The organism is Romboutsia sp. 1001713B170207_170306_H8 (assembly GCF_015550495.1).
In the GTDB taxonomy this organism is placed as follows: domain Bacteria; phylum Bacillota; class Clostridia; order Peptostreptococcales; family Peptostreptococcaceae; genus Romboutsia_E.
This window is the reverse complement of the sequence record NZ_JADNAX010000005.1, coordinates 57,672-115,342: the sequence shown is the minus strand read 5'-3', so window position 1 is coordinate 115,342 and position 57,671 is coordinate 57,672. Positions and strand designations below refer to the sequence as shown.

General features: G+C 27.5%; 56 protein-coding genes, 1 tRNA gene and 3 pseudogenes (2 of these 60 cut by a window edge). 54 read left to right on the top strand and 6 right to left on the bottom strand.

Translation table 11 applies throughout. The features are described from left to right. From I2A66_RS11235 to I2A66_RS11230, 3 genes and pseudogenes are all read left to right on the top strand, one after another. A protein-coding gene (locus tag I2A66_RS11235) for a PAS domain-containing protein (RefSeq protein ID WP_195251679.1) crosses the window boundary here: on the top strand, positions 1-1,203 show its 3' portion. 846 nt of this gene lie to the left of the window's left edge; 1,203 of the gene's 2,049 nt are visible here — the last part of the coding sequence; the start codon falls outside the window, past its left edge; its stop codon occupies positions 1,201-1,203. 12 nt (positions 1,204-1,215) lie between these two features. Further along, positions 1,216-1,374, top strand: a pseudogene (locus I2A66_RS17660) (hypothetical protein); the annotation flags it as partial. Next, entirely contained in the window at positions 1,375-1,953 is a 579-nt protein-coding gene (locus I2A66_RS11230) for a sensor histidine kinase (RefSeq protein WP_330615472.1), read from the top strand. Between the two features lie 40 nt (positions 1,954-1,993). Here the strand turns inward: I2A66_RS11230 and I2A66_RS11225 are convergent, their stop codons facing one another. Then, positions 1,994-3,037, bottom strand: coding sequence for an FAD:protein FMN transferase (locus I2A66_RS11225; RefSeq protein ID WP_147515738.1), 1,044 nt, complete (start codon positions 3,035-3,037; stop codon positions 1,994-1,996). Positions 3,038-3,100: 63 nt separating this feature from the next. On the opposite strand from I2A66_RS11225, the gene I2A66_RS11220 reads away from it, so the two are divergent. The 4 genes from I2A66_RS11220 to I2A66_RS11205 all read left to right on the top strand — a co-directional run bounded on the left by I2A66_RS11220 (position 3,101) and on the right by I2A66_RS11205 (position 5,425). Further along, entirely contained in the window at positions 3,101-3,472 is a 372-nt protein-coding gene (locus tag I2A66_RS11220; protein ID WP_122641288.1) for a NusG domain II-containing protein, read from the top strand. Between the two features lie 25 nt (positions 3,473-3,497). Further along, positions 3,498-4,172, top strand: coding sequence for a uracil-DNA glycosylase (locus I2A66_RS11215; protein ID WP_195251674.1), 675 nt, complete (start codon positions 3,498-3,500; stop codon positions 4,170-4,172). A gap of 220 nt (positions 4,173-4,392) precedes the next feature. Continuing rightward, complete coding sequence (locus tag I2A66_RS11210; RefSeq protein ID WP_122641290.1) at positions 4,393-5,250, top strand: 3D domain-containing protein; 858 nt, start codon at positions 4,393-4,395, stop codon at positions 5,248-5,250. Positions 5,251-5,328: 78 nt separating this feature from the next. Then, positions 5,329-5,425, top strand: a tRNA-Sec gene (locus tag I2A66_RS11205). A gap of 19 nt (positions 5,426-5,444) precedes the next feature. Here the strand turns inward: I2A66_RS11205 and I2A66_RS11200 are convergent. After that, entirely contained in the window at positions 5,445-6,197 is a 753-nt protein-coding gene (locus tag I2A66_RS11200; protein WP_122641291.1) for a hypothetical protein, read from the bottom strand. 91 nt (positions 6,198-6,288) lie between these two features. Between I2A66_RS11200 and I2A66_RS11195 the strand changes: the two genes are divergently transcribed. Continuing rightward, positions 6,289-6,993: a tRNA threonylcarbamoyladenosine dehydratase gene (locus I2A66_RS11195; RefSeq protein ID WP_147515739.1), complete on the top strand. Its 705-nt coding sequence runs from the start codon at positions 6,289-6,291 to the stop codon at positions 6,991-6,993. A 39-nt stretch (positions 6,994-7,032) separates the two neighbouring features. Here the strand turns inward: I2A66_RS11195 and I2A66_RS11190 are convergent, their stop codons facing one another. Beyond that, positions 7,033-7,794 (bottom strand): ComEC/Rec2 family competence protein, encoded by a 762-nt coding sequence (locus I2A66_RS11190; protein ID WP_122641293.1) that lies wholly within the window; start codon positions 7,792-7,794, stop codon positions 7,033-7,035. 293 nt (positions 7,795-8,087) lie between these two features. Between I2A66_RS11190 and I2A66_RS11185 the strand changes: the two genes are divergently transcribed. The 4 genes and pseudogenes from I2A66_RS11185 to holA all read left to right on the top strand — a co-directional run bounded on the left by I2A66_RS11185 (position 8,088) and on the right by holA (position 12,512). Beyond that, a complete protein-coding gene (locus I2A66_RS11185; RefSeq protein ID WP_122641312.1) occupies positions 8,088-8,993 on the top strand; it encodes a DUF2156 domain-containing protein in 906 nt (301 codons plus the stop codon). 3 nt (positions 8,994-8,996) lie between these two features. Continuing rightward, positions 8,997-10,154, top strand: coding sequence for a GNAT family N-acetyltransferase (locus I2A66_RS11180; RefSeq protein WP_147515740.1), 1,158 nt, complete (start codon positions 8,997-8,999; stop codon positions 10,152-10,154). Between the two features lie 79 nt (positions 10,155-10,233). Next, positions 10,234-11,500 (top strand): annotated as a pseudogene (locus tag I2A66_RS17880) (ComEC/Rec2 family competence protein). After that, the gene (gene holA, locus I2A66_RS11170) at positions 11,469-12,512 is read left to right on the top strand and encodes a DNA polymerase III subunit delta (protein WP_122641295.1); all 1,044 of its coding nucleotides are present in this window, start codon (positions 11,469-11,471) and stop codon (positions 12,510-12,512) included. Before I2A66_RS17880 ends, holA begins: the two are co-directional and overlap by 32 nt. Positions 12,513-12,654: 142 nt before the next feature. Here the strand turns inward: holA and rpsT are convergent, their stop codons facing one another. Continuing rightward, a complete protein-coding gene (gene rpsT / locus I2A66_RS11165; RefSeq protein WP_122641296.1) occupies positions 12,655-12,921 on the bottom strand; it encodes a 30S ribosomal protein S20 in 267 nt (88 codons plus the stop codon). 272 nt (positions 12,922-13,193) lie between these two features. On the opposite strand from rpsT, the gene gpr reads away from it, so the two are divergent. From gpr to I2A66_RS11080, 17 genes are all read left to right on the top strand, one after another. After that, entirely contained in the window at positions 13,194-14,150 is a 957-nt protein-coding gene (gene gpr, locus I2A66_RS11160; protein WP_122641297.1) for a GPR endopeptidase, read from the top strand. A 12-nt stretch (positions 14,151-14,162) separates the two neighbouring features. Beyond that, positions 14,163-15,083: a stage II sporulation protein P gene (spoIIP, locus tag I2A66_RS11155; RefSeq protein ID WP_122641298.1), complete on the top strand. Its 921-nt coding sequence runs from the start codon at positions 14,163-14,165 to the stop codon at positions 15,081-15,083. A gap of 22 nt (positions 15,084-15,105) precedes the next feature. After that, a complete protein-coding gene (locus I2A66_RS11150; protein ID WP_195251672.1) occupies positions 15,106-15,336 on the top strand; it encodes a hypothetical protein in 231 nt (76 codons plus the stop codon). Positions 15,337-15,478: 142 nt separating this feature from the next. Further along, complete coding sequence (lepA, locus tag I2A66_RS11145) at positions 15,479-17,284, top strand: translation elongation factor 4 (RefSeq protein WP_122641300.1); 1,806 nt, start codon at positions 15,479-15,481, stop codon at positions 17,282-17,284. Positions 17,285-17,460: 176 nt separating this feature from the next. Then, positions 17,461-18,786, top strand: coding sequence for an APC family permease (locus tag I2A66_RS11140; protein WP_195251670.1), 1,326 nt, complete (start codon positions 17,461-17,463; stop codon positions 18,784-18,786). Positions 18,787-18,991: 205 nt separating this feature from the next. Further along, a complete protein-coding gene (gene hemW / locus I2A66_RS11135; protein ID WP_122641302.1) occupies positions 18,992-20,119 on the top strand; it encodes a radical SAM family heme chaperone HemW in 1,128 nt (375 codons plus the stop codon). Positions 20,120-20,219: 100 nt separating this feature from the next. Further along, on the top strand, positions 20,220-21,242 hold the full coding sequence (gene hrcA, locus I2A66_RS11130; protein ID WP_122641303.1) for a heat-inducible transcriptional repressor HrcA: 1,023 nt from the start codon (positions 20,220-20,222) through the stop codon (positions 21,240-21,242). Positions 21,243-21,262: 20 nt separating this feature from the next. Continuing rightward, positions 21,263-21,847, top strand: a complete 585-nt coding sequence (grpE, locus tag I2A66_RS11125) for a nucleotide exchange factor GrpE (protein WP_207734765.1) — start codon at positions 21,263-21,265, stop codon at positions 21,845-21,847. A gap of 64 nt (positions 21,848-21,911) precedes the next feature. Then, positions 21,912-23,747, top strand: a complete 1,836-nt coding sequence (gene dnaK / locus I2A66_RS11120; RefSeq protein WP_122641305.1) for a molecular chaperone DnaK — start codon at positions 21,912-21,914, stop codon at positions 23,745-23,747. Positions 23,748-23,873: 126 nt separating this feature from the next. After that, positions 23,874-25,034: a molecular chaperone DnaJ gene (gene dnaJ, locus I2A66_RS11115; protein WP_147515745.1), complete on the top strand. Its 1,161-nt coding sequence runs from the start codon at positions 23,874-23,876 to the stop codon at positions 25,032-25,034. A 269-nt stretch (positions 25,035-25,303) separates the two neighbouring features. After that, on the top strand, positions 25,304-26,245 hold the full coding sequence (prmA, locus tag I2A66_RS11110; protein ID WP_122641307.1) for a 50S ribosomal protein L11 methyltransferase: 942 nt from the start codon (positions 25,304-25,306) through the stop codon (positions 26,243-26,245). A gap of 9 nt (positions 26,246-26,254) precedes the next feature. Beyond that, the gene (locus I2A66_RS11105; protein ID WP_122641308.1) at positions 26,255-27,007 is read left to right on the top strand and encodes a 16S rRNA (uracil(1498)-N(3))-methyltransferase; all 753 of its coding nucleotides are present in this window, start codon (positions 26,255-26,257) and stop codon (positions 27,005-27,007) included. 1 nt (position 27,008) lies between these two features. Beyond that, the gene (gene mtaB / locus I2A66_RS11100; RefSeq protein ID WP_122641313.1) at positions 27,009-28,319 is read left to right on the top strand and encodes a tRNA (N(6)-L-threonylcarbamoyladenosine(37)-C(2))-methylthiotransferase MtaB; all 1,311 of its coding nucleotides are present in this window, start codon (positions 27,009-27,011) and stop codon (positions 28,317-28,319) included. A gap of 48 nt (positions 28,320-28,367) precedes the next feature. After that, on the top strand, positions 28,368-28,718 hold the full coding sequence (locus tag I2A66_RS11095) for a histidine triad nucleotide-binding protein (RefSeq protein WP_122641309.1): 351 nt from the start codon (positions 28,368-28,370) through the stop codon (positions 28,716-28,718). 159 nt (positions 28,719-28,877) lie between these two features. Then, positions 28,878-29,057: a 30S ribosomal protein S21 gene (gene rpsU, locus I2A66_RS11090; RefSeq protein WP_122641310.1), complete on the top strand. Its 180-nt coding sequence runs from the start codon at positions 28,878-28,880 to the stop codon at positions 29,055-29,057. A 26-nt stretch (positions 29,058-29,083) separates the two neighbouring features. Further along, complete coding sequence (locus I2A66_RS11085; RefSeq protein WP_122641311.1) at positions 29,084-29,527, top strand: GatB/YqeY domain-containing protein; 444 nt, start codon at positions 29,084-29,086, stop codon at positions 29,525-29,527. A gap of 121 nt (positions 29,528-29,648) precedes the next feature. Further along, positions 29,649-30,146, top strand: a complete 498-nt coding sequence (locus tag I2A66_RS11080) for a TspO/MBR family protein (protein WP_147515747.1) — start codon at positions 29,649-29,651, stop codon at positions 30,144-30,146. Between the two features lie 88 nt (positions 30,147-30,234). On the opposite strand, the gene I2A66_RS11075 is transcribed toward I2A66_RS11080, so the two are convergent. Further along, positions 30,235-31,185, bottom strand: coding sequence for a hypothetical protein (locus tag I2A66_RS11075; RefSeq protein ID WP_147515748.1), 951 nt, complete (start codon positions 31,183-31,185; stop codon positions 30,235-30,237). Between the two features lie 133 nt (positions 31,186-31,318). Between I2A66_RS11075 and I2A66_RS11070 the strand changes: the two genes are divergently transcribed. The 15 genes from I2A66_RS11070 to I2A66_RS11000 all read left to right on the top strand — a co-directional run bounded on the left by I2A66_RS11070 (position 31,319) and on the right by I2A66_RS11000 (position 44,569). Further along, a complete protein-coding gene (locus I2A66_RS11070; protein WP_164489099.1) occupies positions 31,319-31,555 on the top strand; it encodes a YabP/YqfC family sporulation protein in 237 nt (78 codons plus the stop codon). Positions 31,556-31,567: 12 nt separating this feature from the next. Then, a complete protein-coding gene (gene yqfD, locus I2A66_RS11065; RefSeq protein ID WP_195251668.1) occupies positions 31,568-32,860 on the top strand; it encodes a sporulation protein YqfD in 1,293 nt (430 codons plus the stop codon). 30 nt (positions 32,861-32,890) lie between these two features. Continuing rightward, entirely contained in the window at positions 32,891-33,895 is a 1,005-nt protein-coding gene (locus I2A66_RS11060) for a PhoH family protein (RefSeq protein ID WP_147515750.1), read from the top strand. 27 nt (positions 33,896-33,922) lie between these two features. Next, entirely contained in the window at positions 33,923-34,387 is a 465-nt protein-coding gene (gene ybeY, locus I2A66_RS11055) for an rRNA maturation RNase YbeY (RefSeq protein ID WP_122641247.1), read from the top strand. Between the two features lie 4 nt (positions 34,388-34,391). Beyond that, a complete protein-coding gene (locus I2A66_RS11050) occupies positions 34,392-35,114 on the top strand; it encodes a diacylglycerol kinase (RefSeq protein WP_122641248.1) in 723 nt (240 codons plus the stop codon). A gap of 228 nt (positions 35,115-35,342) precedes the next feature. Then, complete coding sequence (gene era / locus I2A66_RS11045) at positions 35,343-36,233, top strand: GTPase Era (protein WP_122641249.1); 891 nt, start codon at positions 35,343-35,345, stop codon at positions 36,231-36,233. Positions 36,234-36,244: 11 nt separating this feature from the next. Further along, positions 36,245-37,624, top strand: coding sequence for a magnesium transporter (gene mgtE, locus I2A66_RS11040; protein WP_122641250.1), 1,380 nt, complete (start codon positions 36,245-36,247; stop codon positions 37,622-37,624). Positions 37,625-37,706: 82 nt separating this feature from the next. Then, positions 37,707-37,862 carry a YqzL family protein gene (locus I2A66_RS11035; RefSeq protein WP_122641251.1) on the top strand — a complete coding sequence of 52 codons (156 nt, stop codon included), beginning with the start codon at positions 37,707-37,709 and terminating at the stop codon, positions 37,860-37,862. Continuing rightward, positions 37,828-38,601, top strand: a complete 774-nt coding sequence (gene recO, locus I2A66_RS11030; protein ID WP_147515753.1) for a DNA repair protein RecO — start codon at positions 37,828-37,830, stop codon at positions 38,599-38,601. Before I2A66_RS11035 ends, recO begins: the two co-directional genes overlap by 35 nt. After that, the gene (locus I2A66_RS17245; protein ID WP_122641253.1) at positions 38,594-39,181 is read left to right on the top strand and encodes a DUF4342 domain-containing protein; all 588 of its coding nucleotides are present in this window, start codon (positions 38,594-38,596) and stop codon (positions 39,179-39,181) included. Before recO ends, I2A66_RS17245 begins: the two co-directional genes overlap by 8 nt. 161 nt (positions 39,182-39,342) lie before the next feature. Further along, complete coding sequence (gene glyQ, locus I2A66_RS11020) at positions 39,343-40,221, top strand: glycine--tRNA ligase subunit alpha (protein ID WP_122641254.1); 879 nt, start codon at positions 39,343-39,345, stop codon at positions 40,219-40,221. Continuing rightward, positions 40,221-42,287 carry a glycine--tRNA ligase subunit beta gene (glyS, locus tag I2A66_RS11015; protein WP_122641255.1) on the top strand — a complete coding sequence of 689 codons (2,067 nt, stop codon included), beginning with the start codon at positions 40,221-40,223 and terminating at the stop codon, positions 42,285-42,287. The genes glyQ and glyS overlap by 1 nt, the downstream gene beginning before the upstream one ends. 378 nt (positions 42,288-42,665) lie before the next feature. Further along, entirely contained in the window at positions 42,666-43,301 is a 636-nt protein-coding gene (locus tag I2A66_RS11010) for a helix-turn-helix transcriptional regulator (protein ID WP_122641256.1), read from the top strand. 12 nt (positions 43,302-43,313) lie between these two features. Next, complete coding sequence (locus I2A66_RS11005; RefSeq protein WP_122641257.1) at positions 43,314-44,150, top strand: pyruvate, water dikinase regulatory protein; 837 nt, start codon at positions 43,314-43,316, stop codon at positions 44,148-44,150. 170 nt (positions 44,151-44,320) lie between these two features. Continuing rightward, a complete protein-coding gene (locus I2A66_RS11000; protein ID WP_122641258.1) occupies positions 44,321-44,569 on the top strand; it encodes a double zinc ribbon domain-containing protein in 249 nt (82 codons plus the stop codon). Positions 44,570-44,601: 32 nt separating this feature from the next. Here I2A66_RS11000 and I2A66_RS10995 read toward each other — a convergent pair. Next, positions 44,602-46,478, bottom strand: a pseudogene (locus tag I2A66_RS10995) (DNA topoisomerase); the annotation flags it as partial. A gap of 272 nt (positions 46,479-46,750) precedes the next feature. Here I2A66_RS10995 and hsdR point away from each other — a divergent pair. The 10 genes from hsdR to I2A66_RS10945 all read left to right on the top strand — a co-directional run. After that, positions 46,751-49,171 (top strand): EcoAI/FtnUII family type I restriction enzme subunit R, encoded by a 2,421-nt coding sequence (gene hsdR, locus I2A66_RS10990; RefSeq protein ID WP_195251667.1) that lies wholly within the window; start codon positions 46,751-46,753, stop codon positions 49,169-49,171. 15 nt (positions 49,172-49,186) lie between these two features. Next, a complete protein-coding gene (locus I2A66_RS10985) occupies positions 49,187-50,620 on the top strand; it encodes a type I restriction-modification system subunit M (protein ID WP_195251666.1) in 1,434 nt (477 codons plus the stop codon). A gap of 1 nt (position 50,621) precedes the next feature. After that, on the top strand, positions 50,622-52,349 hold the full coding sequence (locus I2A66_RS17240) for a restriction endonuclease subunit S (protein WP_195251665.1): 1,728 nt from the start codon (positions 50,622-50,624) through the stop codon (positions 52,347-52,349). A gap of 79 nt (positions 52,350-52,428) precedes the next feature. Continuing rightward, the gene (locus I2A66_RS10975) at positions 52,429-52,590 is read left to right on the top strand and encodes a hypothetical protein (RefSeq protein ID WP_195251657.1); all 162 of its coding nucleotides are present in this window, start codon (positions 52,429-52,431) and stop codon (positions 52,588-52,590) included. Between the two features lie 2 nt (positions 52,591-52,592). Then, positions 52,593-53,888: a hypothetical protein gene (locus I2A66_RS10970; protein ID WP_195251655.1), complete on the top strand. Its 1,296-nt coding sequence runs from the start codon at positions 52,593-52,595 to the stop codon at positions 53,886-53,888. Positions 53,889-54,103: 215 nt separating this feature from the next. Continuing rightward, positions 54,104-54,301, top strand: coding sequence for a hypothetical protein (locus I2A66_RS10965; protein ID WP_195251653.1), 198 nt, complete (start codon positions 54,104-54,106; stop codon positions 54,299-54,301). Between the two features lie 107 nt (positions 54,302-54,408). After that, positions 54,409-54,789, top strand: a complete 381-nt coding sequence (locus tag I2A66_RS10960) for a hypothetical protein (RefSeq protein WP_195251651.1) — start codon at positions 54,409-54,411, stop codon at positions 54,787-54,789. 60 nt (positions 54,790-54,849) lie between these two features. Next, positions 54,850-55,227, top strand: coding sequence for a hypothetical protein (locus tag I2A66_RS10955; RefSeq protein ID WP_195251649.1), 378 nt, complete (start codon positions 54,850-54,852; stop codon positions 55,225-55,227). Between the two features lie 146 nt (positions 55,228-55,373). Next, entirely contained in the window at positions 55,374-55,586 is a 213-nt protein-coding gene (locus I2A66_RS10950; RefSeq protein WP_195251647.1) for a hypothetical protein, read from the top strand. Further along, positions 55,586-57,671, top strand: the 5' portion of a protein-coding gene (locus I2A66_RS10945; RefSeq protein WP_195251645.1) for a hypothetical protein. The gene runs 1,040 nt beyond the window's last position; the window shows 2,086 of its 3,126 coding nt (coding positions 1-2,086); its start codon is at positions 55,586-55,588; its stop codon lies beyond the right edge, outside the window. The genes I2A66_RS10950 and I2A66_RS10945 overlap by 1 nt, the downstream gene beginning before the upstream one ends.

The following is a 57,671-nucleotide window of genomic DNA, read 5'->3' as shown; positions in this document are numbered from 1 at the left end:
AATGATCAAAATGAAATAAAAACAGAAATAAATTATAAGAATGATTTATTTTATAAATTATTTTCTTCAACTCCAAATGGATGGGTAGTATTTAATGAGAATAAAGAAATAATGTATTTTAATGAATCACTAAAAAATATGTGCTCATATGAAAAATATAAAGATATAAATAAGGCTTTGAAATGTTTTATAAAAGATTATGATAAATTCATAAAAGCTATGTATGATATTAGTGAAGATAATTATAACGAATCTGTAGAAATTGAAATTCAATCAACGACAAAAGATTATTATAGATGTATATATTCTAAGTATAAAGAATCAAATGAAATAGTTTGTATATTAGTAAATATATCAAGTGAAAAAAATATGTTAAATAACTTGATTGAACTAAAATTAGAGTATGAGGAATTAATAAGAAACATAAAAAGTCCAATTGTCATATTAGATGAAAATAATAAATATGTTAATTATAGTAAGTCATATGAAGATATTATACTTAAATATAAAGTATATGATGAAGATATTGAGTATTTTAATAAGGTTATAAATATAAATTATAACGCTAGTAATAATGATGAATTATATAATAATGGAGTATTTAGATATAGAAGTATTGATTTAGATGGTAATATAATATGGCTAGAATGTAGTACAACTATATATTATGAACGTAATAAAAAATATAGAGTTGTTAGTTATAGTGATATTACATATTATGTAAAATCAAGAGAAATAATAAATCAAAGTAAAAATATATATCAAGCGTTATTAGATGGAATACCAGAAGCAATATATTTAGAAGATATAGAAACTAACAAATATGTATATATAAATAAAAAGTTTAAAGAAATGTTTAGTATAGATAAAGATGATTTAATTGATGAGGACTTAGGTATTTGTAGAGAGACTCTTATGAGTGTTCATACTGATTATGATAAAGTAGTTAAAGAAAATATTGACCAAGTTAGAAAAGGTAAAGGTAGTGATTATGTTAATATTAAATATTTAGATAAGAATAATAATATAATAGATACACAAGTTGCTAGTATACCTTTTAATATTGATAAGAAAACATTCAAACTTACTATAATTAAGGATATGAATGATATAAGAAAATTAGAATCTTTGAGGAAGAGAATAATTGAAAGTGAACAAAGAGATAGTATAAAAATGAAATTTTTTATAAATATGTCTCATTAATTAAAAACACCTTTAAATCTTATATTTACAAGTGCTCAGCTTATGGAAAACTTATATAACAAAAATAAAATATATGACTTTAATGGCAATGTAAGGAAACATATTGACTTAACTATACAAAATAGTTATAGATTAATAAAGATAATAAATGACTTAATTGATTTTACTAAAATGGAGTCAGGATTTTATAAGTTAAGAGTTGAGAATAAAAACATTGTTACATTAGTAGAAGATATAACTATGTCAGTTGTAAATTACGCAAGTAATAATGGATTGAATATAGTTTTTGATACAGACGTAGAAGATTTAGTTATGCCAGTAGATGTAAATGCTATTGAAAGAATAGTTCTTAATATATTATCTAATGCTATTAAATTTACCAATCCTGGTGGAGATATATATGTTAATATTACTCATGAAGATTCAATAGTAAGAATAATAATAGAAGATACTGGGATAGGAATACCTAAAGATAAATTAAGCTATATATTTGAGAGATTTAATGAGATTAATAAAGGATACATCGGTAATGTATATGGAAGTGGAATTGGACTATCGATGGTTAAATCGATGGTTAACTTACTTGGTGGAGATATAGAAGTTGAAAGTGAAATTAATATTGGAACCAAATTCACTATAACATTGAATATAAATGCTTTAGAGTTAGATAAAGATTACGTTAAAGGAGAATTTAATGATATATCTAATGTTGAAAGATTAACAATAGGAATGACTGATGTTTATAAATAAAATAAAAAAAGATAAAGATTTATTTAATCTTTATCTTTTTTTATTTTATAATTTTAAAGCTTGTATCAGTAAGATTAAAATTATTAGCTATATTTGAAGTTAAATATATTTCCTTGTTTTTAGTTATAAAAATGGCATCAACGTTATCTATGCTTTCAATAAAATTTAATCCTTTTGAAAGTCCTAATCCAAATGTAGAGGTAGACAAAGCATCGCAAATAATAGATTTATCAGAGATTATAGTTACACTACTAATCTCATTATCAAAAGGGTATCCAGAGGATGGATCCAAAATATGATGATATATTTTCCCATCATCTTCAATATATCTTTCGTAAATACCAGATGTAACTATGGATTTATTTGAAACTTTAATAGTTCCAATAGAGTTGCCTCTAGATGTAGTTGGATCTTGTATTCCAATTGTGAAAGAATCTTTATTATCTTTATATCCTAGAGTATATATATTACCTCCTAGATTTATAATAGCGCTTTTAATATTATTTTCTTTTAAAAAGTTAACAATAATATCAGCAGCATATCCTTTTGCAATAGCACCTAAATCGATTTTCATATTGTTTTTATTAAGCTTTACAGAGTTAGTGGATTTATCTAAAATTATATTTTTATAATTAATAAGATTTAAAGTTTCATTTATCTCATTTAGTGATGGAACTCTTGCATTATCAGTTCCAATTCCCCATAAATCAGATAAAGGACCTATAGTAGCATCAAATACTCCATCTGAAATTTTAGAATAATTAATAGCTTCTTCTATTACAAAAAATGTGTCATCAGAAACCTTTACATAGTTATTACCTGCATTTTTATTAATTTTAGAAACATCACTTCCAGGTATTGTATCACTCATTTTATTTTCTATATCTTTTAAAATAGCATCACAACTATCAAGCAGTTTTTCGCTTTTATATTTTCCTAAGCCAAATATGGTTATTTCATTTACTGTTCCTAAATAATAGTATGTTCTAGTGTATTGATTTTCAGATGTATAAGTATTAAGAAAATAAATTGAGATTATAAAAAAAAATGTAATAGATATTAAGGTAAAATTTTTTCTATTCATATATGATTCCCCCGAAAAAGTATGTTATATTTAATTATAACATAATCTTCCAGGAGGGGAAAAATGAAAAGGAAAGATATTTTTTTAGTTATTAGTGCTGTATTTATGATTATTGCTTTATTTATAGTAAATAATATTATAAACAAAGCGAAATTAGATGCCATAGAAATATATGTTAATAATGAAATATATAAAACTATATCTATTAATAGTGAGGAAGATTTGGATGTAAGGGTGGGAGATAATTATAATCACATAAAAGTGCATGATGGAGGAGTAGAGATAGTAGAAGCATCATGTAAAGATAAAGTATGTGTACATAGTGGATTTATAAATAAGCCAAGTGAAAGAATTGTATGTATGCCAAATAAAGTTGTGATTAAAATAAAAACTAGTAGAGATAAAAATAATAAAGAAGATATTATCTCTAAATAATAAATTTAGATAAGTAGGTGCAATTATGGTAAACTTAAATAATGATTGGGAAAAACTATTAAAAGATGAGTTTAACAAGGATTATTATCTTAAATTAAGGAAGTTTCTTACAGATGAGTATAAAAATAATTTAATTTTTCCTAATATAGAGAATATATTTGAAGCTTTAAAGCATACTTCATATAAAGATACTAAAGTTTTAATATTAGGCCAAGATCCTTATCATGGAGAAGGTCAAGCCCATGGGTTAGCTTTTTCTGTACAACCATCAGTAAAAATACCTCCATCATTATTAAATATGTACAAGGAATTAAGAGATGATTTAGGTTGTTATATACCTAATAATGGATACTTGATGCCTTGGGCAGATCAAGGTGTATTGTTATTAAATACAGCATTGACTGTTAGAGCTCATGAAGCTAATTCTCATAAAAATAAGGGGTGGGAAATTTTTACAGATGAAATAATTAAAATTTTGAATAAAAGAGAAGATCCAGTTATATTTGTACTATGGGGTGCAAATGCTAGAAAGAAAAAAAATTTTATTGATGAAAAAAGACATTATATATTAGAAGCTCCTCATCCTAGTCCGCTATCAGCAAGTAGAGGCTTTTTTGGATGTAAACATTTTTCAAAAATAAATGAGTTATTAATTAATATAGGAAAAAAACCTATAGATTGGCAAATACCAAATATATAAATTTAATAGAAAAAGTAACAAAAAAGTAACTTAAGCGAAATATGCTTTAATAGTTGAAAAAACTACAAAAGCATATTTCGCTTTTTTTGTCAAGTTGACAAAAAGTATCAAAATAGTTACAATTTATTTATCGATGACATGAATAAGATACGAAAATAATAAAAATTCAGTCAAAATATAATAAATAATTTTTAATAAAGATAATCTAGGAGGAAAAATTATGAATTTAAAAAATAATAAAATAATAAAAACTGCATTTCTGACCGGTATTATATCGGTAACGATATTAGGAGGATATTCAGTATTAAACAAAGAAATAACTTTAGTTGTGAATGGAGAAGAAAGAAAAATATCTACATTCAAATCAAATGTAGAAGAACTTTTAGATGCGGAAAATATAAAATATGATAAGAATGATATAATAAGTCAAAAGCTTGATACAAAGTTAAATGATGGCATGAAAGTAGAAGTGATTGATGTTATAGAAGAAGTAGTAAAAGAAAGTAAATCTGTACCATATGAAATTACTGTTATAGAGGATAATAATTTATTAAAGGGGGAAACTAAGGTTGAGGAAGAAGGTAAAACTGGAGAAAATGAATTAGTTTATAAAATAGTTTATCATAATGGTAAACAAGTTGAAAAAACATTTTTAGAAGAAGTTGTTTCTTCTGAGCCTACAAATAAAGTAATAAAGAAGGGTACTAAGGTAGAAGAAATTCAAGTAGCTTCATCAAGAGGAGAGAGTACAAGACAAAATACAAAACATACAAATACTGTAAGTTCAACATCGAGCAATCAAAGCTCTAATGGAAAGTATATGTCAGTTGTAGCTACAGCATATACAGGTCATGGAATTACTGCTACGGGTACAACGCCTAAATGGGGGACTATAGCTGTAGATCCAAGTATAATACCTTATGGAACTAAAGTTTATATACCTCAATTTAATAAGACATTTATAGCTGAAGACTGTGGAGGAGCTATAAAAGGAAATAAGATAGATATATATATGAATAATGAGGATTCTGTATATAATTGGGGAAGAAAAACTATCGATATATATATTGTAAATTAAAGAGATAATAAAACAAGAAAAGTTGATATATTGATAAATATTTAGTAGTATGATATTATAAATTTATCAATATAATTTGGGGGTGGATGGGTTCTGGTGTTCCCTCTAGTCTTCAAAACTAGTATGAGGAGTTAATAGCTTCTTAGGTGGGTTCGATTCCCACGCATTCCCGCCAATAAAAAAAGAACTCTAATTTAGAGTTCTTTTTTTATTGAAAAACATTCTATTTCAGGGCACCATTCAAAAATTTCTTTTTTTGTATCTTTCTTATTCTCTATAAATTCATAAGAATTCGTTAAATTTAGAAATATACCATTATATAAAGTTAATGTATTTACACAAAGTATTCTAGGAAAGTCACCTTCTAGATAATCAATAGATGATGTTTCTACTTCTTTTAATATATCATTATTATCACAATTAGAATTTTTTATTATTTTTTCCATATAAATATTCTTTTTAAATACAGATATATAACTTTTATTTTTCTTAAAAAATATCTCTAAAAACTCTCTTTTAGTAAAGTTCGTTGATGAAGACGAGTCAGTCTGCTCTACTGCAATAAAATCTTTATAATAATATAAATTTATTACGGTAGATACGTTATCTATAATACCGTCAATTACATAATTGTTATTGCTTGTAGGGGTATACAGAACAATAAAAGAACTTTGTTGAGGTAAAGATAATATATATGCCATATTATTAGTAGTACTATTAGGTATATTATCAATGACTTCAATATTTATTAAATCCGCATAAGGTATAAGATTATCTTTATTAGTATCTTTTAAAATTTTAACTATTAAAGTATAATTATCATTATTGTATTTAAAAATATTGTTAGAATTTAAAGTACTTATATTATTAAAAGCATATATAGTGGGTATTTTTACACTTAAAGCAATAAAAAGTGACAATAATAGTACAATTATAAAATTTTTCAATTTAACCCTCCTTTTATATAGTTTTGGATTTAATTGAAAAATATATTCTACATTAAAAATAAAATAAATAGTTAGAGGAGTAATATTAATTATGGAAAAAAACTTTACAACAAGAACTTCACTTATTATAGGTGAAGAAGGTATAGAAAAATTAAAAAAATCAAACGTTATAGTGTTTGGAGTTGGAGGAGTAGGTAGTTTTGCTGCTGAAGCTATAGCTAGAGCTGGAGTTGGTAATTTAACAATTGTAGATTTCGATGAAGTTGATATAACTAATATAAATAGACAATTACCAGCACTTCACTCTACAGTAGGAAAGAGTAAGGTAGAAGTTATGAGAGATAGAATTTTAGACATAAATCCAGATATAAATTTAAAGGCTGTAAAAAATTTATATAATGCTGAAACAAGTGACGAAATTCTTTGTGAAGAGTATGACTATGTAGTAGATGCAATAGATATGGTTACATCTAAAATAAAGCTAATAGAAACATGTAAAGAAAAAGGACTTAATATAATTAGTTCTATGGGAATGGGTAATAAATTAGATCCAACTAAAATAGAAGTTACAGATATACATAAAACGCATACATGTCCATTAGCAAAAGTTATTAGAAAAGAATTAAGAGATAGAAAAATTAAGAAACTTAAGGTAGTATATTCTACAGAGCAGCCTATAGAATTAAAAACTAAAATAATGAATGGGAAAAAAATAACTCCAGGAAGTATATCTTTTGTTCCTTCAGTAGGGGGACTAATTATAGCATCTGTAGTGGTTAATGATTTAATTAAGTAATAAAATAAAAGGCTACTCTCTATTTTGAGATAGCCTATTTTAATTTTTATATTTATGTTTTGTGAAAATAGTATTTCCATCGCTATAAAAAATCATATCTCCATTTATATCAGTTCGATATGTAATAATGTTTTTATTATTTAAAGTATCTAATGTTGATTTGTGTGGGTGACCATACTGATTTTTATAGCCACAAGAAATTACAGCTACATCAGGACTTACCTCACTTATAAATTCTGGTGAAGATGATGAGCTACTTCCATGGTGAGCTACTTTTAAAAAGTCAATGTTTTCTAAGTTAAAGGAATTTATCATATCATCCTCATTACTTTTTTCACAGTCACCTGTAAATAAAAATGATTTATTTTTATAATTTAAACTTAATACAATAGAGTTTAAGTTATTATCTTCTTGTATATAAGATGGGCTAAGAACTAATATTTCAGTATCTTCATCGAGTGTTATGGAATCATTTTTATATAAGAAATTTGGAATTATGTCTTTATTTGAGCAACTGTTTATAAGGTTTTTATAGCAAGCAGTGTCAGTACTTTGATTTGGCATATAAATATTTGAAACATTGTATTTTTCAATAACATAGTCTAAGCTTCCTATATGATCTGAATCTGGATGAGTAGCTATTGCAATATCTAGTGAAGTTATTTTTTCCTTCTTTAGATAGCTTTTTATTATATGTTCACTATTTTCATCTCCAGCATCAATTAAAATTTTTTTATTTGATGGTGTTTGTATTAGAATACTATCACCTTGACCTACATCTATAATGTGAATTTCAAGCATATCTTTTTTGTCACAGCTAGATAAAAGTGTTATTATAATAATTATTAGTAAAATTTTGCAAGAACTATATATAAAACCACCTCATTCATTACATGTTTATAAAAATATAAGATGGGTAATATAAACATGTAAAAGATATATTACTATTTATTTTTAACTAATAAGTATTAGTTAATACAAAAATTGAAGAATATAGGTTATTTATATATAATTTGATAAATGCATTATATAAAAATTAGGAGGATTTTATGATTTTAAGAAATATAGATATGTGCTTAAAGGAAGAAGAGCTCATAATATTTAAAGATATTGATATAGATGCTAAGGAGAAATTACAGCCATATTTTGATATGGTTGACTATGAAGCATGTGAGTACTGCTTTGCAACTTTATATATGTGGCAACACCTTTATAAAACGGGATATTATATAGGGAATGGATTTGCTGTGTTAGTAGGAGAATATGAAGGTGATACATTCTCAATATTACCTCTTGCTCCTAAAGAGAAACTTCCAGAAGTTATAGATTTTGTACTTGATTATTTTAAAAAAATAGAAAAAAAATTATATTTCAGAGGAATAACTAAAGAAATAGTAGATGATCTAAAAGAATATTATCCCGGTCAGTTTGAATATATAGAAGAGCGTGACTTATTTGATTATGTATACGATGCTGAAAGTATGAGAACATTAGCTGGTAGAAAGAATCAAAAAAAGAGAAATCATATAAATTATTTTTTAAAAGAGTATGAAGGTAGATTTGAATATAAACTACTTGATAAAGAGGATTTTGATGCTTGTTTAGAATTAGTAAAAAAATGGGCAGATAATAAAGAAGAAAATAATGAATATGATGAAGGTATGGATGATGAACTTTTAGGAATTAAAAAAATCTTTAATGATTATGAAATATTAAAATCAAATGTAAAGATTGGAGGGATTTATATAGACGGAAATTTAGAGGCATTTACTATAGGTGAGCTTATAAACCCAAATATGGCATTAATTCATATAGAAAAAGCTAACCCAGATATAAGGGGATTATATCCATTTATAAATCAACGATTCTTAGTTAATGAATTTAGTGATGTTGAATTTGTAAATAGGGAAGAAGATTTAGGGATACCAGGATTAAGAAAAGCTAAACTTTCATATCATCCAGTTAGATTTGTTGAAAAGTATACAGTCAAGGAGGCATAATCTATGGATATTAGATTTGCTAAGGAGAATGAAAAAAATAATATAAGGGAAATTTGGGACTATTGCTTTAATGATGGTCCTAAATTTACTGATTTTTATTTTAAAAATAAATATAATAAAAATAATACTGTTGTAGTAGATGAGGATGGAGAAATTGTTTCATCATTACAATTAAATCAATACAAGATTAAACTTAATGATAAGTTTTATGATACATCTTATATAGTTGGGGTATCGACTTTTCCTCAAGTAAGGGGGAAAGGATATATGAAAAATATTATGGACTTTACATTAAAAGAGCTATATAAAAAAAATCAAATGGTATCGATTTTAATGCCAATAGATTATAGATTATATAGAAAGTACGGATATGAACATTGTTATGATCAAATTGAATATAATATAGATATAGAATCTCTAAAGTCTTTTAAAAATAGTGGATCTATGAAAAAAGCTACATTATATGATATAAATGACCTTAAAGAAATATATGATTTTTTCTTGAAAGATGTAAATGGAAATGTAAAGAGAACTAAAGAATACTTTGAAAAGTTATTTGAAGAAGTTGAAAGTGAAGATGGATACATATATATATATAAGGAAGAAGAGTGTGAAGGATATATTATATATTTTATAAATGATGACAATATGTTTGTACGAGAACTATTTTATAAAAATATAGAGTCTTTAAAATCTATGTTAAAGTTTGTATATAATCATAATACTCAGTGTAAAACAGTTACTATATCTGCACCTGTAAATGATAAAATAAGATATATATTAGATAATCCTAGAACTTCTACCATAAAAATAAAACCATTTATGATGGGAAGAGTTATAAATGTAAAAAAATATTTAGAAAACTTATCTATTGATAGTGATGTAGAGGGGAGTATAAATATTTTTATCAAAGATGATTATATAGATGAAAATAACGGCATATTTAAACTTACACTTAAAAATAAAATTTTGTGTGTAGAAAAAGGTAATTTTGATTATGATATTAAATTTGATATAAACACAATTACTCAGTTAGTTTTTTCATACATAGATATAGAAGAAGCATTTTTATTAAATAATATTGAGCCTAATGATAAAAGTAAACAAATTTTAAGAGCATTATTTACAAAGAATAACAATTATATAAACGAATATATATAAAAAGTACCGCAAGGTACTTTTTTATGTTTTAAAAGAACTAAATGTGATGATAATAAAAAATAAAAGTTTAGGAGAATAGATGAGAAGACCTTTACTAGTTATATTTAGTGTTTTGTTATTAATGACATATATTTATACCAACACAAGAGCATATAATGGATATGATAATGATAAAGAAGTTATTATAAAGGGGACTGTTAAAGATAAAATTGAGAAGGACAAATATAATGAATACATAGTAGGAAAATTTTTAATTAAAGATTATACTAAAAGAAAAAAATTGAAGATGGGCAATAATGTAAGTATAAAAGGAACATATAAAAATTTAGATGATATGAAATTTGAAAATTACGACTATGGATTATATGTAAAAAGCATAGGATATAAAGGTATAATATATATTAAGAGTTATGACATAATAGATAATAATATTATATATTTATACATTGGAAATCTTAAAAGTTATATAAAAGATGTATTTAGATATTTGTACAAGGAAAAATCTGATTTTTTGAACTCTATAGTTATAGGTAAGAAGGATTATCTAAGTAATGATGAAAAAGATTTATTCTCAAGAACTGGAACTAGTCATCTTATAGCCATATCAGGACTGCACACAGGAATTTTGTGTAGTATAATAGCATTTATTATAAATGGAATAAATAGACCGTATAAACTTATTATTCTATCAATATTTATGTTTTTTTTATTTTATAATGGTAGGATCATCGCCATCTATAATAAGATCGGTACTATCTATGATAATATTATATTTATTGGTGTTTTTAAATAAGAAAAGAGATGGTATATCAACTTTATCATTAATAGGTGTATTTTTAATAGTAAACAATCCATTTATTATATATAATATAAGTTTCCAATTGAGTTTTCTTGCCACATTGTCTATAATATACTTCTATGGTTATATTAAAGATATATTTAAGAGTAGTATATTATCTATAACTATATCTGCAAATATATTAACATTACCTATAATATATTATAATTTCAGAGGGATACCAGTTTTTTCTTTAGTAAGTAATATAATAATTATGCCCTTCATAGGAGTTATAATGTATTTAAGTATTATAAGTATAATTATATTTAAAATAAATTTGTGGGCATCTAAATTTGTAGCCTATTTTAACAGAATAATTATAGAATGTATATATTATTTGTTATATAAGATAAGTAATGTAAATTTTGCTTATATTGAAATAAATAATCCAAAGATTCAATATGTAATTATATATTATATAATGATAACTTTGTATATGACTTATAAGGAACTAAAGATTATGAAGGAGCAAGAAAATGAATTACAAGGATATTATAAAAAGTGTTAACAATAGAGAATTTAAAAATATATATCTTTTTTACGGTAGAGAATTTTATCTTATAGAGAACTCGTTAAATGTATTTAAAAATACTTTAAATGAAAGTATGATAGATTTTAACCTAGATGTTATAGATGGTAAAGAAATCATATTAGATCAAGTTATAAGTTCTATTGAAACTCTTCCTTTTATGGATGATAGGAAAATTGTTATAATAAAGGATTTTGAATTATTAAAAGGAAAGAAAAAAAATTTTACCGATAGCGATGAAAAATACTTGATAGACCACTTAGATAATATACCTGAAAGTACTATTTTAGTTTTTGCTGTATATGGAGACATAGATAAGAGAAAAAACATAGTAAAAAAAATAAGTAAGAATGGGATTGTATGTAATTGCGACAAGTTATCGGATATGGACTTGTTTAAGTGGGTAAAAAAGAAGTTTGAATCACAAGAGGTTATAATAGATAATGCTCAGATTATGTACTTTATCGATTCAGAAGGTTATAGAGATAAAAGTAGTGAAAAAACTTTATCTGATTTAAATAATGAAATAAATAAGATAAGCTCCTTTGTAGGTAAGAGTAATGTAGTTACGAATGAAATTATAGATAAATTATCTCGGAAGAAAGTAGAAAATGATATTTTTAAATTAATTGATTATATAGGTGAAAAGAATTCTACACAATCTATAAGAATATTGAATGATATGATACAAGAAGGTGAATCTGTACTTGGTATATTTGCTATGATTGCTAAACAGTTTAGGGTGGTTATGCAAGTTAGGCAGCTTCAAACAGAAGGATATACAAGTAAAGTTATATCTGAAAAGTTAAAGTTACATCAATTTGTAGTCGGAAAAGCACTAAAGCAAGCTTTAAACTTCTCTGACGATATGATAATAGATATGTTAAATTATATACTAGAAAGTGATTATAAAATAAAAAATGGACTGATTAAAGATACATTAGCTATTGAGATACTTATAAGTAAGTATTGTCAAAGAAAAATAAGCTAATATATATAATAAAAAAACCTTAAAGTAATATTACTTTAAGGTTTTTTAGTAAAAAGAATTTTATTAAGCGAATTGAATTAAATCGAATAAAAAACCCCTGATATTTATCAAGGGTTAAATCTATAAAGTTATAAACAGAGAATTAAGCGTTCATTCCGTTTAACTTTTGAGCTAACTTAGCTATTTTTCTAGCAGCAGCGTTCTTGTGTATAGTTCCTTTAGATGCAACTTGAGATATTCTCTTTTGAGCATATTGGAATCTTTGAGTAGCTTCTTCTTTATTTCCTGCCATTACAGCTTCTTCGAATCTTCTTATAGCAGTTTTTAATTGAGATTTTCTAGCTCTGTTTAAAGCAGTTTTCTTCTCGATAACTTTTATTCTTTTCTTAGCTGATTTTATGTTTGCCATGTGAGTTCACCCCCTCATACATTTTTTATTATATTCGTCGTCAACATATTAGATTTTAACAGAAATAAATCTAAAAATCAAGGATAATTTATTCATAATCTTATTTTTATAATATCTTGTTGCTTTTGACTTTTAAGATTATAACCTATATAAAAATAATTTACAACATATAATTTAATTATACTCACTTTTACAAAAATATAATTTTTGTTATAAAATACTAAAATTTGTTAACACTTATAAATATCATTCAATAAATACTGGAGGTTAACATGTTTAAAATAAGAACGGACTTAGCATTAGAAGCAAAAGAAGTATACGCACAAGAACAAGAAACAAATGAGCTCCCTGGAGTAAATGTTGAAACTAAGGAATTAGAGAATTGTACAGTCACTAAGGTTGACGTTATAGATGAACAAGGTTCTATGATAATGAATAAAGGTATAGGAACTTATATAACTTTAGAAAGTAATTTAATGAAATATGATGATGATGATTCAAGAGAAGAAATTATAAATTACTTGAAAGATGAATTAATAGGTATATTTGGAGACGACAAAACTAAAAAAACTTTAATAATTGGTTTGGGAAATTGGAATATAACTTCTGATGCATTGGGACCTAAAAGTGTATCTAAAACTTTAGTTACTAGGCATATATTTAAAAATTACAATAAAGATTATGATGATGACTTTACTGAAGTTGCTGCACTTAGTCCAGGAGTTATGGGAATCACAGGAATAGAGACGAGTGAAACTGTAAAAGCAATTGTAGATACAATTAAACCAGATAGAGTAGTGGCAATAGATGCATTAGCTTCAAGAAAAATGGAGAGAGTAAATGCTACTATACAAATATCAACAGCAGGTATATCTCCAGGAGGAGGAGTGGGAAATAAGAGGAAAGCTCTAAATAAGGAGTATTTAGGAGTAGATGTTATAGCTATAGGGGTACCAACTGTAGTAGATGCAGCTACATTAACGAATGATGTTTTAGATATGGCTATTGATAATCTAATGAATGAATCTAGAGAGTCAGAAGGATTTTATAATATGTTAAAGAAATTAAAAGAAGAAGAAAAATATCAATTAATAAAAGATTCATTAGAACCATATGATAAAAACTTAATTGTAACACCTAAAGATATCGATGAAACTATAGAAAACTTATCAATAATAATAAGTGAAGGTTTAAATAGATCATTACACCCAGGAAGGATAAGTAAATAAGGAGGAATAATAATGGAAAAAAAACGCATTAAGGCAAAATTATTGGCCTGTGTGTTAATTTGTATCTTACCAACAACTACATTCGCTATGGATAAAGATGATTTTTTTAGATATTTAATAGATTCTTCTTATCCAGAAACTGATACAAATCAAGAAAAAGACTCAGCAATTAAAAATGAAGAAGAAAGTGAAGAAAGCGAAGATTATATAAAAGTTCACATAGGTGAAGAAAATATACCAACTCTAAATGCTGGTAGTGAAGAAACTAAAAAAGAGAGCGCAATAGCTCTTTCGACTCAATATAAAGATAATATAAGAGTTACAAGTTCAAACCCTAGAATATTAATATACCATACTCATAGTGCTGAAACTTACTCAAACTCACCTGATGGAAATTATCATTCACAAGATATAGAGAATTCTGTAATGCAAGTAGGTAGTTTGTTAACTACTGAATTGAGTAATAAGGGGTGGGGTGTAGTTCATACAACAAAATACCATGACTATCCATCATACAACAACTCGTACTCAAGTAGCTTAAGTACAATAAAAACATTACTTTCACAATATAATACTGTGGATATAGCTATAGATCTACATAGAGATGCATCTGCTGAGGTAAATGAAGAGTCTAATAAAAATTACACAACTACTATAAATGGAGAAAAAGTAGCTCAGTTTTGTTTTGTAGTAGGTATGAAAAATGAAAACATAGATGAAGTAATGAAAACAGCAACAGATCTTACTAATTTAGCAAATGAAAAGTATCCAGGTATAGCTAAAGCTGTAGTAGAGAAACCATATGGTAGATTTAATCAATATGTAGCTGATAAAGGCATCTTAATTGAAGTTGGAAGTAATGCAACTAGTATAGAAGAAGCGAGTGCTAGCGTTAAATATATAGCAGATGTATTAGATTCCTATTTTAAATAAGTTTTAAATTTAGGAGCTTATAATGAGTCGTTTAGAAAAACATATAGAGAGAAGATATAAAAAGCAAAGAAAAAGATTTATACTAAAGTTAGTATTTATCGCAACAATGACAGCTTTAACTAGTATATGTTTAGTTATAGTATATGATAATGCTAATACTATGTTAGGTAATTCTACATTTATAGATGCTAGTACAGAGATATTAGAAAGTTTAGGTATATATATAAAAAATCAAATTAGTAGCTTTAAATGATATTACTTTTAAAATTTGTAAATAAAAGAAATAAAATAGGACTTAAGTTGATACTTAAGTCTTATTTTATTTCTTTTATTTACATAAATGCGGATATATTATAAAATAAAAGCTATGATATTAATAATAAGGAGGAATAAAGGTGGACAATAAACAAAGTAGAACTAGAAATTTTAGTATAATAGCGCATATAGATCACGGGAAGTCTACCTTAGCTGATAGATTAATACAGAAAACAGGTCTTGTTAGTGATAGAGAAATGAAAGATCAGTTATTAGATAATATGGATCTTGAAAGAGAAAGAGGAATCACTATAAAGTTACAAAATATAAGATTAGTTTATAAAGCTAAGGATGGAAATGAATACTTCTTAAATCTTATAGATACTCCAGGTCACGTAGACTTTAACTATGAGGTATCTAGAAGTTTAGCAGCTTGTGAAGGTGCATTATTAGTAGTGGATGCAGCACAAGGTGTAGAAGCTCAAACTTTAGCTAATGTTTATTTAGCATTAGATCAAGATTTAGAAATATTACCAGTTATAAATAAGATAGATTTACCAAGTGCTAGACCAGATGAAATAAAGGCAGAGATAGAAGATATAATAGGTCTTGATGCTAGTGAAGCTCCACTTATATCTGCAAAAAGTGGATTAAACATAGAAGATGTTTTAGAAGCTATAGTAAAAAATATACCAGCTCCTCAAGGAGATAAAGAAGCGCCATTAAAAGCTTTGATATTTGACTCATACTATGATGCATATAAAGGTGTTATAGCTTATGTTAGAGTTTATGAAGGTACTGTTAAAAAAGGTATGACTATTAAGATGATGAACACTAATAAAACTTTCGAGGTAACTGAAGTTGGTGTTATGGCTCCTGGACAAAGAGAACTTGATGAATTAGCTGCAGGTGATGTTGGTTATATAGCTGCCAGCATAAAGGATATAAGAAGCTGTCATGTGGGAGACACAATTACTGATGCAAATAATCCTACTGAAAATTCATTACCAGGTTATAAGAAAGCTACTCCAATGGTTTATTGTGGTATATATCCAGGTGAAGGTGAAAAGTATGAAAATGTGAGGGATGCATTAGAAAAGATGCAAGTTAATGATGCTGCTCTTGAGTTTGAGTCAGAAACATCGGCTGCATTAGGATTTGGTTTTAGATGTGGATTCTTAGGTCTTTTACATTTAGAAATAATACAAGAAAGATTAGAAAGAGAGTTTGATCTGAACTTAGTTACAACTGCTCCTTCTGTTATATATAGAGTTACTAAGACTGATGGAGAAATAGTAATGGTTCAAAATCCAGCAAACTTACCAGAAGTATCTGAGATAAAAATGATAGAAGAGCCAATTGCAAAAGGTGATATCATTGTTCCTAAGGATTATGTAGGTGTAGTTATGGAGCTATGTCAAGAAAGACGTGGAACAATGTTAAATATGGAATATATAGATGAAAAAAGAGTTATGCTTCACTATGATCTTCCGTTAAATGAAGTTATATATGATTTCTTTGATGCATTAAAATCAAGAACAAGAGGATATGGCTCTCTAGATTATGAGATAAAAGGATATGTTCCTTCAGATCTTGTAAAACTTGATATATTAATAAATAAAGAGCAAGTAGATGCTTTAAGTTTTATAGTTCATGAAAGTAGAGCTTATCCAAGAGGTAAGGCTATGTGTGAGAAGTTAAAGAATGAAATACCAAGACATCAATTTGCTGTTCCAATACAAGCAGCGGTTGGAAATAAAGTTGTTGCAAGAGAGACTATAAGTGCACTTAGAAAAGACGTTCTTGCTAAGTGTTATGGAGGAGATATTTCTCGTAAGAAAAAGCTTCTTGAAAAACAAAAAGAAGGTAAGAAACGTATGAGACAAATAGGATCTGTAGAAGTTCCACAAAAAGCATTTATGTCTGTACTGAAATTAGATGATTAATATTAAATTTAAATAAAATAAAAAAACAGATACATAAAAATATGTGTCTGTTTTTTTATTTAATAAGATATTAAGATATGTAACCAATATATTAAATTTAATAATTAAAGAGAAGCTGGTAATACTAAATATGTAAAAAAATATATTTTTTATTATATTTGGTAAGGAGGCAGCTTATGAGTAATGGATTAAAGAAGACCTTAGGATTGGGAACCGCATTATCTACCGTAATAGGGCTAGTAATAGGTTCTGGTGTGTTTTTTAAACCTCAAGCAATATATACTACAACAAATGGTGCTCCAGGTCTTGGTATAATATCTTGGATAGTAGGTGGTATTATAACTATTATGGCTGGTCTTACGGCAGCGGAAGTATCAGCAGCTATTCCTAGAACTGGAGGCATGATGGTATATATAGAAGAAATATATGGAAAAAAGTGGGGCTTTTTAACAGGATGGATGCAAACTGTATTATTTTTTCCTGGTACAATAGCAGCTATAGCTGTAATATTTGCTCAACAATGTGCAGAGTTATTTGGATATTCAGCAACGAATATGTCTATAGTTCTTCCTATTGCTTTGGGTATAATAATACTATTAGCTCTTCTAAATAATATAGGATCTTCTTTTGGTGGTGCTATACAAAATATAGCAACAATAGGTAAATTATTGCCATTAATATTAATAATAATATTTGGATTTATAAAAGGTAATGGAGGTAATAGTGTATTTTCACCATTAGTTGGGCCTGGAGTAAATGCAAGTACTGCAATGGGACAAGTACTTATTGCAACTTTATTTGCATATGATGGATGGATAAATGTAGGGGCTATAGCGGGTGAAATGAAAAATCCAGGTAAGGACTTACCGACTGCAATAGTTGGAGGTTTATCTGCGGTTATGGCGGTATATATAATTATAAATTTAGCCTATTTGAGAGTTGCAGATGCATCAGAATTAGCATTAGTTACATCACCAGCAACATTGGTAGCTACAAGATTATTTGGTGATATTGGAGGAAAGATAATAACAATAGGTATATTAATATCTGTATTTGGAACACTAAATGGTTATCTTCTTACAGGACCTAGAATACCATATACTTTAGCTAGACAAAATATAATTCCAGGTAGTAAAGCATTATCAAAAGTAAATAAAGGAGGCTCTCCTACAAACTCAACTTGGCTAGTTGCTATATTAGCTTGTATATATGCTTTATCTGGACAGTTTAACTTATTAACAGATTTAACTGTATTTATAGTATGGGTATTTTATGTACTTACTTTTATAGGTGTTATAAAGTTAAGAAAAGATAATCCAGACTTAGATAGACCATATAAGGTTCCTTTATATCCTCTAATACCAATAATAGCTATAGTTGGAGGGTTATTCGTTATAGTTAATCAATTAATTACTGCTACGATTATAGCATTAGGAGGAATAATTATAACTTTAATAGGTATTCCAGTATATAGTTATATGTCTAAAAAAAATGAACATTAAAATTTTAATAGAAAATAATATTTAAATTGAAAAAAATGGGTAAAATAAAATAGATTAAAATATAAGTTCTATATAAAGTGTTTTTAGGCTTATATTTTAATCTTTTTTTATTATATAGAAATTTATATAACTATAATATGGTAAAAATAAGATGACTTAGAGTAAAATATAAATTACAAAAATAGATATTAAGGTAGGTATTTGAATGTTTGGATTGTACATACATATTCCATTTTGTGTAAAAAAATGTAACTATTGTGATTTTAACTCATTTAAATTAGATAAGAATCTAAAAAGTACATATTTAGAAGATTTAAGGAAAGAAATGGAATTATATAAAAATGAAGTAAGCGAAGAAATAACAAGTATATTTTTAGGCGGAGGAACTCCAAGTATACTAAATGGAGGTGAAATTAAATATATATTTAAATCTATAAAAGAAAATTTTAAGGTAAGTGATAATGCAGAGATAACTATAGAGTGTAATCCTGGAACGTTAACTGTAGATAAACTTAGAGCAATGAGAGAGTGTGGGATAAATAGGCTTAGTATAGGCTTACAAGCGACTCAAAATAATCATTTAAAATATATTGGAAGGATACATAGTTATGACGAGTTTGAGAAAAATTATAAAGAAGCTTTAAAAGAGGGATTTAAAAATATAAATGTAGACTTAATGTATTGTCTTCCTAATCAGACATTTGAGGAGTGGAAAGAAAGTTTAGAAAAGATAACGCATTTAAATCCGACTCATATATCTGCATATTCTTTAATATTAGAAGAAGGTACAGAACTATACAACATGCATCAAAGAAAAGAATTTAAACTTATGGATGAAGATACTGATATTGATATGTATGAATATACAATAAATTATCTAAATTCAAAAGGATATAAACAGTACGAAATATCAAATTATGCTAAAGAAGGATTTGAATGTGAGCATAATATACTTTACTGGAAGTGTGAACATTATATAGGATTAGGACCAGGTGCTTCTGGATATATTAAAAATATTAGATATGGAAACGTATGTGATTTAAATGAATATCATAAAATGATTGAAAAAAATGAAAAACCTATAGAAAGTAAAGAGATACTTAGTAAACAAGATAGTATAGAAGAGAAAATATTTATGGGTCTTAGAATGAATGACGGAATAAAATTTAATGATTTTAAAAATAAATTTAATATTGATTTTCTAGAAGTTTATAAAAGTCAATTAAGAGATTTAAGTGAAAAAGGATTAATATCTATAACTGAGGAAAGTATGAAATTAACTCAAAGAGGACGAGAAATATCTAATAGTATATTTATTGAATTTATGAATTAATAGTAAAAGTGTTGACAAAATAACTTTATAGTGATATAAATTAAATATAATCTTTTTAGCACTCGGATTTAGTGAGTGCTAACAGCAGGGAGGTGCAAGGATGGAATTAAATGAAAGAAAGTTAAATATCCTTAAAGCAATAATAAAAGACTACATAGATACTGCCGAAGCTGTAGGATCAAGAACTATATCTAAAAAGTATAACTTAGGTGTAAGTGCAGCTACGATAAGAAATGAAATGGCAGATCTAGAAGAATTAGGATATTTAATCCAACCTCATACATCTGCTGGTAGAGTACCAACGGAAAAAGGTTATAAATTATATGTAGATACACTTATGGCAACTAGTGAATTAAGTGACACAGATAAAAAGATGATTGAAAAATGTGTTCGTGATAATATAAATCACATACAAGATCTTATTCATGAAACTTCAAAGTTATTATCTGAGCTTACAAACTATACAACTATAGGATTTGCAAAAAACTTAGTTAATTATAGCACTATTAAACATATACAATTAGTTAGTATGAATGAAAATAATATTTTATTAATTGTAGTAACAGACAAAGGTGATATAAAGAAAGAAACTATATCCACTAAAGTTTATTTAGAACAAACAAAATTGAATATAATTTCTGATAATTTAACTAAAAAGCTAGGTGGAAAAACAATAACTCATTTAGACGATAGATTTGTAGCATTTATAAAACATGAAATTGGAGAGTACTCTAATTTAATTGATCAACTTATAAATGCGTTGAATTCAAATTTATCAAGTGAAGAGCTTTATATGACTTTAAGTGGAGCTACAAATATATTAAGCTATCCAGAGTTTAATGATGTATTAAAGGCAAGATCTTTTTTCAATATGCTAGAGGAAAAAGATAATATAACTAAGATGACAAAATCTAAAGGTATATTAAAAGATAATACAAATATAATTATTGGTAGTGATAATGAAGTTGCAGAAGCTCAAGAATATAGTGTTGTCACAACCACATACAAAGTTGATGAAAACTCAGTAGGAAGAATAAGCTTTATAGGGCCTACTAGAATGGATTATTCTAGGATTTACTCTATAATAAGTTATATCAACTTACTGATTAATAATAAAAAATAAAAATTGAGGGGTGCAGTATCTTGGAAAAAAATATTCAACAAGATGAAAAAGATACTTTAGTAAACGAAGAAGTGGAAAATCAAGAGGTTAATACACAAGACGTTAGTGCTGAAGAATCAACTGAGTCTAGCCAAGATGATAATGTAATAGACATAAATACGAGGTTAGATGAAGAAAAAATGAAAGAAGAATTAACTAAAGAAAAAGAAAAATATCAAAGGTTGCAAGCAGAATACTCAAATTATATAAGAAGAACAAATCAAGAGAAAGAAACAATTGGTTTATTCGCTAATGAAAAAATAATAACTGAACTTATACCAGTTATAGATAGTATGGAAAGAGCTGTTGAAGCTTGTGATAATAAAGAAGATAATTTATTTGAAGGTATAAACTTAGTTCATAAGCAACTTAAGGATACATTAGCTAAATTTGGTGTGGAGGAAATAGAAGCAGAAAATGCTGACTTTGATCCAAATCTACATTTAGCAGTTATGCAAGAAAGTGTAGATGGCATAGATGCTAACAAAGTAATAATGGTACTTCAAAAAGGTTATAAGTTAGGAACTAAAGTAATAAGACCTACAATGGTTAAAGTTTCTTGCTAAGTAAAATGTAAGTAAATTTATAAAAATTTAAATTATAATAAATCACTTAAGGAGGATATAAATTATGGGAAAAGTAATAGGAATAGATTTAGGAACAACTAACTCTTGCGTTGCAGTACTTGAAGGTGGAGAACCACAAATAATAGCAAATACAGAAGGTATGAGAACTACTCCATCAGTAGTAGCTTTCACTAAAGATGGAGAAAGAATAGTAGGAGAACCTGCTAAAAGACAAGCGGTTACAAATGCAGATAAAACTGTAATATCAATAAAAACTCATATGGGAACAGATTACAAAGTTAACATAGATGGTAAAGGATATACTCCACAAGAAATATCAGCTATAATATTACAAAAATTAAAAGCTGATGCTGAAAGTTATTTAGGTCAACCTGTAACTGAAGCTGTTATAACAGTACCAGCTTACTTTACAGATGCTCAAAGACAAGCAACTAAAGATGCTGGTAGAATAGCAGGTCTTGATGTTAAGAGAATAATAAATGAACCAACTGCTGCAGCTTTAGCATATGGTATGGATAAATTAGATCAAGAAAAGAAAATATTAGTATTTGACTTAGGTGGAGGTACTTTTGACGTATCTATACTTGAAATAGGTGATGGTACTTTCGAAGTTTTAGCTACTGCTGGTAATAATAGATTAGGTGGAGATGACTTTGACCAAGTTATAATAGATTATTTAGCTGATGAATTCAAAAAAGCTGAAGGTGTAGATTTAAGAAATGATAAAATGGCTCTTCAAAGATTAAAAGAAGCTGCTGAAAAAGCTAAAAAAGAATTATCTTCAACAATGAGCTCAAACATAAACTTACCATTTATAACAGCTACTGCAGAAGGTCCAAAGCATTTAAATATAGATTTAAGTAGAGCTAAATTTGATGAATTAACTTCTCATTTAGTTGAAAAAACTATGGAACCAACAAAAAGAGCATTACAAGATGCAGGATTATCTACATCTGATATAGATGATGTATTATTAGTAGGTGGATCTACAAGAATACCAGCTGTTCAAGAAGCTGTTAAGAAGTTTATAGGAAAAGATCCTCATAAAGGTATAAACCCAGATGAGTGTGTTGCTGCAGGTGCTGCTATACAAGCTGGTGTTTTAACTGGTGAAGTTAACGACTTATTATTATTAGACGTAACTCCATTATCATTAGGTATAGAAACTTTAGGTAATGTATTTACTAAAATAATAGAAAGAAATACAACTATACCAACTAAGAAGTCTCAAGTATTCTCAACTGCTCAAGATAACCAAACTGCTGTTGATATACATGTTCTTCAAGGTGAAAGAAGTATGGCTTACGACAATACTACTTTAGGTAGATTCCAATTAACTGATATACCACCAGCACAAAGAGGAATACCTCAAATAGAAGTTACTTTTGATATAGATGCTAATGGTATAGTTCATGTTACTGCTAAAGACTTAGGAACTGGAAAAGAACAAAAAGTAACTATAACTTCAGGAACTAATTTAAGTGAAGAAGAAATAGAAAGAAAAGTAAAAGAAGCTGAAATGAACGCTGAAGCTGATAAGCAAAAGAAAGATAAAATAGAAGCATTAAATCAAGCTGAATCTACTATATATCAAACAGAAAAGACTTTAAATGAAGTTGCTGATAAAATAAATGCAGATGACAAAGCTAATGTTGAAGCTGCAATAGCTGATTTAAAAGCTGTAAAAGATAGAGAAGATGCTACAGCTGAAGAAATAAGAAAAGCTATGGATGAAGTAATGAACAGATTCCAAAAAATATCTGAACAAATGTATCAAGCTGCAGCTCAAGAACAACAAGCACAAGGAGCTTCTCAAGAAGGGCCACAAGATGATAATGTTGTAGATGCTGACTTTACAGAAGTAAATGACGAAAAATAGGTTACAAAAACAGAGTAATTTTATATAATAAAATAGAATGTTAAATCTGTTAAATATAAAGAATAATAGCTTGTAGTTTTAATATTCTACAAGCTATTATTTTGTAAGATAAAGGTGGTGACAAACTTGAGTACTAAAAGAGACTACTATGAGGTACTGGGTGTAGGTAAGAGTGCTGATGAGAAAGAGATAAAAAAAGCTTATAGAAAACTAGCAATGCAATATCATCCAGATAGAAACCCTGATAATAAAGAGGCAGAAGAAAAGTTTAAAGAAATAAATGAAGCTTATGAAGTATTATCAGATGAAAATAAAAGAAGAACTTACGATCAATTTGGCCATGAAGGTGTAAATGGACAAGGCGGATTTGGTGGTCAAGGATTTGGAGGCTTCTCAGGGGGAGCTGGAGGATTCGAAGACATATTCGGGGATATATTTGGAGATATGTTCGGAGGTGGATTTGGTGGCTCAAGCCGTCAAAGAAGAAGAGGTCCTGAACGTGGAGCTGATATAAGACAAAATGTAACTATAGATTTTGAAGAAGCTGCTTTTGGTAAGAAAGTTTCAATAAAGATAAATAGAAGTGAAGAGTGTAATGAATGTCATGGATCTGGTGCAAAACCAGGTACATCTAAGAAAACTTGTCCAACATGTAATGGTAGTGGAGAAGTTAGAACTGTTCAAAGAACTCCTTTTGGTAACATAGCAAGCTCTAGAACATGTAGCGAATGCCATGGAGAGGGAGAAATTATAGAATCACCATGTAATAAATGTCATGGAACAGGAAGTACTAGAAAAGTTAAAACTATCGAAGTAGATATACCTGCTGGTATAGATGATGGTCAAATGATTAAGCTTTCTGGTCAAGGTGAAATTGGATCGAAAGGTGGTCCAAGAGGAGACCTTTATATAGTTGTAAATATTAAGAAACATTTATTATTTACAAGAGAAGGATATGATGTATACTTAGAAATGCCAGTATCATTTTCACAAGTTGCTTTAGGTGGAGAAATAGAAGTGCCTACATTAGATGGAAAGGTATCATATAATGTACCGGCTGGAACTCAAACTGGAACAGTGTTTAGACTAAGAGAAAAAGGTATACAAAAACTTAGAGGAAGCTCTAGAGGTGACCAATATGTTAAAGTAGTGGTTGAAACTCCAAAGCACTTAACAGATAAGCAAAAAGAACTTTTAAGAGAACTTGCTAAAGAGTCTGGTGATGAGGTTCATGAAAAAAAGAGGACATTCGGACAAAAAATAGAAGATATGTTTAAGAAAAAATAAAAGCTGTATTAATTAGGATAAAATTTAATTATAATAGTTCAGAGTTTAGATAATTGTTTACTTTGAACTATTATAGTTAAAATACCTAACTAATACAGTTTTTTTATTAAAATAGTAGAAGTATAAAATATTACTCATTCATGATTTCTATATAATTTAAATAATAATTTAAAATTGTATAAAAGAATGTTATAAAAGATAATAATAAATATGATATAATAAAATTTACGGAAAAATAGGAAATTTAATAGTAAAGGATGGACATAAATATGAAATGGATTGAAGTGACTATAAAAACTACTACGGAAGCTGTTGAAGCTATAACTAACATATTAGATGACTTAAGAACGGGTGGAGTTATGATAGAAGACCCTAAGGATTTCTTCTTCCAAAAGAAAAATGAACTAGATTGGGACTATGTTGAGGAAGAAGTTTTTAATAAGAGAAACAGCGAAGGTGTATTAATAAAAACATACATATCAGAAGAAAGAAATGTTATGGAATTAGTGGAAACTATAAAACAAAAAGTTTCATCTTTAACTGGATTTGGTATAGATATAGGTGAAGGAAGTGTATCTTTAGGACAAGTTAATGAAGAAGATTGGGCTAATGAGTGGAAAAAATACTACAAGCCTACTAAAATAGGAGAAAAATTAGTTGTAAAACCAACTTGGGAAAACTATGAAGTCCAAGAGGGAGATTTAGTAATAGAATTAGATCCAGGTATGGCATTTGGAACAGGAACTCATGAAACTACTACAATGTGTATGAGAGAACTAGAAAAGTACGTAAGAGAAGATTCTAAAGTATTTGATATAGGATGCGGAAGTGGAATACTTGCTATAGCTGCTGCAAAACTTGGGGCTAAAGATGTAATAGCTGTTGATTTAGATGAAGTAGCTGTAAAGGTAGCAGCAGAAAATGTTGCTCATAATAATGTAGAGAATTCTGTTAAGGTTCTTCATGGAAACTTAATAGATGTGGTAGATGATAAGGCTGATGTAGTTGTAGCTAATATAATAGCTGATATAATAAAAATATTAGCAAAAGATGTTCATAGTTGTATGAAAGAGGATGCAGTATTTATATCATCAGGTATAATACATGCTAAAGTAGATGAAGTTAAGGAAAGTTTAATAGAAAATGGATTTGAAATAGTTGAAGTAAAAACATTAGGCGAATGGAATGCAATAGTTGCTAAACTTAAGTAGGTGTAGTTTATGGATAGATTTTTTATAGAAAAGAAAAATATTAATTTAGAAGAAAATACTTGTATTATCGAAGGTGAAGATGTAAAACATATTTCAAAGGTGTTAAGATGTAAAATCGGAGAAAAAATAGAAGTATGCGATAAGGATAACACGGAGTATATTTGTGAAATTACAGATATAAGCAAGGATTTGGTGGAGCTAAATATACTTAATAAGGTTGAGATAAAAAGAGAAGCTGATGTAAGAGTAAGACTATATCAAGGGCTTCCTAAAGGACCTAAAATGGAAATGATATTACAAAAACTTACTGAAGTTGGTGTAGATGAAATAATATTAGTTCAAACTAAAAGAAGTGTAGCTAAAGTTGATGATAAAAAAGAAGATAAAAAAATAGAGCGTTGGGAAAGAATTATTTATGAAGCTGCTAAGCAAAGTAAAAGAGGTATAATACCAAAGCTAAGAGGTGTTTTAAGCTTTAAAGAAGCTTTAGAAGACATGAAAAATAATGACATGAATATATGTCCTTATGAAAATGAAAGGACAGTATCAATAAAAAAGGCTATAAAAAATGCAGAAATAAGTAGTATAGGAATATTCGTAGGACCAGAAGGTGGAATTACAGAAGATGAAATTGAAAATGTTCAAAAAATCGGTTCACATGTAGTTTCATTAGGTCCTAGAATATTAAGAACAGAGACAGCATCAGTTGTTGCATCGTCTATAGTTTTATATGAACTAAGTGACTTAGGAGGAGATGAATAAAGTGAAAAAAGTAGCTTTTTACACACTAGGATGTAAAGTAAATCAATATGAAACAGAAGCCATGCTTGAGATGTTCAAAAAAGATGGATATGAACAAGTTGGAAGTGAAGAATATGCAGATGTATATGTTATAAATACATGTACAGTAACTCATATGAGTGATAGAAAATCACGTCAATATATAAGAAGAATGAAAAAGAAAAATCCAAATGCAATAATTGCAGTAGTTGGATGTTACTCACAAGTTTCTCCAGAAGAAATACTTGAAATAGAAGAAGTAAACCTTGTAATGGGAACTAATGAAAGAAGAACAATAGTAGAAGAAATAAAAAAATTAGAGGAATCTAAAGGCGAGAAAAAAGCTAGTACTGTTGATGATATAATGAAGGTAAGAGCTTTTGAAGAAATTGAAATAAGCCAATCAAATGGAAGAACGAGAGCATTCATGAAAATTCAAGATGGATGTGATAGATTCTGTACTTACTGTATAATACCTTATGCAAGAGGTGGAAAAGTAAGAAGTAGAGATATTGAAAGTATAGTTAATGAAGCAAAGACTTTAGCTGAAAATGGATATAAAGAGGTTGTATTAACAGGTATACATGTTGCTTCTTATGGTAAAGATTTAAGAGAAAGTAATTTAAAACTTTTAGATGTAATAAAAAGAATTAATGAAATAGATGGAATTGAAAGAATAAGGACAAGTTCAGTTGAGCCAATTTTATTTACAGATGAATTTGTAAGTGAAGTTGCTAAAATGAAAAAAGTATGCCCTCACTATCACTTATCATTACAAAGTGGGTGTGATGAAACGTTAAAAAGAATGAATAGAAGGTATACTACAGAAGAGTATAAAGCCATAGTTAATATATTAAGAGAAAAAATACCTAATGTAGCAATAACTACAGATGTAATAGTAGGTTTCCCTGGAGAAACTAATGATGAGTTCAACAAAACATATGATTTTTTAAGGGACATAGAGCTTTCACAAATGCATGTGTTTAAGTATTCACCAAGAAAAGGTACTCCAGCATCTACTATGGAAAATCAAATTGATCCTCAAATAAAACAATTTAGAAGTGATCAGCTTATAGCCTTAAGTAAAACAAACTTTAATAAGTTTGCAGAAAAGTTTATAGGAAGTGACATGGAAGTTTTATTTGAAACTAATGTAGTGGACAATAAATACGAAGGACTAACTCCTAACTATATAAGAGTAGTTGTTGAAAGTAATGAAGATATACATGGTAAAATACTAAAAGTTAAATTAACTGACATAAAAGATGAATATGTTGAAGGTATTTTAGTATAAGATGTAGAATTATTACTTATTGTATAGATAGGAGGTGTTATAAAGAAAATGAGTTGTATATTTTGTAAAATTATAGATGGTGAAATACCATCACAAAAAGTTTACGAAGATGAAAAAGTCATCGCATTTAATGATATAAATCCAGTAGCACCTTATCACATATTAGTTGTTCCAAAAAAACACTATGAAAGCATAATTGATATAAGTGAAAATGAAATGGAGATTGTTGCACATATTCATAATGTGATAAATAAAATAGCTAGTGAGAAAGGTTTTGATAAATCTGGATTTAGAATAATTAATAACTGTGGAGAAGATGGTGGACAAGAAGTAAAACACCTTCATTATCATGTACTAGCTGGCAAGAAATTACCTTTATATGAAGCACAGAACAAATAATGTAATCAAAAATGTATTCTTCTTTACGAAAAATACTTGATAAAAGTATATTTTTAGTTTATAATAAACAAAGTGTGAGGTTGTAATGCATATTATGCAGATTATAATCGTAGTTACAGTCCCAGCATAATTCGCGCTATCGGAGGGAGGGAAAAAGAAATGTCAGAAGTAAGAGTAAGAGAAAATGAAACATTAGACAGTGCTTTAAGAAGATTTAAACGCCAATGTGCTATGTCTGGCATCATGTCTGAAGTTAGAAAAAGAGAGCACTATGATAAGCCAAGCGTTAGACGTAAGAAAAAAGCTGAAGCTGCAAGAAGAAAAAACGCTAAGAGATAGTAAAAAAGAATAAAGAGGTGAAGGGAATGTCCCTTAAAGAAAAGTTACAAGAAGATTTGAAGTCTTCCATGAAGAACAAGGATACAGTAAAAAAGTCTGTAGTAACTTTAATAAGAGCTTCTATTAAGCAATACGAAGTAGACAATAGGGTTGAACTTGAAGATGATGCAATCATCGACTTAATTGCAAAGCAATTAAAGCAACGTAGAGATTCTTTAGTTGAATTCCAAAAGGCTAATAGAGATGATTTAGTAAGTGAAACAGAAGCTGAAATCGAAGTTTTAAAAGAGTACCTACCTCAACAGTTAAGCGAAGAAGAATTAAACGAAATAGTAAAATCTACTATATCTGAAGTAGGAGCAACTTCTATGAAGGATATGGGAAAAATTATGGCAGCTATTAAACCTAAAACAAAAGGTAGAGCTGATGGAAAACTTATAAATGAGTTAGTTAAAAATAACTTACAATAGATTAAAAGCCTAGAGATTATCTCTAGGCTTTTTTATTGTATGAAATAATAAATTTAATCATAATGCCTATACCTTGTACATATTTATAAAATAAATAAGTTAATAAAATGAGGTGGATAATTTGATTATATCAATAAAAGAAATAAGGAATTTTCTAATAAGTATATTAATACCACTATTAGTAGGCTATTGCAGCTCTGTGATCGCTAATTTATTATCAGGTTTGGATGTAAGTACATACTATTCTCAACTTATAAAACCTGGTTTTGCACCCCCAGGTTATATATTTCCCATAGTTTGGACTATACTATATACATTAATGGGAATATCATCATATATAGTTATGAAAAAAGGGTACGATTTATATAAAGTAAAGGATGCTATGTTTTTTTATTGGTTGCAGTTAATTTTAAACTTTATGTGGAGTATATTATTTTTTGGACTTGATTTAAGGTTTACATCATTGATAGTAATAATTATTTTATTAGTAATAGTTTTAATTATGATCTTTAAGTTTTATAAAATAAATAAAGTTGCAGCTTACATAAATATTCCATATATATTATGGCTAATATATGCTTTATTTTTAAGTTATTTTATATGGATAATCAATAAATAATATTATGGAATATAAAAAGGGAATGTCTCAGAATATGTAATGTTTTGAGACATGCCCTTTTATATTATGAAGATAGTTAAAAGCTTTTTTAGAATAAATATAACTCTTGAACATATATAGAACAAGCATCTATCGTAATATATAATCCTTTATTTAAATTAACTTTACCGGAACTATCTTTGAAATTATACTTAAATTTATATGACTCTGGAATATTCATATAAGAATAAATATTTAAATAATCTCTGTCAAATACTAGCATATTAAAATCATCTTTGAGTTTTTCTTTAAGGAAGGATTCTGAATAAGTTCTTGCTTCTTCATTAGTCATTATTGGAGATGTTTCTAAAGGATTTTTTAACACTTGATACATATAAAAAACAGAAGTGTTTTTATATGAAATTCTTATTTTTATAGAGCGGTCATAACAATCAAAAAAATATTGATAAAATTTATTATTAGGATCATTATCAAAAAAAATCTCACAAGTTTCATCTTTTAAAACACTATCCTTAAAATAGTAGTCAAAAAATAGTTCTACAGATTTAATACATATTTCTCTTATTTTGTTTTCAGATGGGTTAGAATCTAAATAATCAGAATCTCTTATACATGATAGACTAAAATTTTCTATTTCATTATACTTATTTTGAATAATAGGAAGATAAGAATTAATATAAGATGTAAATGCAAAATAACTAAATATTAACCTATTTATATATTGTTTACAGTATCGGTCTTTTATCCGAGAAAATAAAGTTTTTAAATCAGAAATTATTTCGAAGAAAAGCTTAAATAAATATTTAATGTTTTTATTAAAATCTTTATTTAAATCAACATCGTTTACGTTTTGTAGTATTAGCACATCTTGGTATAAATATTCATATAAATAACACAGAGTTTTAATATTTATTAGATTTTCATTTTTAATAGTTATAAATAGAGTTTTTGTTGATGAATCATTATATTTTATAAGATCACTTATAATGAAATTACAATAAACGCATTTTTGAACTATGTCGGCTAAGTCTTTTTTCATATAATTTCTCCTTTCTTATTAAGAATAAAGTTATATATAAATACCTTATTCTTAATATAAATATAAGTTTACAAAGTAAATACAAGTAATTTAACTAAATTATGAACATAGAATATATTAAGGAGGTATGCTAATGATTGATATATCAACTGATCTACAAGTAACTCAACCAACAATAACTATTGTTGGTAATACATTTGTAAGTATAGAAAATTATTTATCAATAGTAACCTATGATACTGATTTAATAAAAATAAAGACAAAAGTTAAAACGATAAAAATATCTGGTGAAAAACTTCTATTAAAATATATAACTGATGGGGAAATTGGAATAAAAGGATTGATATACAATGTGGAATATATAGATTAGGAGGAGATACAAGTGATAAGTTATATAAGGGGGTACTATGTTGTAACTGTAGAAGGTGTTGGTACGGAACGGTTTTTAAATTATCTTATAAGAAATAATATCAATGTATATAATGTAAATCGAATAAGTAATACCAAGATACAGTTTTGCGTAGATAGAAAAGATATAAGTGATTTTAAAAAGGCATATAGAGGAAGTAACTTTCAAATTAAAGTAAAACAAAAGACTGGGATACCTTTTGTTTTAAAGAGAATATATAAGTATAAAGGTATGTGGATTTGCGCTATAATATCCTTAACAATTTTAATGACCACATCTCAATTTGTAACAGATATATATATAGACTGTCCAGAGGGAATAAAACAAGAAGAGGTTAGAACTGAGCTTTATAAATTAGGATTAAAACCAGGTATATATAAAAAAAATATAGATAGAAAAAAAATTAGAGATAGTATTATGGTAACATTTGAAGATGTAGCATACATATCTTTAAATGTAAAAGGTACAAATGTTTTTGTAACTATAACAAAAAAAGCAGAAACACTGTCATCAAAAGAGGAATCAAATTATTGTAATATAATTGCAGAAAAAAATGGTATAATAGAAAAAGTAATACCTAGAAGTGGAAATTCAGTAGTTGCAGAAGGAGATATAGTACAAAGTGGAGACCTACTTGTAAGTGGATCAAATACTAAATCCTTACCAGAAGTTTGGGCAACTACTTTTTACGAAGTTAAAAAAAGTGCAAGCTATATAGAAAATAAAAAGGAAAAAACAGGTAAAAGTAAAAATGTATATACCATAAGTTTCTATGATAAAATTTTTAATATAAGGAAAAACATAAAGTATAAGGATTATATAATAGAAAATAAAGAACTAAAATTAAAAATAGGTAATTACACTTTTCCTATAAAAATAAAAGTAAGTACTTTTTATGAAGTAGAAATTACAAAAATAGAAAAAGATGAAAATGAATTGAAAAAAGAATTAAAAGAGCAAGCTTTAAAAGAATTAGATTACATAATACCAGCTTCTGCTAAGTATACAGATGTAAAAGATAAATATAAAATTAATAAAAATGTGTTAGAATACATAGTAACAGTATATACTAGTGAAAACATAGCAAAAGTTTATCCACTTAGTAAATCTGAAGCAGAACAATTAATAATTGATGAGAACAAAAGTAAAGAAGAATCAGGAGAAGTTGTTCCATCAGATCCAAGCAGACGTTTGATAAATGACATAAGGAATGAAATTCAAGAAGGTAATGATGAAAGTGATGAGAATGAAAATTCTAATAACTGAAATTAAAATACTCAAGGAGGAATAAACCAATTGATAATACAAAAGAAATTTTTAGTATCTGAAGAAAGATTTGAGAGAGAGTTATTTGGAAACTTTGATGAAAATGTTAAATTAATTGAGGAAGCATTAAGTATAGATGTTATATTAAGGGAAGGAAATATAGTTTTAATGGGAGAAGAAAAGAATGTAGACTCAGCATTAAAACTTATGAATGAACTTCATCAAGCTGTATCAAATGGAAAAACTTTAGATAAACAAAATATATCATATTCATTATCACTATTATTAGAAGGTAGTGAGAGTAGAATAAAGGAATTAGAAGATACAATAGTAATTACTCAAAAGGGGAAATCTGTTCAGCCAAAAACATTAGGTCAAAAAGACTATGTAAAGTTAATTCAAAATAATGATATTACTTTTGGTGTTGGACCTGCAGGTACTGGAAAAACATACCTAGCTGTAGCTATGGCAGTTAAAGCTTTTAAAAAGGATGAAGTTAGTAGGATAATTCTTACTAGACCGGCAGTAGAAGCTGGAGAAAGTTTAGGATTTTTACCTGGAGATTTAAAAGACAAAGTAGATCCATATTTAAGACCATTATATGATGCTCTATTTGATATGATAGGACCTGATAAGTTTAATAAATATTTAGAAAGAGGTACTATAGAAGTAGCACCATTAGCTTTTATGAGAGGTAGAACATTAGATAATGCTTTTATTATACTAGATGAAGCTCAAAATACAACTCCAGAACAAATGAAAATGTTCTTAACTAGGCTTGGATTTGGTTCAAAGGCTGTAGTAACAGGAGATTTAACTCAAACTGACCTACCTAATAAAAATAAAAGTGGATTAATTCAGGCTACAAAGATATTAAAAGATGTTCCAGGCATAGGAAGCATAGAGTTAAGTGATAAAGATGTTGTAAGACATGAATTAGTTCAAAGAATAATAAGAGCTTATAATAAATTTGACAAAGAAGAAGAAGTTAGAAGAAATAAAATACAAGAGAGAATTTCTTCTAAGAATAAATAGACTTTTAAGAAAGAGATAGGTGTGACAATGGAACTTATAATAGATGACAGACAAAATAAACTTCAAGTGAATGAAGAGTTATTAGAAAAAATAAAGGATATAATACTAGAATGTTTAGATTATGAAGGATATGACGATGATTATGATATAAGTTTATCTTTTGTAGATAATAAAGAAATACATGAACTAAATAAGACATTTAGAGGTATAGATAGACCTACAGATGTTTTATCATTTCCAATGATAGATGAAGAATTTGATTTTGATATTGAATTAGAAGAAAAATCCTTAGGTGATATAGTTATTTCACTAGAAAGAGCTTTTGAACAAAGTATAGATTATAATCATAGTTTTGAAAGGGAAGTATGCTTTTTAGTTTGCCATAGTATGTTCCATCTTTTAGGTTATGATCATGATACTGAAGAAAATACTAAAGAAATGAGAGAAAAAGAAGATTATATATTAAACAAGCTAAGCATAACAAGGGAGTAGTTTTATGAAAGTAAAAAAAACTCGACAAGGAATAATAAAAGCTTTTAATGCAGCCATAGAAGGTATAATATATACATTTAAATGTGAACGTAATATGAAAATACATTATTGTTTAGCTGCAATAGTGCTAATAGGAAGTTTATTCTTTGATTTAACAAAAGTAGAAACATTGATATTACTATTTTCTATAAGTTTAGTAATTATAACTGAAATGTTTAATACAGCAATAGAAAATGCTATAGATATGGTAACTGATGAATATCATCCTCTTGCTAAAATAGCAAAGGATGTTGCTGCTGGAGCAGTTGTAATTGCAGCTCTTAACTCAGTTGTAGTTGGATATATGTTATTTTATAATCAAATAACAGATATGTCTAAATCGCTTATATTTACAATACGAAAATCTGATCCTCATGTAACTTTAATATGTATAGTTTTAGTACTTATATCAGTAGTTGTAGTTAAGGCATTAACATCAACAGGAACTCCTTTAAAAGGAGGGATGCCTAGTGGGCATGCAGCTTTAGCATTTGCAATGGCTACATCCATAACTATGATGACGGAAAGACCAGTTGCTGCAACTCTTGCATATATAATGGCTATACTTGTTGCACAAAGTAGGATAGAAGGAAAAATACATACTTTTTGGGAAACTATTGCTGGTGCACTATTAGGTATTCTAATTGGAATGTTAGTTTTCCAAATTAAGATAATTAATTTTTATTAAAAAATACTTGAATATATTTAAAAATTATCAAGTAGGCTAACATAAAAAAGAAGTCTGCAAGACTTCTTTTTTATGTTATAATGTAAGATACTAAAGAAAATGCTAATAATAAAAAATATATGTAATTAGCATAAGTATCCAGAAAAATACTGATATATTTAATTATAAAATTTAGAACGGATATAAGAATAATAAAATAATTTTAGACAAAAGGTAGGAGACACATAAATGTTCAAATCAGGATTTGTTAGTATAGTAGGTAGACCAAATGTTGGGAAATCTACACTTATGAACAATGTAGTTGGAGAAAAGATAGCGATAATGAGTGACAAACCTCAAACTACAAGAAATACAATTCAAGCAGTTTATACAGATGAAGAATGCCAAATGGTATTTTTAGATACACCAGGTATACATAAGCCTAAAACTAAACTAGGTGAATATATGGTTAAATCAGCTACAGATGCATTTAAAAATGTAGATGTAGTATTATATGTAGTGGATGAATCTAAAAAAATAGGTCCTGGAGATAGAATGATAATAGAAGATTTAAGAGGTGTTAAAGCTCCTGTTATCTTAGTTTTAAATAAAATGGACCAAATGGAAGAGAGTGAATTATTTGATTTAATGAAAATGTACCATGCGGAAGGTGTATTTAAAGAAATAGTTCCTATTTCAGCTTTAAAAGGAAGAAATACAAAAGAATTACTTAAGGTCGTACAAAAATATTTACAAGAGGGACCAAAGTATTTCCCTGATTATATGATAACAGATCAACCAGAAAGAGTTTTAGTATCAGAATTAATAAGAGAAAAAGTTCTTCACTATGTTCATGATGAAATACCTCACGGTGTTGCAGTAGAGATAGAAAAAATGAAGTCAAGAAATGATAAAGCAATTGTAGATATTTCAGCTGTAATATACTGCGAAAGAGATTCTCATAAAGGTATAATTATAGGTAAAAATGGTAGAAAATTAAAGGGAATAGGTAAGGCTGCAAGAGAAGATATCGAGCTACTTTTAGGATCTCAAATAAATCTTCAACTATGGGTTAAAGTTAAAGAGAATTGGAGAAATTTACAAAATTATGTAAGTAATTTTGGGTATACTGATAAATAAGGGTGGATTACATGGATAGGAAACAGGATATTTCCAAAGATTTGTTAAATGAAGTTAAATCTTTAATTGATAACAATAAAATATTGGAGTTAAGGGAATTGCTTGAAGAGTACCATATAATAGATATATTCGATATTATGGAGTACTTAGATGAAAATATGAAGGTTAAGTTATTTGAAGTCCTTCCAATAGATATGTCCGCTTCAATATTAGAAGAATGTGATGTAGAATTTTTTAAAACTATATTATCTAAAATAGATATAGATCATCGTAAGAATATATTAGAATTAATGTCTCTTGATGATATGGCAGATATTTTAAGCCAACTAGAAGAAGAAGAAAGAGAAGGCGTTATGGAGCTATTAAGTCAAGAAGATGCCGATGATGTAAAAGAGTTATTAATTTATGAAGAAGAATCTGCTGGCGGGATTATGACCACAGGATATATAGAAGTGAATAAAGATATGACAGCTAAAGATGCTATAGAACATTTAAGGAAGAATGCTTTAGATGCCGAAACTATATATTATATATATGTAGTTGATAACGAAGAGAGATTAGTTGGAGTAATATCATTAAGAGAATTAATAACTGCTAGAAATTCTAATATAGTAGAAGAACTAATGAGCGAAAATATTATATCTGTTTATGTTGATGAAGATAGAGAGGAAGCGGTTAGGTTAGTTTCTAAGTATAACTTAGTTGCGATTCCTGTTATAGATAGACAAAAACGATTAAAAGGTATAATAACTGTCGATGATATAATTGATGTAATGGAAGAAGAGGCTACTGAGGATATGTATAAATTTGCAGGATCTTCTGAGCATGAAGTTGACCTTATTGAAAAGGTAAACACTACGCCTAAGGAACAAATACTTTCTTCTGTTAGATCTAGAATAACATGGCTTATTATAACTCTAATAGGAGGCCTAATTTCTACAGCTATAATTTCTAATTTAGATTTTATAACAAATCCAAAGTATACACCGTTAATATTTTTTATACCAGTAGTAATTGGTATGGGTGGAAACATAGGAACACAATCGTCTGCACTAACTGTAATGACGTTATCTAATAAAAACTTAGATTATACAAATGTATTAAAAGAAGGTGCTGTAGGACTTATTACAGGTATACTATGTAGTGTCATAATAGGAGGAGCATCGTTTATATTTATAAAGGATATTAGTATAGTTTTAGCTGTATCACTATCATTATTTATAAATATGACAGTTGGATCAATGATAGGTGCATTTATGCCTGCTTTATTGAAGAGATTAGATGTAGATCCATCAATAATATCAGCACCTTTAATATCTACAATACTTGATATTACAGGTGTTACTGTGTATTTTGTAATAACTTCGCTTGTATTGTCAAAAATTGCATAATAACTTTTAATAATTTTAATGTATTATTTACCCCTTTCTTACTAAAAATATAGATATAGTCGTAAGAAGGGGGTTTTTAAAAATGGACAATTTGTATTGGAATATTTTTGAAAAGACTGGAAGTATAGAAGCCTTTTTATACTTAAATGATTTAAAGAAAATAGACGAAGAAAATAATCAAACGAGGGAGATAGATAGCAACTATGATAATCTTGAATACCCAAGGGATAGTTCTTAAAGCCGTGAGGTATAAAGAAAATGACGTAATATTAACTATATTTACCAGGAAATTAGGGAAGATAGTTGCAATGGCTAAGGGAGCAAAGAAAAATAAAAGTACCTTGCTTTCCTCAGCTCAACTATTTTCTTATGCTAATTACACTTTAAAAAAACAAGGAAATATGTATAGAATAAGTCAAAGTGATATAATTAAGAGCTTTTATGACTTATCCTATGATTTAGAAGCATTTTCATATGCTACATATATAACAAAATTAGTAGAATCTTCAACACTGGAAAATCAAACAAATAATAGATTGTTTGTATTACTTGCTCAGACCTTATATTTATATACTCAAGAAAATATAGATAAAAAGTTTATTACAAGAGCATTTGAGTTAAAATTCTTAGATTATATTGGGCTTAGACCTGTTGTAAGCAGATGTAGTAATTGTGGAGAACGAAACTCTGATGAATATGTATTTAATGTATATGAAGGTGGTATATTATGCAAGGAATGTAGTACAAATTTTACAGAAAACATGAAAATAGATATAACAACTATAAGGCTTATGGAATATATATTAAGTAATGATATATTAAGATGTAGTAAAGCAAAAGTATCTAAATATATAACTTATGAACTACAAAGAATTTTAAAGCAATACTTAATGATTTATATTGACAATGTTAATTTTAAATCGCTACACTTATTACATGAATTAGAAAACGAAAAGGGAGTGGATAAGGGTGAGTAATAAAATAACTATAGAAAGTATAGATGCTGTATATCAAAGAATTCCAAATGTAACTTATGCACAAGCTAAAGAAGCTCTACAAGTTTGTGATGGAGATGTAGTGGAAGCTATTATCTTATTAGAATCTAAAAAAGGATCAAACTCTACAAAAAAAGTTAAGAAAACTGTAGAAGAAGTGTTAGGAAAAGATGGAGAACAAATAAAATATCAATTAAAAGAACTTCTTAGAAAAAGTAGTGTAATAAGAGTTATAATAGATAAAGATGGCAAAACTATAATTAATATACCTTTAACAGTAGGCGTAGTTGGTTTAGCATTTGCAACAATACCTGCAATGATAGGTCTTTCAGCTGCTGTAATAGGAAAATATAATATAAAAGTTCAAAATGAAGATGATGGTACAACTATAGATTTAGGTGAACTAACTGAAGAAAAATTAAATATGTTAAAAGATATGATAACGAATGCAGCTAAAGAAATGAAGGATGTAGTTTCTGAAAAAAATAAAGATAATAAAGACATAACAGATGAACTTATAAAAGAAACTGAAAATCAAAAAAATGAAAATAAAGAAGAATAGTAGATATTACCTATCTATATTGACAAAATTTGAATGATTTGATATTCTAAAAGTTATAAAAGAACTCTAAAAGGGCCTTTCGTGTAGACGAAAGGCTTTGTTGTTATTATTAAACGTCAATGTTTATTAAATAGAAATTTAAATTAACAGGAGGTATTCTTATGAATTTTCAAGAGATGATACTGGCTTTACAAAATTACTGGTCAAAACAAGGATGTATCATGATGCAACCTTATGATGTTGAGAAGGGTGCAGGTACTATGAATCCAAATACTCTTTTAAGATCATTAGGACCAGAACCTTGGAGCGTATGTTATGTGGAACCATCTAGAAGACCTGCAGATGGTAGATATGGAGAAAATCCAAATAGATTATATCAACATCATCAATTCCAAGTTATATTAAAACCATCTCCAGATAATATACAAGAATTATATTTAGGAAGCTTAGAAGCTATAGGAATAAATCCTTTAGAACACGATATAAGATTCGTTGAAGATAACTGGGAATCAACTACGGTCGGTGCTTGGGGACTTGGATGGGAAGTATGGCTAGACGGTATGGAAATAACTCAGTTTACATATTTCCAACAAGTTGGAGGTATAGAATGTGAGCTTGAGACTGGAGAAATTACATATGGTTTAGAGAGACTTGCTATGTACATACAAGAAGTTGATAGCGTATATGACTTAAAATGGAATGATAAAATAACATACGGAGATGTATTTAAGCAATCTGAATATGAAAACTCTGTGTATGCATTTGAAGAATGTGATGCAGATATGTTATTTAATTTATTTGATACATATGAAAAAGAAGCTTTAAAGCTTATAGAAAGAGGACTAGTAATACCTTCATATGATTATGTATTAAAATGCTCTCATACATTTAATACACTAGATGCAAGAGGAGCTATAGGAGTTAGCCAAAGAGCATCATTTATAGGAAGAGTTAGAAATATGGCTAGAGCAGTTTCTTCCTTATATGTTAAGCAAAGAGAAGAAATGGGATATCCTCTTTTAAAGGAAGGTGACAAATAATGAATAATTATCTTTTATTTGAAGTAGGTGTGGAAGAATTACCATCAAGATTTGTTAGTAGTACTTTAGAACAAATAAAAAACAATTTAACAAAATTATTTAATGAAAATAGAATAGTATTTGACAATATAGAAACTTATGGAACACCAAGAAGATTAACTTTTGTTGTAAAAGGTATAAGTGATAGACAAAGTAATTTAGAAGAAGAAGTTAAAGGACCTTCTAAGAAAATAGCAGTAGATGCAGATGGAAACTTTACTAAACCAGCTTTAGGATTTATAAAAAGTAAAGGTTTAAAAGAAGAAGATATATACTTTAAGCAAGTTGGAAAAGATGAGTACATATTTGGTACTATAAAACAAGAAGGTATAGAGACTAGTGAAGTTTTAAAAACTGTATTACCAGAAGCAGTTAAAGCGGTTACTTTCCCTAAAGCTATGCGTTGGGGTGGAAAAAATATGAGATTTGCTAGACCTATAAGATGGATGGTTACTTTATTAAATGATGAAGTACTAGAAATAAATTTAGAAGGTATAGTATCATCAAATGTTACAAAAGGGCATAGATTCCTAGGTGAAAAGGAGTTTGAAGTTAATTCATTAGAAGACTACCTTGCTAAATTAGAATCTAATTATGTAATTTTAGATCAAAATAAAAGAAAAGACTTAATAAAACAACAATGTATAGAAGTTGCAAACTCATTAGGGGGAGAAGTTGAGTTTGATGAAGATTTATTAGATGAAATAACTTATTTAGTAGAATATCCAACAGCATTCTATGGAGAATTTGATAAAGCTTATGCAAATCTTCCTAAAGAAGTTGTTACAACTCCTATGAAAGAGCATCAAAGATACTTCCCTGTAATTAAAGATGGTAAATTACTACCTAACTTTATAGCAGTTAGAAATGGTAATGATTATAAAATAGATGTTGTAAAAGCTGGAAATGAAAAAGTTTTAGTTGCTAGACTTGAAGATGCTTTATTCTTCTATAATGAAGATATTAAGAAGAACTTAGAGAGTTATATAGAAAAATTAAAAACTGTTGTGTTCCAAGCTAAACTAGGAACAGTATACGATAAAACATTAAGAATAGAAAAGTTAAGTTTAGATATATTAGATTCATTAAATTTAGGTGATATAAAAGAAGATACATCAAGAGCTGCTAAGTTATGTAAAGCAGATTTAGTTACGAATATGGTATTTGAATTCACTGAACTACAAGGTATAATGGGTAGAGAATATGCTAAAGTTGGTGGAGAAAATGAAGTTGTTAGCGAAGCTATATTCGAACATTATTTACCAAGATTTGCAGGAGATATACTTCCATCAACTAAAGCAGGTATGGCATTAGCTATAGCTGATAAATTAGATTCAATTGCAGGATTTTTTGCTATAGGAATTCAGCCAACAGGGTCTCAAGATCCATATGCATTAAGACGTCAAGCATTAGGTGTATTAAGCATATTAATGGATAAGAAACTAGATATAAATTTAAAAGATTTAATTAGCCATGCATTAAATAACTATAGTAGTTTAGAATTTGATAAAGATGAAGTTTGTGCTCAAATAATGGAATTCTTCAAAGAGAGAATTAAAAATTTATTTAGAGATTTAGGAATAAGATACGATGTAATAGAAGCAGTATTAAGTTCAGAAATAAATGATATATCAGATATGCATACAAGAGCTGTAGAACTTAATAATTGGTTGTCTACTGAAGGGTTAGTTGAAATGTTAACTGCATTTAATAGAGTTTCTACTTTAGCTCAGAAAGCTACTTCATCAGAATTAAATGAAAGTTTACTTAAAGAAGATGCTGAAATTAAGTTATACAATAGATTTAAAGAAATCAAAGTAAAAGTTAATGAATTATTAAAAGATAAAAAATATAGTGAAGCTTTAGATGCGTTTGCGTCATTAAGACCATTAGTTGATAATATGTTTGATAATGTTATGGTAATGGATAAGGATGAAGATATAAAAAATAATAGATTAGCTTTATTAAAGCAAATTTGTGACACAATGCTTAGCATATGTGATTTATCTAAGATAGTTTATAAATAATAAGAATAAATACACGTAGATAATAGATACTAAAATAAGGGGTGAAATCAAGGTGTATATGATAAAGCATAGCTTTATATATATATTAATAGATTTTATCCCTTATTTGAATTTAATTAAAAAGAAATTAAATTTAAATAAACTTAAATTTTGTATTTAAAAAATATATATTATAATGTTAAAATAAATTGAACAATAAATAAAGTTTATAGTATTTTAATAAATTTTTTATATGAATATGTTAAAAAATAGACGTATTAAAATTAATAATATACTATAAGATAATAAAAAACATTTACAGAATGTCATATATAGATATATAATATTATACTATATAATGGATTTCTGATTAAAAAGTGTATCACATTAAAGAGGAAGGTGATTATTATTCAACTTAATCAAAGACAGCTAAAAATAATCGACATTGTCAAAGCTAATGAACCAATAACTAGTGAAAGCATAGCTGCTAGCTTAAATGTGACACGTGCCACACTAAGATCAGACTTAGCAATATTAACTATGACAGGAATTTTAGATGCAAGACCTAAGGTAGGATACTTTTATTCTGGAGTTAGTGATTTAAATCTAGTTGGTAATAGCATAAAAGATAAAAAGGCAGAAGATATAATGAGTATGCCAGTAATAGTAAAACAAGATATAAGTATATATGAAGTAATAGTTAATATGTTTTTATCTGATGTAGGAAGTATATTCATAACAGATGATAATGAAAACCTATGTGGTGTAGTTTCTAGAAAGGATTTATTAAAAGCTACTATAGGAGGGTCTGATATAAACAGAATTCCTATAGGTATGATTATGACTAGAACTCCCAATGTAATAACTACTAGTAGAGATGAAGAAATTTTACTAATAGTTAGAAAGATTATAGAACATGAGGTAGATTCTTTACCAGTTGTAGAAACAAGTGAGGATGGGTTGAAGGTAAAAATAGTTGGAAGAATATCGAAAACGAATATAACAAAGCTATTTTTAGAGATGATAGACAATTAAGGAGGGGAGTATATGGAAAATTTGATCATATATGTGATATCAGATTCTGTGGGAGAAACAGCTCAACAAGTTGCAAAAGCTGCCTTATCTCAATTTTCAATAAATGACAATTATGAGATTAGAAGATTTCCTTATGTAGCAGATAAAAAATTTCTTATGGAAATACTAAATAGCGGAAAAAATGAAGAAGCTATAATCATATATACTTTAGTAGATGAGAACTTATCTAATTTAACTAGAGAATATTGTATGGAAGAGGGATTAAGCAATATAGACTTAATGTCTCCAATACTAAGTGAAATAGCAAAGAAAACTGAAAGAAAGCCAAAGAGAGAGCCTGGTATCATAAGAAAGCTAGATGAAAGTTACTTTAAAAGAGTAGAAGCTATAGAATTTGCAGTTAAGTATGATGATGGGAAAGATCCAAGAGGAGTTTTAAAATCAGATATAGTTTTAGTTGGTATATCAAGAACATCAAAAACACCTCTTAGTATGTATTTAGCCAATAAGAATATAAAGGTTGCTAATGTTCCATTAGTACCTGAAATACCATTACCTAAAGAGTTAAATGACATAAATCCTAAGAAAATAATAGGGCTTACGAATACACCTGAAAAATTAAATAAAATAAGACAAGAAAGATTAAAAGCATTAGGTTTATCAAGTAATGCAAATTATGCAAACCTTGAAAGAATATTGCAAGAACTAGATTACTCAGATACTGTAATGAAAAAGCTAGGATGTCCTGTTATAGATGTTTCTAATAAAGCAATAGAAGAAACTGCAGGCATAATTATAGACTTAATGAAAGAAAATGGAATAAACACATTTAAAATTAAAGATAAATAATTAATTTCACCTTAAAATTAAAAAAATATGTCTAGTTGTATAAATTAAACTTAACATAAATTAGTTATTACAATGCTCCTTTATAATTATGTAAAAGAAACTTATTAAGTATACTTTGCATATAAATAATAAAGGAGTATTTTTAAGTTAATTTTATGGAGGGATATAATATGGTCAAGTGTCCAAGATGTGGGAAAGAAGTTTCATCAAGACCTGGTACAATTTGCCCTAGATGTGGATTAAAAGTTTCGGAAGTTAATGAAAAAATAAGATGTCCAGAGCCTAATTGCAGAGCTTTAGTTTCTAAAAAATTAGAATATTGCCCTAAATGTGGATGTAAGTTAAGAGGGTATAAATTAAATGAACTGATGAGATTAGCAAGAAATAAAATAGATGAAGTATTTTATGATGATAAATAAGGTTAGTTGGTGTAATCACCAGCTAACCTTATTTATTTAGAAGAATTATCTACTTCCATAGTCCATCCCCAATAACCATTTTCTTTTTTTGTATATTTTAGCAATGCATCAAATTTAGTACCTTTTTTGATGTTAAAGATTTAACTTTAGCTTGACCATTTTTTAATATGCTTTTAACCATAGATTTATTTGGTTTTTTATTATAGTATTCTAAATATTTGTCATTTTTCCAAATTCCGAATTTACAGTTACTATAGTTAGTGCATAAATATCCTTTTTCAAATTCAACCACATCATTTTGACATATTGGACATTTTCCTAAAGAGTCATTTTTTTCAGACTTTACAGTTTTAGTAGTGGATTTTGATTTCGTAGAGTTTTTTATTGTAGCAGAAGACTCTTTAATATATTTTTTTGTCTTAGGGTTGTAAGTATAATTTTCAGTATTTATACTTTTATTGCTATCTCTTTTTATTAAATTAACATTTTGATAAATAAAGTTCATAATATTAGTTAGATATTCTTTTCTAGTAAATTGTCCTTTTTGAATATCACTTAAACTTTTCTCTAATTTACCAGTATAGTCTACATCAAATAGATCTGTTACAGGAAAAATTTCAACTAGATTTTTACCTAAATCAGTTATAGAGTATGACTTACCTTTCTTTTTCACATAACCAACTTGACCTATTTTTTTCAAAACATCTGCACGTGTTGCAGAAGTTCCTATTGAGTACCCTGATAAAACTGTCGTATCATCATCTGATACATTTTTACCGCAGTTTTTCATAGCTTTAAGTAAAGTATCTTCAGTATACGGTTTAGGTGGAGTAGTTTGTTTAGTTAAGGTTTTTATATCTAATACATCAACAATTTCAGATTTATTAACCATAGGAAGTAAGTCATCTTTTTCTTCTTTATTATATACTTCTAAGTATCCCTTAACTTTTAAGACTTTTCCTTTGGTTAAGAATACATGTTTATCAACTTCAGTTTTTATTTCTGTATTTTCATATTCAGCAGGGGGCATAAAGTTTGCTATGAATCTATCTTTTATAGCATCATAGACAATTTTTTCATCAGGTGTAAGGTTTGTAGGTATTATATAAGTAGGAATTATAGCACTATGGCTATCAACCTTTGAAGAGTCAAATATTCTTTTACTTTTTGTAAAAGATATTTTATTTTCATAAGGAAGACCGACTTTTAATTTATCTAGTGTCTGAGAAACTTTAGGGACTAAACTTTCTTCTAAATAAATAGAATCAGTTCTAGGATAAGTTATATATCCACCTTTACCTTTTCCCTCATAAAGAGACTGACATACGCTTAAAACCTTGTCTGAAGTAAAATTTGAATACTTTGAAGTTATAAAACCTTGTAAAGAAGTTAAACTAAATAGTTTTGGAGCATATTCTTTAGAAGTTGTTACTTTCTTATTAGTTATTTGTCCATTACTAGAAGTAATAGTATTTATAATTTTATTAGCATCATCAATAGTATCAAATTTACTTTCTTTGCCTTTTATATATTTTCCTTTATACTCCCCATTTGAACTTTTAAAATTTCCTTCAATTTCAAAATAATTTTTAGGAATAAAGTTTGAAATCTCCATATCTCTATCATAAACTAATTTAACAGTAGGAAGTATTACACGACCTATATTAAGTAATTTACCATTTCCATATTTTAATGTAGCAACAGAAGTAAAATTAATTCCTATTAACCAGTCAGTGAGAAGTCTAGTATATCCAGCTGCTTGTAAATTTAACATATCAGAATTATCTTTTAAATTATTAAGTCCTCGAGTTATATCTTCGGGAGTCCATTCATTTACAAGTATTCTTTTTACAGGTTTTTTATTTTTTGCCAATAAAAATATTAAAAATGATATAAGTTCTCCTTCTCGTATACTTACTTATACATGTGTGCAATATTATAAAAGAGAGGCAATTACTTGAAAAACCTAGGATACATATATAGTTTATAAAATAATATAAATTGCACAAAGCTATTATATAAAAAAGATACAACATTAATAACAAAGTAGTCAACCTATAATAATACTCAACTATTTTTTGCACACGTAGTTATTAAAAAATAACATTACTTCTCAATATATAAGTAAGAATGTTATAATAAATAATAGCTAAAAATTGTAATTTAGGAGGGGAAAATTACTTGGATAAGAAAAAAATGAGTGAAAGAAGTATAATAACTCAGTACATAATACCTGCAATTGAAAAATCAGGTTGGGATAAAAAACAAATATCAGAAGAAGTAACTTTTACAGATGGAAAAATAATAGTAAGAAAAAAGCTAGTAAGTAGAGGAAGTAAAAAAAGGGCAGATATAATACTTTCATATAAATCAAATTCAACAAATATACCACTTGCAATAATAGAAGCAAAAGATAATAAACACTCTGTAAGGGCAGGGATGCAACAAGCAATAGATTATGGAAATATACTAGATGTGCCATTTGTTTATTCATCAAATGGAGATGGATTTATAGAGCATGATAGAACTAAAAAAGATGGAATAATAGAAAGAGAATTAACTTTAGGGGAATTTCCAACACAAGAAGAACTTTGGAATAGATATAAAGAATACAAAGGAATAACTGAAGAAGAGGAAAAGGTAATAACACATTCTTATCATTACGATAAAAATAGTTTTTCGCCTAGATACTATCAAAGAATAGCAATAAATAGAACAGTAGAAGCTGTTGCTAAAGGACAAGATAGGATATTACTTGTAATGGCTACAGGAACAGGAAAGACTTACACAGCATTTCAAATAGTGTATAGATTATTTAAATCAAAAGCTAAGAAAAGAGTACTATACCTAGCAGATAGAAATATCTTAGTTGAACAAACTATAGGAGGGGACTTTAAACCTCTAAAAAATAGTGATAACATACATTGGATTAGAAATAGAAAAGTAGACAAATCAAGAGAAATTCAATTTGCATTATACCAAAGTCTAACAGGAGACACAGAAGAGAAAAAGGTTTATAAAGAGTATAGCCCAGACTATTTTGACTTAATAATAGTAGATGAGTGTCATAGAGGAAGTGCAAAAGATGATTCAGCTTGGAGAGAAATACTAGATTACTTTAGTTCTGCGACACAAATAGGTCTAACAGCAACACCAAAAGAAACTAAAGATGTATCTAATATGGATTACTTTGGAGAAGCAATATTTACTTATTCTTTAAAACAAGGAATAGAAGACGGATTCTTAGCTCCATACAAAGTAGTGAGAGTAGGAATAGATAGAGATTTAGAGGGATACAGACCTGAAAAATACAAAAGAGATAAATATGGAAATGAACTAGAAGATAGAGTATACAATAAAAAAGACTATGATAGAAACTTAGTACTCGAACAAAGAACTAAATTGGTAGCAAAATATGTATCAGACTATCTTAAAGCTAATGATAAAAGAATGGCTAAAACAATATTCTTCTGCACAGATATAGACCACGCAGAAAGAATGGCAGAAGCTCTTAGAAATGAAAATAGTGATTTATATACAGAAAATAATAAATATGTAATACAAATAACAGGAGATAATGAATTAGGAAAATCAGAGCTATACAACTTTACAACTCCTAAAGAAAAATACCCTACACTTGTTACAACATCAAAACTACTTACAACAGGAGTAGACTGTAAGACTTGTGAATTTATAGTAATAGACAGCGAAATATCATCAATGATAGAATTTAAGCAAATACTAGGTCGTGGAACTAGAATAAGAGAAGATTATAATAAACTATACTTCACATTAATAGATTTTAGAGATGTATCAAGATTATTTGCAGATAAAGAATTTGACGGAGACCCAGTTAAAATTAAAGATGTAAACTCAATGGAAGATATACCTTTAGAGAGCGATGAAGAAATAGATATAGAAGGTTTAGATATTACAGAAGAAGATTTAAATGCAGATTGTGTAAATGAAAATGAAGCATATAATACAAACTCTAATTTTAACGATGATATATTTAATGGAACAGATGAAAATAAAGTTAAAAAATATTATCTACCAGATGTAGAAGTGAAAGTATTAAACTCAAGGGTTCAATATTATGGTCCAGATGGTAAGCTAATAACAGAATCATTAAAAGATTATACTAAAAAGAATATGAAAAAAGAATTCACAAACTTAGATGAGTTTTTAAGTAAGTGGACAGAAGAAACTAAAAGAGAAGAAATAGAAGCTCATTTACTTGAAAAAGGTATATTCTTAGAAGAATTAGAAGATGAAATTGGAAGAGATATGGATGTATTTGATTTAATATGCCATATAGCATTTGATATGCCACCATTAACAAGAAAAGAAAGAGCAAATAACGTTAAAAAGAGAAATTACTTTGGTAAATATTCAGAAGTAGCACAAGGAGTAATAAATAAACTTCTTGAAAAATATGAAAATGAAGGTATTAATAATATTGATGATGTAAAAATATTAAAATTGCCAGAGTTTAAAGAGTTTGGCTCACAACTTGAAATAGTTAAAAAAGGATTTGGTGGTAAGAAAAACTATGAAATGGCAATAAAAGAATTGGTACATGAACTATATACAATAAGCTAGAAGGAGAAATAGACAATGTCAGTAAGTAACGTAATAAAGTCTGTACAAGATATAATGAGACAAGATGCAGGTGTTGATGGAGATGCACAAAGGATATCGCAACTTGTGTGGATGATATTCTTAAAAGTATTTGATGCAAAAGAAGAAGAATGGGAATTAGAAGATGATTATAAAGCAGTAATTCCTGAAGAATTAAAATGGAGAAACTGGGCAAGTGATGATGAAGGAATAACAGGTGATGAGCTATTAGATTTTATAAATAATAAGTTATTTAAAGAATTAAAAGAAATGGAACTTGGAGCAGATTCAGACGCTAAAGCTTTCTTAGTTAAGGCTGTATTTGAAGATTCATATAACTATATGAAATCAGGAGCATTAATAAGACAGGTTGTAAACAAATTAAATGAGATAGATTTTACAGCAAGTGAAGATAGACATTTATTCAATGATATATATGAAAATATATTAAAAGACCTTCAAAGTGCTGGAAACTCTGGAGAATTCTATACTCCAAGACCTGTAACTCAATTCATTATAGATATTTTAGAACCAAAACTTGGAGAAAAAGTGGCGGACTTTGCTTGTGGTACAGGAGGATTCTTGACTTGTGCTATAGAGCACCTAAAGAAGCAACAAAAAAATGTTGATGATATAAAAGTATTAGGAGAAACAATAATAGGTGTTGAGAAAAAGCCACTGCCACACTTATTAGCAACAACTAATCTTATACTTCATGATATAGATGTACCTAATATAGCTCATGATAATTCACTTACGAAAGATATTAGAGATTTAAAAGAAAGTGATTATGTAGATGTTATAGCTATGAATCCACCATTTGGAGGCGTAGAGGAAGATAGTGTACTTATTAACTTCCCAAATAACTTCCAAACTAAAGAAACAGCAGACTTATTTATGACACTTATGATGTATAGATTAAGTGACAAAGGTAGAGCAGGTGTAGTACTTCCTGATGGATTCTTGTTTGGGGAAGGTGTTAAAACTAAAATAAAAGAAAAGCTACTTAGTGAATTTAACCTTCATACAATAGTTAGAATGCCGAATGGTGTATTTGCTCCTTATACTGGTATAAATACTAACTTATTATTCTTTGAAAAAGGAGAACCTACAAAAGAAGTTTGGTTCTTTGAACATCCATTACCACAGGGATATAAGAACTACACTAAGACTAAGCCTATTAAACTAGAGGAATTTGATTTAGAAAAGAAGTGGTGGAATAATAGAGAAGAAAATGAATATGCTTGGAAGATTAGTGTAGAGGAGATAAAAAATAGAAATTATAACTTAGATTTTAAGAATCCTAATAAGGAAGAAGAAGATTTAGGAGACCCTAAAATGTTGCTGGAGAAGTATCATGAAGCTAAGATTGAAGTAGAGAAATTACAAGATGCTTTAATAGAAGAATTAAGAAAGATATTAGAGGTGTAATATGTTACTTAATGAGTTTAGTGTGATATTTGACAGACCAGAGAAGGTTAAAAAGCTTAGAGAATATATTTTAAGTTTAGCTGTTAGAGGTAAGATTTTACAGCAAGATGAAAATGATGAGCCTGTAAGTGTGTTACTTGAAAAGGTTAGAGAAGAGAAGAATAGATTAGTTAAGGAAAAGAAAATAAAGAAGGAAAAACCACTTCCAGAGATTAGTGAGTGTGAACTTCCTTATGAGTTGCCAAAAGGTTGGGAGTGGGTAAGATTAATGGACATAGTAGCACTAAATGATAACTCAGTAAGAAGAGGACCATTTGGAAGTGCTATAAAAAAAGATATGTTTGTTCCAAAAGGAGAGAATACTTGTAAGATTTATGAACAAAAGAATGCTATAAAAAAAGACTGGAAACTTGGAGAATACTATATTAGTAATGAGAAGTATGAAGAGTTGAAAAGATTTGAGGTTGTAGAAGGCGATATAATAATAAGTTGTGCAGGAACTATAGGAGAAACATATATATTACCTAAAGGTATTGAAAAAGGTATTATAAATCAAGCATTGCTTAAGATTCGATTAAATGAAGAAGTTATAGATAATACATATTTTATAAATATGTTTAAGTCATTAACTCAAAGAGAAATAAATGAATCTGCAAAAGGTTCAGCAATGAAGAATTTAGTATCTATAGATTATCTTAAAAGTAACGTGCTATTTCCGTTGCCATCATTAAATGAGCAAAAGAGAATAGTGGAAAAAGTAGACTATTTAATGGCGTTTTGTGATAACTTAGAAGCTCAGTTAGAAGAAAAGGTCAAGTATGGCTCTTTAAGTGCTAAATCTGTTTTAAATGGTGTAAGCAATTGTAGTTTTTATGAGGAGTTAGAGGAAGCTTTAAGATTTATTATAGATAATTTTAAGGATTTAACTTTGGCTGATGGTGCTGTTGGTGAGCTTAAGAATGCTATTTTAAGCTTGGCTGTTAAGGGAAAGCTAGTGCCACAAGATGAGAGTGATGAGCCTGCAAGTGCGTTACTTGAGAGGATTAGAGAAGAGAAAGATAGGCTTGTTAAGGATAAGAAGATTAAGAAGGAAAAGCCACTTCCAGAGATTAGTGAAGATGAAATTCCTTATGAGTTGCCTAAAGATTGGGAATGGATAAGAATGAGAGAACTAGCACAGAATATTCATTATGGCTATACTGCATCTGCTAAAATTGACAATACAGGTGTTAAATTTGTTAGAATAACTGATATACAAAATAATATGGTTAATTGGGGAACTGTTCCATATTGTGATATAGATGAAAAAAAGTTAGAATCTTGTAAGCTAGAAAATAATGATATACTTATAGCTAGAACAGGGGGAACAATAGGAAAGTCATTTATTGTTGAGAATGTTGAGTATAGTGCAGTTTTTGCATCATACTTAATAAGAGTAATACCTTTAAAATCTATAAACCCTAGATACCTAAAGTTATTCTTAGAAACTCCTTTATATTGGAGACAATTAATTAGTAAATCTCAAGGAACAGGTCAACCAAATGTAAATGCAGTTTCTTTAAGCGAATTGGTTATGCCATTGCCATCAATAAATGAACAAGAAAGAATTATTGATAGAGTTGAAAAATTAATGAAAGTTTGTGATGAACTGGAGTTAAGAATAGAAAAAAGTAAGAAATATAGTGAAAAATTAATGGAGTGCATATTAAAAAATAGTTTTAAAGCATAGGTTAGTTCCTATGCTTTTTTTAGTATTGAAAAATATGGTATAATATTAGGTATGAATTAGAAATTAAGGGGATGAAAATATGGATATATCGAATATATTAGAAGCTATAATAGCTGGTGTAGTAGTTGCTATTATAGTTTCAGGAATTGGTATAGGAGTTACAAAAAGTATAGTACGAAACAAGCAAAAAGGAAGAAATAATATAAATATACAAAATTCTAATATAGGGGATAAAAAGTAAATATGGGTTTTATAAAAAATGCATTAAGTAGTAAAAAAGCAAAGAATAAACAAAAAGGAAAAATCAATACTAATATACAAAACTCAGAAATAAATATAGATTTAAGTCACAGACATGTACTAAACTTAGCTAGAAAAGGTCAAGTTGGAGAAGTTATAAATGAATTAGATATATTAACCCGTTCAGTTGAAAATCAGCATCCATGTGCACCATATTGGAAATATGATATATCACTTAATCGAAATGAAGGAATCAAAATAGGTCATATCCCAACATCTAAAGAAGCATTTGAAAAATATCCGCCGAGAGGGAATGTGAGATTTAAATTACCAGAGGAATATAAGTGGGCAAAAAATATGAGTGATTTGGTCAATTATGGATATGAAAAGCAAATGCCGATAACATTAGATGTAGAAGAGTTAAAACTATGGATAGGGGAGCACTTGGTAGAAACTATGAAAAGTGATGAACATAGTAAGTGTACCTTAGAAATACTTAATAGAGAGTTCCCTCCAGCTATTCCTGTAAAAATAGAATTTGGAGACAATATATTTTCTATTGATTATTTAGAAATAGGAATAACTGAAATTAATGGTAGCAAAATAACACTAAGTAATGAAAAAGAAGAATCTTCTAGAGTAGTTATAAAATTTATTATAGACTTAGAAAAAAATGATGAATGTAGATTTTTTATAGATACAAATAAAGGATATGAATTAAATGTAGAAGCCAATTTGTTAGTTAGTGAATTTTTAGAAAAATGTAACCAAAATTTAGATATGAAAATTATTTATCTTAAAGAAGGAAAGGTGATTATTAGTTTTAATAATCCTAATATAGAAGATAATAAAGTTGACTTAGAAAAAAGAAGCAAATTATTGAAAGATTTGCATAGATTAGAGAAACATTATGATATAGAATTTACTTTACCTAAAGATAATATATTAGAAGAAGATTTAGAAAATATAGCTATACTATTATGTGCAATGGAAAATAAATCTTACGATATAAACTATGGTAGTGTTACGCTTACACTTGAAGTAAATAAGGATAGTAATCAGTATGATATGATTAAAAATATGGAAAAGTCTATGTTAAGAGTTGATTTAAATGATAAGAGTATTAATTTATTTAACCAAAGTATAAATTTTACAGAAGCTTATAGAGAATTTTACAATGTTAAAATGAAGGATAAAGAGCGAGTACTAGAAAAGCTAGAAGTACTTGATAATAAAGATATAATTAAACTAGAGCTTATTGCAGATGGAGATGATATTTGTAAAATTATTTACAAGTAGGAATAGGTTAAAGTTAATATAGCAAATATTTCTATATATTCATCCGATGTTTTTTTATTTACTCAACTTCGAATTTAGTTTATCAACATAATAATATTATTGAGGGATAGTATATAATTTATATTAGAATCTTATTTCATCAAAGGATAAAATATACTAAAGTGGTTAATATATATTATAGTTAAATACGAGTATATATAAAGGAGATAAATAAGATGTTTAAAGATGAACTAGATTCTAATTCATATGAACTTTATGAAAAAATAAATAAAAGACTAAATGAACTACAAGGGGAGGTTTTTGACCTAAGAAATGTAGCTACTCAACTAGCTATATCTTCTGGATGGACAGATACTCAAATTCAAAATGTAATAGGTGCTAGTATGTACGATATAGAAGGGTTTAGAAGCTAAAATAGGAGCATATGCTCTTATTTTTTTACGCATAAATAAAATAGTAAGATTATATTGGTTTGTAAAATTATGGTATAATATACTGAATAATATATGGGAGGTAGAAGATGAGTATTATAGTAAGAGATTGGACAGAATTTTCGGATGAGGTTGAATTATATAAAAGAAGCTTCGATGGAAATCCTAAAGTATTATTTAATGAAATTAACAGTAAGGAAGATATAAATTCTAAAGATTATCCAGTAAGATATAAAATTAAAATTGCGGATGAAATTTTTGATAAGGGAGGACGACTTACTCAAGAAGATATTGAAGGTATAAAGTCAAATTTATATGAGTTTGGGGTAGCAATAGTTAAAGCGATTGATGGAGATAACTATAAACGTTTTGGTATGAGAGAAGAAGATATAGATGCATTAATTAAGATGTTTAGAGAATATGCTGAAGAAACTAAAACAAGAGAAATGAGAATGTTTTGTCAAGATTAATTAAACTTATAATAATATTTTATTAATATAATACAATACATATAAAAGAGGTGTTTATTTATGGCAGGAGTTAATCTAGCTAGTTTTAAAGTATTAAGAAAAAAATACACTGAAGCAACTAAAAATTATGATGATTTAAGAACAAATAGCTTCCATCAAGAAGGATATTTAATAGGTGATAGTGTAATATTATGGGATGCTATGTGGGGTTATAGCAATCTATATGATGACTTAGAAACATTGGAAATAGAAATCAAACAACAACTAAGGGCTTGTAGTGATTTGAAAAATAGAAATGAGTATGAAGATATGGTATCTGAGATTGAATATATAAAATCTAATTGTATTTCAGATTATAAAGAAATAAAAAGTGCGTTAGGAGAATTTGGGGATAGTGAATTGATACGTATGGAAGAGTTTAGAATAGATAGATTATAGTATAAATTGAATTGAATTTTGTTAATTAAGGAGTCTTATATAGGCTTCTTTTTTATTAAATAAATATTAAAACATACATGTAGCATATGGTAAAATGATGTTATAATAAGTAGTTATAAAATAGATACTAATAAGGGAGGGTTTATATGGAAAATTTAGACTGGGGAGCTATTAGTGGAATATCTAGCATTGTGTTTGGAGTAATAGCTACGATAGGAGTAATTGCTACAGTAATTCAAGTATTCAAAAAAGATAAGGATACTAATAATAATAGTGTAAATCAAAATATTAAAGGATTATTTTTCTTTGGTAATGATATTAGCCAATATACTAATAAAAGTAAAGAGGACAATAGATAATGGAAGTTATGCAAAAGTTTGCTTCTCTTATAGGGATAAAGAATGAAATTAAGCAGTATGTGAATAGTTATGAAAATAAAGAACTAATAAATCATCTGTTAGGAGAAGAATTCAAAAAAATAGAAGAAATAATTGCTAAAGGCAATTTAGATGATGCAAGAACTCAAATAGATATTATATTATGTAAAAAAGAAGTTCTACCAGAGGAACTCGAATTAAGACTTAAATTTTTAAAAGGTAGTATAGAATTAGAATTAGAGAATTATTATGCTGTTGAATCTATTATAGAATCACTAGGAGAAAAAGAACTTGGAAGTGAATACTCATTAGAGCTTAAATATAAGTATTCTTTGTATACTAACAATGAAAATTTAATGGAAGAATATATTAAATCATTAGAAGAAAAAAAAGAAAGTGTTGTTAATATTGTTACAAAAAAAGTGATGTTTTATACTTGTAATAGTAATTTAAAAAAAACATTAGAATTATTAGATTATATAAATAGTAACGAAATAAAAGATAAGAATATTTATTATTATATAGCTGTATCATATCTGAATTTAAGAGATTATTTAAATGCTAAAAAGTTTGCTCAAAAATCCATTGATGAAGGAATAGGGGAAATAGGTAAGTATGTATATATTTTATCAGATGTAAATCCTATACTACAAAGAAGAGGTATAGCTGTAACTATTTCTGAAAATGAAAAAAACATTCTTGATTTTAAAGCTAAAGAGCTAATTTCAATTGTAGAAAAAGTACCTAACGAACTTTACATAGAAATAAACTTAGTAATAATTAATATATATTTAATTATAGATATTGAGAAAGCTAAGCAGTTTTTTGATGAAAAAGATGAGTTAATAATTAATTCGTTAGAAGGTAAATTGGCAAAAGCTAGAATAGAAGAGATTTGTGGAGACTATGAGAAAGCAACAAAAATATATTTAGACATACTAGAAATACAATTTTCAGAAGAAGTACTGATTAATACGATGGCATGTATGAGTATAACATCAGATTATAATCTATATATTAATTTATTTGAAAAGTATAGAGATAAAATATTAGACGATGAGTTTATATTGCATGAATTTTATTTAAAAAGTATAAAAAACATTTATAATACTGATAAAATGATAGATGAAATACAAAAGATAAAAGATAAATATAGTGATAATGTAAGATTTAACATGTTTATGGTGAATAATTGTGATAATGAACCTGATAAATATACACAATTAATAAAAATAGAAAATATGATTCATGTCTCAAATGAATTTGATATAGATGAATTAGCAAATTCTTTTTGGAAGATTAGTAAATTTGATGATGCAATGAGGGTTATAAAGCCATTATTAAAGTATAAAGATGTACTAGCTACTGTAATTAGAAAGGTAGTATCTTCAAATAAGAAAGAGTACTATATGGACTTAATAAAAGAAGTTGATAAGCATAATGACATTTCATTGATGAAATATAAAATAGAGATGTTATATTTTTTAAATGAAAAAGAAGAGGCAAAGAGAGTAGCACAATACATATATGAAGCTGAATTGAGCCAACAATCTCTTTGTAGACTAATAGATTTGAAACTAGAGCTGAATGATTCATTGGGAATAGAAAAATTATTAAATAAGCTAATTCCGTCTAGTAACCCTATGGACTATATGAGGGTGGCATGTGGATATGCTATATTAGGAGATTTAGAAAAGTGCAATTCCTATAGTTATGAAGCTATATTTATGACAAATGGAATTGTTGACAAAAGAATATACGGTTGCTATGTAAGAATGCGTCTTAGCTTAGCATGTTTAAAAAAAGAAGAGCAGAAATCAATAGATAAAGTAAAAGAAGAAACTGTTGTAGTATTAAAAAATGAGAGTAAAACAATAAATATATGTTTAAATGCAGAAGAGAAATATCAGATAAATAAAGAAATTTTTAGATGTTTACATATAGATAGGAACAACCCACTATGGATAGAGCTAATAGAACAACGTGTAGGTGATATTATTGATTATAATGGAGAAGAGTTTATTATTGAATCAATTAATGATAAAAATGTAATTATAAGTCAATACT

Excerpts from the sequence above, each read along its gene's own strand:
- I2A66_RS11230 (WP_330615472.1), top strand. The coding sequence starts at position 1,375 with ATGGAGTCAGGATTTTATAAGTTAAGAGTTGAGAATAAAAACATTGTT.
- I2A66_RS11225 (WP_147515738.1), bottom strand. The coding sequence starts at position 3,037 with ATGAATAGAAAAAATTTTACCTTAATATCTATTACATTTTTTTTTATA.
- I2A66_RS11220 (WP_122641288.1), top strand. The coding sequence starts at position 3,101 with ATGAAAAGGAAAGATATTTTTTTAGTTATTAGTGCTGTATTTATGATT.
- I2A66_RS11215 (WP_195251674.1), top strand. The coding sequence starts at position 3,498 with ATGGTAAACTTAAATAATGATTGGGAAAAACTATTAAAAGATGAGTTT.
- I2A66_RS11210 (WP_122641290.1), top strand. The coding sequence starts at position 4,393 with ATGAATTTAAAAAATAATAAAATAATAAAAACTGCATTTCTGACCGGT.
- I2A66_RS11195 (WP_147515739.1), top strand. The coding sequence starts at position 6,289 with ATGGAAAAAAACTTTACAACAAGAACTTCACTTATTATAGGTGAAGAA.
- I2A66_RS11190 (WP_122641293.1), bottom strand. The coding sequence starts at position 7,794 with ATGCTTGAAATTCACATTATAGATGTAGGTCAAGGTGATAGTATTCTA.
- I2A66_RS11180 (WP_147515740.1), top strand. The coding sequence starts at position 8,997 with ATGGATATTAGATTTGCTAAGGAGAATGAAAAAAATAATATAAGGGAA.
- holA (WP_122641295.1), top strand. The coding sequence starts at position 11,469 with ATGAATTACAAGGATATTATAAAAAGTGTTAACAATAGAGAATTTAAA.
- rpsT (WP_122641296.1), bottom strand. The coding sequence starts at position 12,921 with ATGGCAAACATAAAATCAGCTAAGAAAAGAATAAAAGTTATCGAGAAG.
- gpr (WP_122641297.1), top strand. The coding sequence starts at position 13,194 with ATGTTTAAAATAAGAACGGACTTAGCATTAGAAGCAAAAGAAGTATAC.
- spoIIP (WP_122641298.1), top strand. The coding sequence starts at position 14,163 with ATGGAAAAAAAACGCATTAAGGCAAAATTATTGGCCTGTGTGTTAATT.
- I2A66_RS11150 (WP_195251672.1), top strand. The coding sequence starts at position 15,106 with ATGAGTCGTTTAGAAAAACATATAGAGAGAAGATATAAAAAGCAAAGA.
- I2A66_RS11140 (WP_195251670.1), top strand. The coding sequence starts at position 17,461 with ATGAGTAATGGATTAAAGAAGACCTTAGGATTGGGAACCGCATTATCT.
- hemW (WP_122641302.1), top strand. The coding sequence starts at position 18,992 with ATGTTTGGATTGTACATACATATTCCATTTTGTGTAAAAAAATGTAAC.
- hrcA (WP_122641303.1), top strand. The coding sequence starts at position 20,220 with ATGGAATTAAATGAAAGAAAGTTAAATATCCTTAAAGCAATAATAAAA.
- dnaK (WP_122641305.1), top strand. The coding sequence starts at position 21,912 with ATGGGAAAAGTAATAGGAATAGATTTAGGAACAACTAACTCTTGCGTT.
- prmA (WP_122641307.1), top strand. The coding sequence starts at position 25,304 with ATGAAATGGATTGAAGTGACTATAAAAACTACTACGGAAGCTGTTGAA.
- I2A66_RS11105 (WP_122641308.1), top strand. The coding sequence starts at position 26,255 with ATGGATAGATTTTTTATAGAAAAGAAAAATATTAATTTAGAAGAAAAT.
- I2A66_RS11095 (WP_122641309.1), top strand. The coding sequence starts at position 28,368 with ATGAGTTGTATATTTTGTAAAATTATAGATGGTGAAATACCATCACAA.
- rpsU (WP_122641310.1), top strand. The coding sequence starts at position 28,878 with ATGTCAGAAGTAAGAGTAAGAGAAAATGAAACATTAGACAGTGCTTTA.
- I2A66_RS11085 (WP_122641311.1), top strand. The coding sequence starts at position 29,084 with ATGTCCCTTAAAGAAAAGTTACAAGAAGATTTGAAGTCTTCCATGAAG.
- I2A66_RS11075 (WP_147515748.1), bottom strand. The coding sequence starts at position 31,185 with ATGAAAAAAGACTTAGCCGACATAGTTCAAAAATGCGTTTATTGTAAT.
- I2A66_RS11070 (WP_164489099.1), top strand. The coding sequence starts at position 31,319 with ATGATTGATATATCAACTGATCTACAAGTAACTCAACCAACAATAACT.
- ybeY (WP_122641247.1), top strand. The coding sequence starts at position 33,923 with ATGGAACTTATAATAGATGACAGACAAAATAAACTTCAAGTGAATGAA.
- I2A66_RS11050 (WP_122641248.1), top strand. The coding sequence starts at position 34,392 with ATGAAAGTAAAAAAAACTCGACAAGGAATAATAAAAGCTTTTAATGCA.
- era (WP_122641249.1), top strand. The coding sequence starts at position 35,343 with ATGTTCAAATCAGGATTTGTTAGTATAGTAGGTAGACCAAATGTTGGG.
- mgtE (WP_122641250.1), top strand. The coding sequence starts at position 36,245 with ATGGATAGGAAACAGGATATTTCCAAAGATTTGTTAAATGAAGTTAAA.
- I2A66_RS11035 (WP_122641251.1), top strand. The coding sequence starts at position 37,707 with ATGGACAATTTGTATTGGAATATTTTTGAAAAGACTGGAAGTATAGAA.
- recO (WP_147515753.1), top strand. The coding sequence starts at position 37,828 with ATGATAATCTTGAATACCCAAGGGATAGTTCTTAAAGCCGTGAGGTAT.
- glyQ (WP_122641254.1), top strand. The coding sequence starts at position 39,343 with ATGAATTTTCAAGAGATGATACTGGCTTTACAAAATTACTGGTCAAAA.
- glyS (WP_122641255.1), top strand. The coding sequence starts at position 40,221 with ATGAATAATTATCTTTTATTTGAAGTAGGTGTGGAAGAATTACCATCA.
- I2A66_RS11005 (WP_122641257.1), top strand. The coding sequence starts at position 43,314 with ATGGAAAATTTGATCATATATGTGATATCAGATTCTGTGGGAGAAACA.
- I2A66_RS11000 (WP_122641258.1), top strand. The coding sequence starts at position 44,321 with ATGGTCAAGTGTCCAAGATGTGGGAAAGAAGTTTCATCAAGACCTGGT.
- I2A66_RS10985 (WP_195251666.1), top strand. The coding sequence starts at position 49,187 with ATGTCAGTAAGTAACGTAATAAAGTCTGTACAAGATATAATGAGACAA.
- I2A66_RS17240 (WP_195251665.1), top strand. The coding sequence starts at position 50,622 with ATGTTACTTAATGAGTTTAGTGTGATATTTGACAGACCAGAGAAGGTT.
- I2A66_RS10975 (WP_195251657.1), top strand. The coding sequence starts at position 52,429 with ATGGATATATCGAATATATTAGAAGCTATAATAGCTGGTGTAGTAGTT.
- I2A66_RS10970 (WP_195251655.1), top strand. The coding sequence starts at position 52,593 with ATGGGTTTTATAAAAAATGCATTAAGTAGTAAAAAAGCAAAGAATAAA.
- I2A66_RS10965 (WP_195251653.1), top strand. The coding sequence starts at position 54,104 with ATGTTTAAAGATGAACTAGATTCTAATTCATATGAACTTTATGAAAAA.
- I2A66_RS10960 (WP_195251651.1), top strand. The coding sequence starts at position 54,409 with ATGAGTATTATAGTAAGAGATTGGACAGAATTTTCGGATGAGGTTGAA.
- I2A66_RS10955 (WP_195251649.1), top strand. The coding sequence starts at position 54,850 with ATGGCAGGAGTTAATCTAGCTAGTTTTAAAGTATTAAGAAAAAAATAC.
- I2A66_RS10950 (WP_195251647.1), top strand. The coding sequence starts at position 55,374 with ATGGAAAATTTAGACTGGGGAGCTATTAGTGGAATATCTAGCATTGTG.